This window comes from Micromonospora yasonensis (assembly GCF_026013475.1).
Classification (GTDB): domain Bacteria; phylum Actinomycetota; class Actinomycetes; order Mycobacteriales; family Micromonosporaceae; genus Micromonospora; species Micromonospora yasonensis.
The window spans coordinates 1-55988 of the sequence record NZ_JAPDPH010000017.1 but is presented as its reverse complement, the minus strand read 5'-3'; the positions used below and the strand labels follow the sequence as shown (position 1 = coordinate 55988).

The window sequence follows — 55988 nt, the reverse complement described above, 5'->3', positions numbered from 1 at the left end:
CACCGACTTGCCGGACTCCCGCAGCCGGCCCTCCAGCCAGCGCTTGCCGGGTACGTCGAGGAAGTTGTCCGGCTCGTCGAGGAGGAGCACCTCGTCCGGGCCGCGCAGCAGCAACTCCAGGGCGAAGCGCTTCTGCTGGCCGCCGGAGAGGGTCCGCACCGGCCGCTCCCGGGCGGCGTCCCAGGGCAGGTCGAGGACGATGGTGGCGACGGTGTCGAAGAGCACCTCGGCGTCGTACCCGCCGACCTCGCCCCAGGCGGCCAGCGCGTCCGCGTACGCGAGCTGGGCCTTGCCTGCGGCGGTGCTGTACTTGCCGCGGACCTCGGCCGCCCGCATGGCCGCCTCGGTCTCGACGAGCCGGCGGCCGGCGTCCCGCAGCGCCGGCGGGGCGAGCCCGAGGGCCAGGTCCGCGAGCGTGGAGTCGTCTCCGATCATGCCGATGAACTGGCGCATCACGCCGAGCCCGCCGGAGCGGGCGATCGCGCCGGTCTTCACCGGCAGGTCACCGGCGACCATCCGGAGCAGCGTCGTCTTGCCAGCGCCGTTCGGCCCGACCAGGGCCACCTTGGCGCCCTCACCGACCCGGAACGACACCTCGGCGAAGAGCTCCCGGCCGTCCGGGAGGATGTGCCCGACCCCAGCCACGTCCACGTATCCCACGCGGGCATCCTGCCCGAGGGGCCGGGACCGGCGACACTCGATTATCGGGTGACCCGCAGCACCCGGTAGCCCTTCTGGCTGGCGTGCCGCGTCACCTGCCAGCCCTGCTCGACCAGCCAGCGGTGCAGCGAGTCGCCGCCGAGGTGCCGGGCGACGACCAGCCAGGCGACCCCGTCCGGGGTGAGCCGGGGCAGCCAGCGCAGCAGCAGCTCGTGCAGCTCCGCCTTGCCGATGTGGATCGGCGGGTTCGACCAGATCTGGGCGAAGGTCAGGTCATCCGGTACGTCGGCCGGGGCGCGGACCCGGACCCGGTCGGCGGCGCCGACCCGTGCGGCGTTGGCGGCGGTGAGGTCCCGGGCACGCTGGTTGACGTCGACCGCCCAGATCGTGGCGGCCGGCGCGGTGGTGGCCAGTACGCAGGTGATCGGGCCGAAGCCGCAGCCGATGTCGAGCAGCGCACCGGTGACGTCACCGGCCGGCAGTTCGGCCTTGCGCAGCAGCACGGCGGTGCCGGGGTCGAGCCGGTCGGCCGAGAAGACCCCGCCGGCCGAGGCGAGGGTGTAGTCGCGCCCGGCGACGGAGAACTCGACCTCGCGCGGCTGGGCGGCGCTCGTGGGCTCAGCGGTGAAGTAGTGGTCGCCGGTCACGTCGGGCATTGTCGCACCGCTCACCTCGGGCGTCGGCGACGGTACGGCGGACAGGCGTGACGCAACACCGCCGGAATTTCGCGATATTACCCTCTAAAGGGGCAATCAGTCCTAAGGTGGCTCACATGGTGTATCGGTACGAGTCCGATGAGGACGCCTTCCTGGAGTACCCGAGGTCCGGGTCGGACCCGTCCGTGCCCGGCGCCACGCCGCCCCCGCCCGCGGGGCCCTCACCGTCCCGCTTCCCCACCCCGTCGCTGCCCCCGCCGGTGCGGCCCACCCGCCCGGCCACCGACGTCGCTCAGCCGCCGGCACCGGCCCCGCAGCCGCAGCCGGCCCGTCCCGTCGCCGATCCGGCCGTGCCCCCGGCCACCGTGGCGGCGCCGCAGCCGGCCGTCCCGCAGCCGTCACCGGCCTTCCGGGCCGCCGAGCCGCCGGATCTGTCCCGCACCCGCGGGGACGAACGGCGGCGCGGCGGCCGGACCTGGCAGGCGCTGATCGGCGGGTTCGCCGTCCTGGTCCTGCTCGCGCTCTGCGGGTTGGCCGTCGCCGCCCTGCTCCGGGACCGGACCGGCACCCCGCAGGCCGGCACGCCCACCGGTCAACCGGTGGTGGAGCAGTCCAGCGCCGCCGACGGTACGGACCTGGACTCCCGGGACACCGACCAGCTGGCGCTCACCGCCAAGGAGGTCTTCCCGGGCAGCCGGCTGGTGGTCACCGACGGCCAGCCGGCGTACGAGGTGTTGAAGACCAGCTCCAGCGGCAGCTGCCCGGTCGCGGCCACCGGTGAGATCGCCGACATGCTGGTCCGTCTCGGCTGCAACCAGGTGGTCCGGGCAACCCTGCGCTCCCCCGACGGCAAATACCTGCTCACGGCCGGCCTGTTCAACCTCACCGACGTGGCCAGCGCCCAGCGCGCGCGGGACCGGATCCGGCAACTGCTCGACGAACGGCAGGGCCGGTTCCGGGGCATGACCGCCGGTGACAACACCGAGGCGGTGGGCAAGGCGGCCGCCCGGGTCGGCTGGCAGGTACGCGGCCACTACATCGCGTACTGCCTGGTCACCCGGGCGGACGGGGAACGGATCACGACCACCGATGCCACGGTTCGGCAGATCCTGTACGACCTGATCGAGGTCCACCTGAACCGCGGCGTGCTGGAGCGCCGGGCGAACGGCGGGGTGGCCAGCCAGTCCACCGAGACCCCGACGGACGGCACCACCGGCCAGGACGGCACCGGTAACTGAAGACGCGCCGCCGGGCCGGGCCGGCGGTCAGCCCTCGGCGACCGGCACCCGGAGACGGCGGGTGAGTTCGGCGCGGCGGACGTACCCGGCGGCGTCATCCGGGTAGCCGACCTCGACCAGGGCCAGCCCGTGCGCCGGCGCCACGGTCACCTCGCTGGACCGCTCCCGGCGGGTCAGCAGGCTCGCCGGCCACGCGACCGGCCGGCGGCCGTCCCCGGCGACCAGCATCGCGCCGACCAGGCTGCGCACCATGTTCTGGCAGAACGCGTCGGCCTGCACGGTGGCGACCAGGATCCCGTCCGGCTCCCGCCGCCAGTCCAGCCGGGTCACCTCGCGCAGCGTGGTGGCGTTCTCCTTGCGCCGGCAGTACGCGGCGAAGTCGTGCTCCCCCACCAGCCCAGCCGCGGCGGCGTTCAGCGCCGTCAGATCCAGCGGCTTGGGCCAGGCGAGGGTGTCCGTACGGCGCAGCGGCTCCGCGCCCCACGGGGCGTCGGTGACCCGGTACTCGTAGCGGCGGAAGGTGGCCGAGAAGCGGGCGTCGAACTCGGCCGGCACCTCGGTCATCGCCCGGACCCGCACGTCGGGCGGGAGCAGCCGGGCGAGCCGGCGCACCAGCCTCCCCTCGTGCTGCCGCCAGACCTCGGTCGGCAGGTCGAGGTGGCAGACCTGCCCGGTGGCGTGCACGCCGGCGTCGGTCCGGCCGGCCACGGTCAGCCCGGTCGCGGTCCCGGCGCCGAGCACCAGGTCCACTGTCTCCATCAGCACCCCGGCGACCGTGCGCCGGGCGGGCTGGGCGGCCCAGCCGGAGAAGTCGGTGCCGTCGTACGAGACGTCCAGCCGCAGCCGGGTCCGCTCGTCCACCTCGTACCTCCCGTTGACGGCGTCGGGCCCGGCACCCCAGGGAGGGATGCCGGGCCCGACGATGTGCCTCAGCTTCAGGCCTTGTCCTCGCCGGCCTCGTCGCTGTCCTCGCGCGCCTCGGCGGTGTCACCGGAGGCGTGCACCGGCGGCTCGGAGTCCTGGTCGGCCGGGGCCGACACCGGGGTCTCCTCGGCCGGGGCCAGGGCCTCGACCTTGTCCTGCTGCGCGGCCTTGCGGGCGGCGGTCTTCTTGTTCGCCTTCGGCTCGGCGACCTGAAGCTCCTCCACCAGCTCGATGATCGCCATCGGAGCGGCGTCACCCTTGCGCGGGCCGGTCTTCACGATCCGGGTGTAGCCACCGTTGCGGTTGGCGTACCGGGGCGCGATCTGGTCGAACAGGGTGTAGACCACGTCCTTGTCCTTGACGACGGCCAGCACCCGCCGACGCGAGGCGAGGTCGCCCCGCTTGGCCTTGGTGATCAGCTGCTCGGCCAGCGGACGCAGCCGCCGGGCCTTCGTCTCGGTGGTCTGGATCTTGCCGTGCTGGAACAGCGACATGGCCAGGTTGGCCAGCATCAGCCGCTCGTGCGCGGGGCTGCCGCCGAGGCGGGGGCCCTTGGTGGGCGTGGGCATTGTTGGTGCTCCTCAGATGTGGCGGCAGCCGGACTTAGAGCTGCTCGGTCTCGCGGTAGTCGTCGGTGTCGTAGTCGGCCTCGCCGAAGGCGTCCACGACGTGCGCCGGGTCGAAGTTCGGAGCCGAGTCCTTCAGCCCCAGGCCCATCCCGGCGAGCTTCATCTTGACCTCGTCGATCGACTTCTGACCGAAGTTCCGGATGTCGAGGAGGTCCGCCTCGGTACGCCCGATCAGCTCACCAACGGAGTTGATGCCCTCGCGCTTGAGGCAGTTGTAGGAGCGGACGGTGAGGTCCAGCTCCTCGATCGGCAGAGCCAGGTCCGCCGCCAGCTGGGCGTCCTGCGGGGACGGCCCGATGTCGATGCCCTCGGCGGTCTCGTCCAGCTCCCGGGCCAGCCCGAACAGCTCCACCAGCGTCGAACCGGCCGAGGCCAGCGCGGTACGCGGGCCCATCGACGGCTTGGTCTCGACGTCGATGATCAGCCGGTCGAAGTCGGTCCGCTGCTCGACACGGGTCGCCTCGACGCGGTACGTCACCTTGAGCACCGGCGAGTAGATCGAGTCGACCGGAATCCGGCCGATCTCGGCGCCCGCCTGCTTGTTCTGCGCGGCGGTGACGTAGCCCCGACCCCGCTCGACGGTCAGCTCCATGTCGAGCCGGCCCTTGCCGTTGAGGGTGGCGAGCTTCAGGTCCGGGTTGTGCACCGAGACACCGGCCGGGGGCTGGATGTCACCGGCGGTCACGTCGCCCGGGCCCTGCTTGCGCAGGTACATGCTGACCGGCTCGTCGTGCTCGGAGCTGACGCAGAGCTCCTTGATGTTCATGACGAGCTCGACCACGTCCTCCTTGACCCCGGGGATCGTGGTGAACTCGTGCAGCACACCGTCGATCTTGATCGAGGTCACCGCCGCGCCCGGGATGGACGACAGCAGCGTGCGCCGCAGCGAGTTGCCCAGGGTGTAGCCGAAGCCCGGCTCCAGCGGCTCGATGGTGAACCGGGACCGGGTCTCGTTGATCGACTCTTCGGAGAGAGACGGTCGCTGGCTGATGAGCATCTTTTCTCTTCTCTTCCGGGGCGCCCGCCATATGACGCCCGACAAACTGTTCCGGTGGCCCGCCCCGGAGGGCGGGCCACCGCAACGAGCCCTTACTTGGAGTAGAGCTCGACGATCAGCTGCTCCTGGACCTGGGTGTCGATCACCTGGCGGGCCGGGAGCGAGTGCACGAGGATCTTCATCTGGCTGGGGATGGCCTCGAGCCACGCGGGAACGGTCCGCGAGCCGGCCTCACCCTGCGCCACCAGGAACGGGGTGAGTTCCTTGCTCTTCGCACGCACCTCGATGATGTCGTGCTCCTTGACGCGGTACGACGGGATGTCGACCTTCTTGCCGTTCACCGTGAAGTGACCGTGCTTGACCAGCTGACGGGCCATGTCCCGGGACTTGGCGTAGCCGGCCCGGTAGACCACGTTGTCCAGCCGCGACTCGAGGATCTGCAGGAGGACCTCACCGGTCTTCGCCTTCTTGCCCACGGCCTCCTCGTAGTAGCCGCGGAACTGCTTCTCCAGCACGCCGTAGACCCGGCGGGCCTTCTGCTTCTCACGGAGCTGGAGCAGGTACTCCGTCTCCTTGGTGCGGCCGCGGCCGTGCTGCCCGGGCGGGAACGGCCGGGACTCGAACGGGCACTTCGGGCCATCGCACTTGCTGCCCTTGAGGAACAGCTTCATCTTCTCCCGCCGGCAACGGCGGCAGTCAGCACCGGTGTAACGAGCCATCTCTCTCTAACCTCTCAGACCCGGCGACGCTTCGGCGGACGGCACCCGTTGTGCGGCTGCGGGGTGACGTCGGAGATCTGCCCGACCTCGAGGCCCACGGCCTGCAGCGAACGGATGGCGGTCTCCCGGCCGGAGCCGGGGCCCTTGACGAACACGTCGACCTTGCGCATGCCGTGCTCCATCGCCCGACGCGCGGCGGCCTCGGCGGCCAGCTGAGCGGCGAACGGGGTCGACTTGCGGGAGCCCTTGAAGCCCACCTGGCCGGAGGAGGCCCAGGAGATGACCGCACCGGTCGGGTCCGTGATGGACACGATGGTGTTGTTGAAGGTGCTCTTGATGTGCGCCTGCCCGTGGGCGACGTTCTTGCGTTCCTTGCGCCGGACCTTCTTGACGGCGGCTCCGGCACGAGCCTTCGGTGGCATAAGTCTGTGCGCTCCTAGTTACTTCTTGCCGGGCTTCTTCTTGCCGGCGACGGTCCGCTTCGGGCCCTTCCGGGTCCGCGCGTTGGTCTTGGTCCGCTGACCACGAACCGGCAGGCCCCGGCGGTGGCGGATACCGGCGTAGCAGCCGATCTCGACCTTGCGGCGGATGTCAGCGGCGACCTCGCGGCGCAGGTCGCCTTCAACCTTGTAGTTGGCCTCGATGTGGTTCCGGAGCTCGACCAGCTCCTCGTCCGTGAGGTCCCGAACGCGCTTGTCCGGCGAGATGCCGGTCGCGGCGAGCGTCTCCAGGGCGCGGGTGCGACCGACCCCGAAGATGTAGGTGAGCGCGATCTCCATCCGCTTCTCGCGGGGGAGGTCGACGCCGACTAGACGTGCCATGTGCGGGCGTACTCCTCGTGATGTTGTGGCGGAGGTGTGGACCCGTCCCACCCCGCTACCGACCGTCCCTGTCCTTCCGGCGCGTCGTGCGCCGGCGACCGGGAGCGGTCGCTGCCCGAGCGGGCCCCGGCCTCCGACCGGGGGTCAACCACGAGGGGGTACGCGCTGCGTACCGCTCGCGGCTGGGACGAGCTGATGATGTGTGGGGCGTCAGCCCTGGCGCTGCTTGTGGCGCGGGTCCTGGCAGATGACCATGACCCGGCCGTGCCGGCGGATCACCCGGCACTTGTTGCAGATCCTCTTGACGCTCGGCTTGACCTTCACGGTTGCCTTACTTCCCATCTGGCCCGGAGACGCGACGGTGCGCGCGCCGGACGTCGAAGACGGACACGGGAACGTCCCGGCCGCCGTCAGGCTTACTTGTAGCGGTAGACGATGCGCCCGCGGGTCAGGTCGTACGGCGAGAGTTCGACGACGACCCGGTCCTCCGGCAGGATGCGGATGTAGTGCTGCCGCATCTTGCCACTGATGTGAGCCAGCACCTTGTGGCCGTTCGCGAGCTCCACCCGGAACATGGCGTTCGGCAGGGGCTCGATGACCCGACCCTCGATCTCGATGGCTCCGTCTTTTTTCGGCATGTCCTCCGCTGTCCTGACGTCGGTTGCTCCGGACGGCCCACAACGTCTTACACGGGTGAACTGACCGAAATCAGGAAACCCGCGCCAGCCGCGGCTCCAGCTCCCACCGAAGCGCGGGTGGGCATGCCGGAGTGGACGCTGTGCGCCGATCAGAAAGTGTACGCCCGCCTGCGTGCCGTCGCCAAACCGGCCGCCCGATCGGTCATCTGCCGGAGAAATTCGTCAAGCCTCGCCCCGGCCTGCGGTGACGCTGGCCACTGGCGGGTGGCCAAGGTGGCCAACAGCGGGACCACCAACGAGGAGGGGCTGATTCCGGACCATCGTCGCAGCGATGACGGACCGGGCAGAGCCGTCCCATCCGGGAAGGAAGTTCCCGATGAGCGCCTACAAACCTGATGACGTGGACGGATCGCAGCCGGTCGACGAACGGACCACGGTCGGCGAACCCGGCCGGGTCAGGCCGCCGGGGAGTTCGCCGGCTGCCGGGCGGTGACCAGGTCGCCGAGCCGGGACCGGCCGCCGTCCTCGGCGGTCAGCACCCACACCCCGTCGTCCAGCAGGGCGATCGAGTGCTCGACGTGCGCCGCCGTCGACCCGTCGCGGGTGACCACGGTCCAGCCGTCCGCCAACTCCTCGGTCCGCGGCGAGCCCATGGTGATCATCGGCTCGATGGCCAGCGCCATGCCCGGCACAAGCCGGGGACCCTTCCCCGGGCGCCCGTGGTTCAGCACGTGCGGGTCCTGGTGCATCTCGGTGCCGATCCCGTGGCCGCCGTACCCGTCGACGATGCCGTACCGGCCGCCCTTGCGGACCGCGTTCTCCACCGCGTGCGAGATGTCGGTGAGCCGGCCCTTGCCGCTGGCCGTCCCCCGGGCGGCGGCCGCGATCCCGGCCCACATCGCGTCCTCGGCCACCGCGGCCATCCTCAGCAGGGCCGAATCGACCTCGCCGACGCCGACGGTCACGGCCGCGTCGCCGTGCCAGCCGTTCAGTACCGCGCCGCAGTCGATCGAGATCAGGTCGCCCTCGCGGAGCATCTGCTTCGACGACGGGATGGCGTGCACGATCTGCTCGTTCACGGACGAGCAGATCGACGCCGGAAAGCCGTGGTAGCCCTTGAACGACGGGATCGCGCCGGCCTCGCGGATGGTGGCCTCGGCGATCGCATCCAGGTCGGCGGTGGTCACCCCGGGGGCGACCGCCTCCCGCATCCGACGCAGCGCACGGGCGACCACCAGACCGGCGGCCCGCATCGACTCGATCTGGTCGGGGGTCTTCAGCTGGATGTCCAGCTGGGGACGACGCATGGACGCGTTACCTTTCGTTGCGCGGAACAGCGGGGCACGCCGGACGTACCCCGCTGTTCGCACTCTATCCGCCGGGATCGCCAGCGGGACGTCAGCCGCCGTACGAGCGCAGGGCGTCGATGGCGCGGACGGTGACATCCTCCACCGGGCCGGTCGCGTCGATGCCGACGAGCTTGCCCTGGGCGCCGTAGTAGTCGACCAGCGGCGCGGTCTTCTCGGCGTACTCCCGGAGCCGGGCCGCGATGGTCTCCGGCTTGTCGTCGTCCCGCTGGAACAGCTCGGCGCCGCAGCGGTCGCAGATCCCCTCGTGGGTGGGGGCGTCGAACTCGACGTGCCAGATCTTCCCGCAGCCGCGGCAGGTACGCCGGCCCGAGAGCCGACGGATCACCTCGTCGTCGTCGACGACGAGCTCCAGCACCAGGTCCAGCGCGGTGCCGAGGTCGGCGAGGAGCTTGTCCAGCGCGGCGGCCTGCGGCGTCGTACGCGGGAACCCGTCGAGCAGGAACCCCTCGCTGGCGTCCGGCTCGGCGAGCCGGTCCCGCACCATGTTGATGGTGACCTCGTCCGGGACCAGCTTGCCGGCGTCCATGTAGCGCTTCGCCTCGACTCCCAGGGGCGTGCCCTGGGAGACGTTGGCGCGGAAGATGTCACCGGTCGAGATCTTCGGCACCGAGAGGTGGGCCGCGATGAACTCCGCCTGTGTGCCCTTGCCCGCGCCCGGCGGGCCAACCAGAACGAGTCGCATCTACCGCAGGAACCCTTCGTAGTTCCGCTGCATGAGTTGGCTCTCGATCTGTTTCACGGTCTCCAGACCGACGCCGACCATGATGAGCACAGCGGTGCCGCCGAACGGGAAGTTCTGGAACTGCTGGTTGTCGAGCCAGATGAAGAAGAAGTTCGGCAGGATCGCGATGACGCCCAGGTAGAGCGCGCCCGGCAGGGTGATCCGGCTCAGGATGAAGTCGAGGTACTCGGCCGTCGGCTTGCCGGGGCGGATGCCCGGCACGAAGCCGCCGTACTTCTTCATGTTGTCCGCGACCTCGGTCGGGTTGAACGTGATCGACACGTAGAAGTACGTGAAGAAGATGATCAGCAGGAAGTAGATCGCGATGTGCTCCGGCGAGCTCGCCTTCACGATGTGGTTCTGGATCCAGGCCTGGGTCTTGCCCGGGTTGTTCTGGTCGAAGAACTGAAGGATGAGCTGCGGCAGGTAGAGCAGCGACGAGGCGAAGATGACCGGGATGACGCCGGCCTGGTTCACCTTGAGCGGGATGTAGGTGGAGGTGCCGCCGTACATCCGCCGGCCGATCATGCGCTTGGCGTACTGCACCGGGATCCGGCGCTGGGCCTGCTCGATGAAGGTGACCAGGGTGATGACCACCAGGACCAGCACGATCACCAGGGCGAACATCCCCCAGCCCTTGGTGGTCTTGATCTTCCAGCCCTCGCTGGGGAGCCGGGCCGCGATCGAGGTGAAGATCAGGACGGACATGCCGTTGCCGACGCCGCGGTCGGTGATCAGCTCGCCGAGCCACATCACCACACCGGTACCGGCGGTCATGGTCATGACCAGGATGCTGAGCGTCAGCCAGTCCGGGATCCCGGTGTCCCGGGGGATGATCGGGAACTGGTCGCACTGGTTGTTGAACAGCTGGCCGGAGCGGGCCAGCGCCACGAACGCGGACGACTGCAGGATGCCCAGACCCAGGGTCAGGTACCGGGTGTACTGGGTGATCTTCGCCTGGCCGGCCTGGCCCTCCTTGCGGAGCTGCTCGAGCCGCGGGATGACCACCGTCAGCAGCTGCAGGATGATCGACGCGGTGATGTACGGCATGATGCCGAGCGCGAAGACCGACAGCTGGAGCAGTGCGCCACCCGAGAAGAGGTCCAACAGGTTCAGCACGCCGGTGCTGCCACCCTGGAGGGTGTCGAGGCACTTCTGGACGTTGCCGTACGAGACCCCAGGGCTGGGCAGCGTGGCGCCAAGCCGGTACACCGCAATGATGCCTACTGTGAACAGCAGCTTCTTGCGCAGGTCAGGCGTACGGAACGCACTGAGAAAGGCGGACAGCAACTTCTTCCTCCTGCGCGACGCGGGCCGCCGGTCGTCCCTGGCGGAGCGGGGTGGGTGCCGGGCGAGTGCCCGATATCCATGGCTGGGATGGGACTCTAACAGCCCCACCCCGGTCCGGGCAGATGTGCCCGGCTACATAAAACGAATCCGATGTTACCCGGCGCACATCCGGCCGGTAGACCATGGCGCCCGCCCAGTTGTGGACAACTGAGCGGGCGCCACGACAGTGCCTTACAGCTCGGTGACCGAGCCGCCGGCGGCGGCGATCTTCTCCTTGGCCGACGCGCTGAACGCGTGCGCCGACACCTGGAGCGCCACACCGCCGAGGTCGCCGGTGCCGAGCACCTTGACCGGCTGGCCCTTGCGGACCGCGCCGGCCTCGACCAGCTCGACCGGGCCGACCTGGCCGCCGTTCGGGAAGAGCTCGGCGAGCCGGTCCAGGTTGACCACCTGGAAGACGACCTTGAACTTGTTCTTGAAGCCCTTCATCTTCGGCAGGCGCATGTGGATGGGCATCTGCCCACCCTCGAACGCCGGCGAGATGTTCTTCCGGGCCTTCGAACCCTTGGTACCGCGACCGGCGGTCTTGCCCTTCGAGCCCTCACCGCGACCCACACGGGTCTTGTCGGTCTTGGCCCCGGGCGCCGGACGCAGGTGGTGGACCTTGATCGTCATTACTCGACCTCCTCGACCTTCACGAGGTGGTTGACCGTGAAGATCATGCCGCGGATCTCCGGCCGGTCCTCCTTGACCACCACGTCGTTGATCCGCTTGAGACCGAGGGAACGCAGCGAGTCACGCTGGTTCTTCTTGGTCCCGATCTCGGACCGGACCTGGGTGACCTTCAGGCGCGCCATCAGGACGCCACCCCCGCCCGCGACGCCAGCATGGCGGCCGGCGCGACGTCCTCGACCGGCAGACCACGACGGGCCGCGACCGCCTCGGGCGACTCGAGCGCCTTCAGGGCCGCCACCGTGGCGTGCACGATGTTGATCGGGTTCGACGAGCCGAGGCTCTTGGAGAGCACGTCGTGGATGCCCGCGCACTCCAGCACGGCACGCACCGGACCACCGGCGATGACACCCGTACCGGCCGAGGCCGGCTTGAGCAGCACCACACCGGCCGCGTCCTCGCCCTGCACCGGGTGCGGGATCGAGGCGCCGATCCGCGGCACCTTGAAGAAGTGCTTCTTGGCCTCCTCGACACCCTTGGCGATCGCCGCGGGCACCTCCTTGGCCTTTCCGTAGCCCACGCCGACGGTGCCGTCGCCGTCGCCCACGATCACCAGGGCGGTGAAGCTGAAGCGACGACCACCCTTCACGACCTTGGCGACGCGGTTGATCGCGACGACCCGCTCGAGGTGCGGGGTCTTCTCGACGGGCGCGTTTCCGCGGCCGCCCTCACGGCGGTTGTCGCGGCGACCACCCTCGTTGCCACCGGACCCGCCGCCACGGCGCTGTTGACCTGGCATCAGCAGCCTTCCTTCTCTCTCGTGACGGGGTTTCTAGAACTCGAGCCCGGCTTCGCGGGCGGCGTCGGCAAGCGCGGCGACCCGCCCCGCGTACCGGTTGCCACCGCGGTCGAAGACGACCTTCGAGACGCCGGCGGCCTTGGCCCGCTCGGCGAGCAGGGCGCCGACCTTGCCGGACAGGGCGCTCTTGTCGCCCTCGGCACCGCGCAGCGAGGCGTCCATGGTCGAGGCCGACGCCAGGGTGTGACCCTTGGTGTCGTCCACGATCTGGGCGACGATGTGCCGCAGCGAGCGGGTGACGACCAGGCGGGGACGCTCGGTGGTGCCGCTGATGTTCTTGCGGACCCGGAAGTGCCGACGCGCACGCCCGACGGCACGCTTGGCGGCGACGCCGCGGCGGCGCTTGAGCAGCGTGGCGCTCACTTCTTACCTGCCTTTCCAGCCTTACGGCGGATGACCTCGCCCTGGTACTTCACGCCCTTGCCCTTGTAGGGCTCCGGCGGACGGATCTTCCGGATGTTGGCGGCGACCTCGCCGACCTGCTGCTTGTCGATGCCGGCCACGTGGAACAGCGTCGGCTTCTCGACCGTGAAGGTGATGCCCTCCGGCGCCGGGACCAGGACCGGGTGCGAGAACCCGAGCGCGAACTCGAGGTCCTTGCCCTTGGCCGTGACGCGGTAACCGGTGCCGGCGATCTCGAGGCTCTTGCGGTAGCCCTCGGTCACTCCGACGATCATGTTGGCCACCAGCGTACGGCTCAGGCCGTGCAGCTCCTTGGCCTTGCGCTCGTCGTTCGGCCGGTTGACGTGCAGCTGGCCGTCCTCGCCCCGCTCCGCCGTGATCGGCTCAGCGAGGACGTGGCTGAGTTCGCCCTTGGGGCCCTTGACCTTCACGGTCTGGCCGTCGATCGTGATGTCGACGCCGGCTGGCACCGGGATCGACTTACGTCCAATACGCGACATTTCTACCTGTCTCCCGTTACCAGACGAAGGCGAGGACTTCCCCGCCAACGCTCCGCTTGCGGGCCTGCCGGTCGGTGAGCAGCCCCTGGGACGTCGAAATGATCGCCACGCCCAGCCCGCCGAGCACCCGCGGGAGCCCGTCCGACTTGGCGTACACCCGGAGACCGGGCTTGGACACGCGCTTGATGCCGGCCAGGCTCCGCTCGCGGTTCTGGCCGTACTTCAGCTCGACGACCAGTCGCTTGCCGACGGCGCCCTCCTCGGGCTCCTCGACCGACCAGGTGGCGATGTAACCCTCGGCCTTGAGGACCTCGGCGATGTTCGCCTTGATCTTCGAGTAGGGCATCGTCACCCGGTCGTGGTACGCCTGGTTGGCGTTACGCAGACGCGTGAGCATGTCTGCGATCGGGTCGGTCATCGTCATGAAATTCGTCAACCTTTCTCGCCGGGGTTCCCCGGGCCAGGCCCGGGGCCTACGGCGAAGAGACAGTTCAGCTGACGCGCGAAGCGCGCCGGGCTATTACCAGGAAGCCTTGGACACGCCGGGCAGCTCACCGCGGTGGGCCATCTCCCGGATGCACACCCGGCAGAGACCGAACTTGCGGTAGACCGCCTTCGGACGCCCGCACCGCTGGCAGCGGGTGTACGCGCGAACCGAGAACTTCGGCTTCGCGGCCGCCTTGAGGATCAGCGCCTTCTTGGCCATCTCAGTTCTCCTTGAACGGGAAGCCCAGGAGCTTGAGCAGCGCCCGGCCCTCGTCGTCGGTCGTGGCGGTCGTGACCACCGTGATGTCCATGCCCCGCTGGCGATCGATCTTGTCCTGGTCGATCTCGTGGAACACCGACTGCTCGGTCAGGCCGAACGTGTAGTTGCCGTGCCCGTCGAGCTTGCGCCCGTCCAGGCCGCGGAAGTCGCGGATACGCGGCAGCGCGATGGACAGCAGCCGGTCCAGGAACTCCCACATCCGGTCACCCCGGAGGGTGACCTTCGCACCGATCGGCATGCCCTCACGCAGCTTGAACTGCGCGATGGACTTGGTCGCGCGCCGCACCTGCGGCTTCTGGCCGGTGATGGTGGCCAGGTCACGGACCGCGCCGTCGATCAGCTTGGCGTCCCGAGCGGCCTCGCCGACACCCATGTTGACGACGATCTTGACCAGCCGCGGCACCTGCATGGGGTTGCCGTAGTTGTGCTGCTTCTGCAGCTCGGCCACGATCTCGTTGCGGTACCGCTCCTTGAGGCGCGGCATGGTCTTGGTTTCGGTAGCCGTGGTCATCACAGGTCCTTACCGGTGCTACGCGCGATGCGGACCTTCTGGCCGTTGTCGTCGATCCGGTAACCGACGCGGGTCGGCTTACCGTCGGAGTCCAGGACCTGCACGTTCGAGACGTGGATCGGGGCCTCCTGGGTGACGATGCCACCGGTCTTGGCGCCACGCTGGGTGGTGCTGATGCGGGTGTGCTTCTTGACCCGGTTCACGCCCTCGACGAGGACCTTGTCCTGCCGCGGGTAGGCCGCGATGACCTTGCCCTTGGCACCCTTGTCCTTGCCGGCGATGACGACGACCGTGTCGCCCTTCTTGACCTTCACGGTCACAACACCTCCGGCGCGAGAGAGATGATCTTCATGAACCGCTTGTCCCGCAGCTCGCGCCCGACCGGGCCGAAGATGCGGGTACCGCGCGGGTCCCCACCGTCCTTGATGATGACGGCGGCGTTCTCGTCGAAGCGGATGTACGAGCCGTCCGGCCGCCGCTTCTCCTTGGCGGTGCGAACGACGACCGCCTTGACGACGTCGCCCTTCTTCACACCGGCACCGGGGATCGCGTCCTTGACCGTGGCCACGATGACGTCGCCGATGCTCGCGTAGCGCCGACCGGAGCCACCGAGAACCCGGATGCACAGGATCTCCCGGGCACCCGTGTTGTCGGCGACGCGCAGTCGCGACTCCTGCTGAATCACGTCTATCTCCTATGTCTGCCGGTTCTCCGGCCGCCCAGAGGCGGCCGGAGCCTGGCGGAACCTGCGCCCGACCGGTCCGGCCGAGCTCGAGCCTTCGCTACTTGGCCTTCTCGAGGATCTCCACGAGCCGCCACCGCTTGGTGGCGGAGAGCGGCCGGGTCTCCATGATCAGGACCCGGTCGCCGATCCCGGCGGAGTTCTGCTCGTCGTGGACCTTGAGCTTGCTGGTCCGGCGCATGATCTTGCCGTACAGCGCGTGCTTGACCCGGTCCTCGACCTCGACCACGACGGTCTTTTCCATCTTGTCGCTGACCACGAGGCCCTCACGCACCTTGCGGCGGGCCCGTGCGGCGGCGGTGGTGGTGTTCTCACTCATGATGCAGTCACCTCAGTCGGCGCGGCCGAGAGACCCAGCTCACGCTCACGCATGATCGTGTAGATCCGGGCGATCTCCCGACGGATGACCTGCAGCCGCCGGTTGTTGTCCAGCTGCCCGGTTGCGGCCTGCACGCGGAGGTTGAACAGCTCCGCCTTCGCCTCACGCAGCTTCGTGACCAGCTCCTCCTCGGAGAGCTCACGCAGCTCGGAGGCCTTGACGCCCGCTGCCATCAGGATTCACCCACTTCGCGCGTAACAATGCGGCACTTCATCGGGAGCTTGTGGATCGCGCGACGCATCGCCTCTCGCGCGATCTGCTCGTTGGGGAAGGACATCTCGAAGAGAACCCGCCCCGGCTTGACGTTGGCGACCCACCACTCGGGCGAACCCTTACCGGAACCCATCCGGGTTTCCGCCGGCTTCTTGGTGAGGGCCTGGTCCGGGAAGATCGTGATCCAGACCTTGCCGCCACGCTTGATGTGACGGGTCATCGCGATACGCGCCGACTCGATCTGGCGGTTGGTCACGTACGCCGGCTCGAGAGCCTGGATCCCGAACTCGCCGAACACCACCCGGTTACCGCCCTTGGACGCGCCGTGGCGGTCCGGGTGGTGCGGCTTGCGGAAGCCCTTCGGGGGCTTGCGCGGCATCAGCATCTGTCAGCCCTCCTGCTGCGTTTCTGCCGGCTGAGTCGGAGCCGGAGCGGACGCGGTCGCGGCGACAGCGCCGGCATCCACCGGCTCGCCGCTCGGCGTCTCGGCCTGCTGCGCGATGGTGGTCGCGGCAGCCCGGCCGGCCTCGGTGCCACCGGCGGTCGTGCCGGACGAACCCGACCGGCCACGGCGCGGCCGCTCGGGACGCTCGCCGCGCTCACGGCGCGGGCGGGACGGGCCGGCCTCGGCCGGAGCCTCCCGGCCCGGGACGGCGTCGCCCTTGTAGATCCAGACCTTCACGCCGATCCGGCCGAAGGTGGTACGGGCCTCGAAGAAGCCGTACTCGATGTTGGCCCGCAGCGTGTGCAGCGGAACCCGGCCCTCGCGGTAGAACTCGGTCCGGCTCATCTCGGCGCCGCCGAGACGGCCCGAGACCTGCACCCGGATGCCCTTGCAGACCGGGTTCTTCATCGCGGACTGCATCGCCTTGCGCATGGCCCGACGGAAGCTGACCCGGCTGGACAACTGCTCGGCGACGCCCTGGGCGACCAGCTGCGCGTCCGACTCGGGGCTCTTCACCTCGATGATGTTCAGCTGGACCTGCTTGCCGGTGAGCTTCTCCAGCTCGCCCCGGATCCGGTCGGCCTCCGCACCCTTACGGCCGATGACGATGCCCGGCCGGGCGGTGTGGATGTCGACGCGGACCCGGTCCCGGGTGCGCTCAATGTCGACCTTGGAAATGCCGGCGCGCTCCAGGCCCTTGGACATCATCCGGCGGATCTTGACGTCCTCGCCGATGTAGTCCTTGTAGAGCTTGTCCGCGAACCAGCGGGACTTCCAGTCGGTCGAGATGCCGAGCCGGAACCCAGTGGGGTGAACCTTCTGACCCATTACTCGGCACCCTCCGTCGTGCTCTGCCCCTCAGCAGCCTCGGCTTGCGTCGCCGATGCGGCCTTCTTCGCCGGCTCGGCCTTCTTCGCCGACTTCTTCGGCGCGGCCGGCGCCACGGCCTCGACCGCCACGGTGATGTGGCAGGTCCGCTTGCGGATCCGGTACGCCCGGCCCTGCGCCCGCGGCCGGAACCGCTTCATCGTCGGGCCCTCGTCGACGAACGCCTCGCTGACGAGCAGCGCGTCGGGGTCCAGCCGCTCGTTGTTCTCCGCGTTGGCGATCGCGCTCGCGAGCACCTTGTACACCTGCTCGCTCGCAGCCTGCGGCGCGAACTGCAGCACCGTGAGCGCCTCCTTCGCGGGCAGGCCGCGGACGAGGTTGACCACCCGGCGCGCCTTCATCGGCGAGATGCGCACGTGCCGCGCAACCGCCCGCGCGCCCGGAAGCACCGGAGCGTCGCCCTTTCCTGGCATCGCTGTAACCCCTTGTTCCTCTATCCGTATGCCCGCGGCGTCAGCGCCGGCGGCTCTTCCGGTCGTCCTTCTCGTGACCCTTGAACGTGCGGGTCAGCGCGAACTCGCCGAGCTTGTGCCCGACCATGGCCTCGGTCACGAAGACCGGGACGTGCTTGCGCCCGTCGTGTACGGCGATCGTGTGCCCCAGCATGTCGGGGATGATCGTCGAGCGCCGCGACCAGGTCTTGATGACGTTCTTGGAGCCCTTCTCGTTCTGCGTCTCCACCTTCTTGAGCAGGTGGTCGTCGACGAACGGGCCCTTCTTCAGGCTGCGAGGCATGTCTTATCTCCCTCAGCCGCGCTTACGCGTGGCGTAGCGGCGGCGGACGATCAGCCGGTCACTCGGCTGGCCCTTACGACGGGTGCGGCCCTCGGGCTTACCCTGCGGGTTCACCGGGTGGCGACCACCGGAGGTCTTACCCTCACCACCACCGTGCGGGTGGTCGACCGGGTTCATCGCGACACCACGGACGGTCGGGCGCTTGCCCTTCCACCGCATGCGGCCGGCCTTACCCCAGTTGATGTTCGACTGGTCGGCGTTGCCGATCTCGCCGATGCTGGCGCGGCAGCGCACGTCGACCCGCCGGATCTCACCGGACGGCATACGCAGGGTCGCGTACGCGCCCTCGCGGCCGAGCAGTTGGATGCCGACGCCGGCGGAGCGGGCCAGCTTGGCACCGCCACCCGGGCGCAGCTCCACGTTGTGGATGGTGGTACCGACCGGGATGTTCCGCAGCGGCAGGTTGTTGCCCGGCTTGATGTCGGCGCCCGGGCCCGACTCCACCGTGTCGCCCTGCTTCAGGTCCTTCGGCGCGATGATGTAGCGCTTCTCGCCGTCGGCGTAGTGCAGCAGCGCGATGCGCGCGGTGCGGTTCGGGTCGTACTCGATGTGGGCGACCTTCGCCGGCACGCCGTCCTTGTCGACCCGCTTGAAGTCGATCAGACGGTACTGGCGCTTGTGGCCGCCACCGTGGTGCCGCGTGGTGATCCGGCCGTGGGCGTTGCGTCCGCCCTTCTTCGGCAGCGGAGCCAGCAGCGACTTCTCGGGCGTCGACCGGGTGATCTCGGCGAAGTCGGCGACGCTCGAGCCACGCCGGCCCGGCGTCGTCGGCTTGTACTTACGGATAGCCATTGTCTACACCCCTCAGCTGACCGGGCCGCCGAAGGCCTCGATGCGGTCACCGTCAGCCAGCTTCACGATCGCCCGCTTGGTCGACTTGCGCTGACCGAAGCCGGTCTTGGTGCGCTTGCGCTTGCCCTCGCGGTTGAGCGTGTTGACCGTCAGAACGCGGACGTTGAAGATCTGCTGGATAGCGATCTTGATCTCGGTCTTGTTCGCGTCCGGGTGCACCAGGAAGGTGTACCAGTTGCGGTTCAGCTCGCTGTAGCTCTTCTCCGAGACGACCGGCGCGACGATGATGTCGCGGGGATCGGCGATCGTGCTCACTTGCCACCCTCCTCGGTGGTCTCAGCGGGAACGCCCAGGAACTCGTCCAGGGCCTCCTTGGTGAAGACCACGTCGTCGGCCACCAGCACGTCGTACGTGTTGAGCTGGCCGGCCTCGATCAGGTGCACCCGCGGCTCGTTGCGCAGCGACACCCAGTTCAGCTCGTCGGTGCTGCTCAGCACAACCAGGACGCGACGCGCCTCGGTCAGCTTCGCCAGCGTGGCCAGCGCGGCCTTGGTCGACGGCTTCTCGCCGGAGACGAACGCCTCGACGACATGCACCTGGCCGGCGCGGGCCCGGTCCGAGAGGGCGCCACGCAGGGCGGCGGCCTTCATCTTCTTCGGGGTGCGCTGGCTGTAGTCGCGCGGCACCGGGCCGTGGACCACGCCACCGCCGGCGAACTGCGGCGCGCGGGTCGAGCCCTGGCGGGCACGACCGGTGCCCTTCTGCTTGTACGGCTTCTTGCCTCCACCGGAGACCTCGCCGCGGGTCTTGGCCTTGTGCGTGCCCTGCCGGGCCGCCGCGAGCTGAGCCACCACGACCTGGTGCATCAGCGCGATGTTGGCCTGGGCGTCGAAGATGTCGGCCGGCAGCTCGACGGAGCCGCTCTTGGCCCCTTCGACGGTGAGGACGTCAACGGTGGTCACTTGGCCGCACCGCCCTTCTTCGCCTTGGCCGCGGTACGGACCAGGACCAGCGCGCCCTTGGGGCCGGGGATGGCGCCGCGGACGAGCAGGAGGTTGTTCTCGGTGTCGATCGCCTGGACCGTCAGGTTCTGGACGGTGTAGCGCACGCCACCCATCCGACCCGCCATCCGGGTGCCCTTGAAGACGCGGCCCGGGGTCGCGCAGGCGCCGATGGAGCCCGGCGAGCGGTGCTTGCGCTCCACACCGTGGCTGGCGCGCAGACCGTGGAAGCCGTGCCGCTTCATCGGGCCGGCGTAGCCCTTGCCCTTGGTCTTGCCGGTGACGTCGACCACGACGCCGGCGGGGAACTCCTCGACCGTGACCTCCTGGCCCGGCGAGTAGTCCGCGGCGTCCGTGGTCCGCAGCTCGACGATGTGCCGGCGCGGGGCGACGTCCGCCTTCGCGTAGTGGCCACCGATCGGCTTCTTGACCTTGCGCGGGTCGATCGTGCCGTACGCCAGCTGGACCGCGGAGTAACCGTCCTTGTCGGCGCTACGAACCTGGCTGATGACGCAGGGGCCGGCCTGAACCACGGTCACGGGGACAACCTTGTTGTTGTCCCAGACCTGGGTCATGCCGAGCTTTGCGCCCAGGATCCCCTTGACTTGCCTGTCCATTTGTCCGGTCCCTACAGCTTGATCTCGATGTCGACGCCAGCCGGCAGGTCGAGGCGCATGAGCGAGTCGACCGTCTTCGGGGTCGGGTCGATGATGTCGATCAGCCGCTTGTGCGTGCGCATCTCGAAGTGCTCGCGCGAGTCCTTGTACTTGTGCGGCGAGCGGATAACGCAGAAACGGTTGATCTCCGTGGGCAGCGGCACCGGGCCAGCGACCTGCGCCCCGGTACGCGTCACCGTCTCGACGATCTTCCGAGCCGAGGAGTCGACGACCTCGTGGTCATAGGCCTTGAGCCGGATGCGGATCTTCTGTCCCGCCATGGTGGCTTCTGTTCCTTCTCTCGATGCCGCTGTGTTGCGGGCGCCTGCACCGGCTGGCACAGGCCCACTTCCGCCGACCCCCGCGGTCGGGCGTGTCGCGCCCGTTGGTCAGGCTCCGCCCCGGGACTCCGGAGCGATTCTCTGACCACGCGGTGGGTCATGGCGCCGATCGCGTTTCCGCGACCTGGACGCCGTGCGAGGGTGGTTGACCGCCAGGGGCGGTCAACCACCCTGCGCGCGACTGTTGGTCGACCCGGAGGTCCAGCATGCACCGGACGCAGGCGACTAACCGTCGTTACGCAACCTGACTAGTATGCCGTACGACCGACGGCGACGCTAATCGGGGTTACCCAGCTCACTTGATGATCTTGGTGACGCGACCCGCGCCGACCGTACGGCCACCCTCCCGGATCGCGAACTTGAGGTTCTCCTCCATCGCGATGGGCTGGATCAGCTTCACGGTCATCGTGGTGTTGTCGCCCGGCATGACCATCTCGGTGCCCTCGGGCAGCGTGACGACGCCGGTGACGTCCGTGGTCCGGAAGTAGAACTGCGGACGGTAGTTCTGGAAGAACGGGGTGTGGCGGCCACCCTCCTCCTTGGAGAGGATGTAGACCGTCGCCTCGAACTCCGTGTGCGGGGTCGTGGTGCCCGGCTTGATGACAACCATGCCGCGCTCGACGTCCTCGCGCTTGATGCCGCGGAGGAGCAGACCGACGTTCTCACCGGCCCGGGCCTCGTCCAGCAGCTTGCGGAACATCTCGATGCCGGTGCAGGTGGTCTTCATCGACTTCTCACGGATGCCGACGATCTCCACCTCCTCGTTCGGCTTGAGGATGCCGCGCTCCGCGCGACCGGTGACGACGGTGCCACGACCGGTGATCGTGAAGACGTCCTCGATCGGCATGAGGAACGGCTTGTCGGTCTCGCGCTCCGGCTGCGGGATCGCGGTGTCGACGGCGTTCATCAGGTCCAGGAGCTTGGCGGTCCACTCCGGGTCGCCCTCGAGGGCCTTCAGCGCCGAGACGCGGACGACCGGCAGGTCGTCACCCGGGTACTCCTGCGAGGAGAGCAGCTCGCGGACCTCGAGCTCGACGAGCTCCAGGAGCTCCTCGTCGTCGACCATGTCGCTCTTGTTGAGCGCCACGACGATGTACGGCACGCCGACCTGGCGGGCCAGCAGCACGTGCTCGCGGGTCTGCGGCATCGGGCCGTCGGTCGCGGCGACCACCAGGATCGCGCCGTCCATCTGGGCGGCACCGGTGATCATGTTCTTGATGTAGTCCGCGTGACCCGGGCAGTCCACGTGCGCGTAGTGCCGGTTCGCGGTCTGGTACTCGACGTGCGCGATCGAGATCGTGATGCCGCGGGCCTTCTCCTCCGGCGCCTTGTCGATCTCGTCGAACGGCGTGTACGGGTTCAGGTCCGGGTACTCGTCGTGCAGGACCTTGGTGATGGCCGCCGTCAGCGTCGTCTTACCGTGGTCGATGTGACCAATGGTGCCGATGTTGACGTGCGGCTTAGTCCGCTCGAACTTCGCCTTCGCCACTGGTGTCCTCCTGTGGACTTCTTGGTTCGTTCGCCCCGGTGCGCCAGGTGCGGCGCTTAGGACTCTGTCGACAGCCTTTCCGGCCTGACGGCCGGAGAGCCATTGTGGGTTCTGCGGCGATGAAGCCTACAGGCCCGGTATCACACAATCCGACCGAGGTGGCCGCGGGCGGGAGAGCCCTCCCGCGACCGTCCCCGGCTCATCGGATCAGCTCAGGCGAGCGTCACTCACCCGTCGCCTTGGCGATGATCTCCTTGGCCACCGAGGCCGGAACCTCGGCGTAGGAGTCGAACTGCATGCTGTAGCTAGCCCGGCCCTGGGTCTTCGACCGCAGGTCGCCGACGTAGCCGAACATCTCCGACAGCGGCACCAGGGCCCGGACGATGCGGGCGCCGTGACGCTCCTCCATCGCCTGGATGATGCCGCGCCGGGAGTTGAGGTCGCCGATGACGTCACCCATGTTCTCCTCGGGAGTGGTGACCTCAACGGCCATCATCGGCTCGAGCAGCGCGGGGTCGGCCTTGCGGGCCGCCTCCTTCATCACCATCGAGCCGGCGATCTTGAATGCCATTTCCGACGAGTCGACCTCGTGGTACTGGCCGTCCAGCAGCGTCAGCTTGACACCCACCAGCGGGAAGCCGGCGAGGATGCCGTACTGCATCGCGTCCTGGGCACCCGCGTCCACCGAGGGGATGAACTCCCGGGGGATGCGGCCACCGGTGACGGCGTTGGCGAACTCGTAGGTCGGCGAGTCGTTGTCCAGCGGCAGCGGCTCGATGCTCACGATCACGCGGGCGTACTGGCCGGAACCACCGGTCTGCTTCTTGTGGGTGTACTCGATCTTCTCCACCTTGCGGCGGATGGTCTCGCGGTACGCCACCTGCGGCTTACCGATGTTCGCCTCGACGTTGAACTCGCGGCGCATCCGGTCGACCAGGATGTCCAGGTGCAGCTCGCCCATGCCGGAGATGACCGTCTGGCCGGTCTCCTCGTCCAGCTTGACGCGGAAGGTCGGGTCCTCCTCGGCCAGCCGCTGGATGGCGGTGCTGAGCTTCTCCTGGTCGGCCTTGGTCTTCGGCTCGATGGCGACCTCGATGACCGGCTCCGGGAAGGTCATCGACTCCAGGATGACCGGGTTCGCCGGGTCGCACAGCGTGTCACCGGTGGTGGTCTGCTTGAGACCCTGCACCGCGATGATGTCGCCAGCCTTGGCGGAGCTGCGCTCCTCCCGCTTGTTGGCGTGCATCTGGTAGATCTTGCCGATCCGCTCCTTGCGGTCCTTGGTGGAGTTGACCACCTGGGTCCCGGACTCGACCACGCCGGAGTAGACCCGGACGTAGGTGAGCTTGCCGAGGTGCTTGTCGGTCTGGATCTTGAAGGCCAGGCCGGCGAAGGGCTCGGAGGTGGACGGCTTCCGCTGCATCGGCGTCTCGCCGTCGGTCGCGGTGCCCTCGATGGCCGGGATGTCCAGCGGCGACGGCAGGTACGCGACGACCGCGTCGAGCATGGGCTGGATGCCCTTGTTCTTGAAGGCGGTGCCGGTGAAGACGGGGTTGGCCTTGCCGGCGATGGTGGCCCGGCGGATGGCGGCCTTGATCTCCTCGACGGAGATCTCCTCGCCCTCCAGGTACTTCTCCATCACCGCGTCGTCGACGTCGGCGAGGGTCTCCATCAGCTTCTCGCGCCACTCCGCGGCGGAGTCGGCGAGGTCGGCCGGGATCTCCTCGATCGCGTAGTCCTCACCCTTCTGGGTCTCGCCGCGCCAGGTGAGGGCGCGCATCTCGATCAGGTCGACCACACCGATGAAGTCGGCCTCGGCGCCGATCGGGATCTGGAGCACCAGCGGGGTCGCGTTGAGCCGGTCGATCATCATCTGCACGCAGCGGAAGAAGTCGGCACCGGTCCGGTCGAGCTTGTTGACGAAGCACATCCGGGGGACGTTGTACTTGTCCGCCTGACGCCAGACGTTCTCCGTCTGCGGCTCCACGCCAGCGACACCGTCGTAAACGGCCACCGCACCGTCCAGCACCCGCAGCGACCGCTCGACCTCGACCGTGAAGTCGACGTGGCCGGGCGTGTCGATGATCTGGATCGTGTGGCCCTTCCACTCGCACTTCGTCGCGGCGGAAGTGATGGTGATACCGCGCTCCTGCTCCTGCTCCATCCAGTCCATGACGGCAGCGCCCTCGTGGACCTCACCGATCTTGTACGTGATACCGGTGTAGAACAGGATTCGCTCGGTGGTAGTGGTCTTACCGGCATCGATGTGCGCCATGATGCCGATGTTGCGTACGTTGGCGAGCGCGTCTGCGGCGGCCACTTCAATCCCTACTTATCGTCGTCTCGACACAACTGGTGGCGGTTCCGGCGCCTCGTGGGCGCCGGAACCAGGGTGTTACCAGCGGTAGTGCGCGAAGGCCTTGTTGGACTCGGCCATCTTGTGGGTGTCCTCGCGCCGCTTCACGGCGGCACCGAGGCCGTTGCTCGCGTCCAGCAGCTCGTTCATCAGCCGATCGACCATGGTCTTCTCGCGCCGGGCGCGGGAGTAGGTCACCAGCCAGCGCAGGCCCAGGGTGGTCGCGCGGGCCGGCCGGACCTCGACCGGAACCTGGTAGGTGGCACCACCGACGCGACGGCTACGGACCTCGAGGGTCGGCTTCACGTTGTCCATCGCCCGCTTCAGGGTGACGACCGGGTCGGTGCCGGACTTCTCGCGGCAGCCCTCGAGGGCGGCGTACACGATGCGCTCGGCGAGCTGACGCTTGCCGCGCAGCAGGATCTTGTTCACGAGCTGGGTGACCAGCGGCGAGTTGTACACCGGGTCAGCGACCAGCGCCTTCCGCGGAGCGGGTCCCTTACGCGGCATGTCAGCTCTTCTCCTTCTTCGCGCCGTAACGGCTGCGCGCCTGCTTGCGGTTGCGGACACCCTGGGTGTCCAGCGAACCGCGGACGATCTTGTACCGCACGCCGGGGAGGTCCTTCACACGACCACCGCGAACGAGCACGATCGAGTGCTCCTGCAGGTTGTGGCCGACGCCCGGGATGTAGGCGGTCACCTCAATCTGGCTGCTGAGCTTGACACGAGCGACCTTGCGCAGCGCCGAGTTCGGCTTCTTCGGGGTGGTGGTGTACACGCGGGTGCACACGCCGCGCCGCTGGGGGGACCCCTTCAGCGCCGGGGTCTTGGTCTTGGTCGTCTTGGCCTGACGGCCCTTTCGGACCAACTGCTGAATGGTGGGCACCGGGTTTCTCCGCTCCCTTCGGCCGCTGCGAGGCGACCGCGCTGTCTGCTCCAGCCGGCCTGATGGACGGCTCTCCTACATTCCAACCAGGGCCACCTGATGGAGGTCCCAGCACCCGCGGTCGGGCGTGTCGCCCGGATCACGGTCCCGGTGTCGTCGCTCGCGCGCCGTACCGGGTTTCTGTCACCGGCACAGGGAGGTCCCCGCGCCAGATCTTGGGCTTTGGTCGTGCCGCCGCGCGATCACCGGCTGACCGGTTCCAGCGCACGCACGCATTGCCCGGGCTTGCCCGGGCACAAGGGGAAAGAGTACCTACCACAGCCGCGCAGGTCAAAACGGAGCGGTCCGGAAGAACTGCGTCGCAGTCACCGGCCGATCTCATCGTGCCTGCCCGCCCGTGATGGGCACCTACGGTTACCAGTGTACCGGCTGCGTCCGTGACCGGCCGGGCGGGCCCGCTTCAGCCCGACTACCGGACGGCGCAGGACGTCCGGCCCGCCTGTTCACGCCGGTCAGCACCCCGGCGGCCGATCACGTGATCTGCACCACTAGGGCGATCGCGAGCCCGAGCAGGCTCAGCAGCAGGCCCACTCCCCCGCAACTGAGTCCCGCCACGGCCAGGCCCCGCCCGGTGTGCAGGGTGACGGTTCGGTGACCTTCACCCACAACGACGGGGTGTTCCTGGCGCCGACCACGACCGCCGTCACCGCGGTGGCCTATCCGAAGCTCGTCGCGCTGACCACCCCGAACACCCTGGTGTCCATCGCCAAGCGGTCGATCCAGCGATCCACCGACGCCGGCTGCACCTGGCAGCAGATCGCCGGCACCGAGCGGAACCTGGCGACGTACGACCTGGCCGCCGGGCCGGACGGCACCGCGTACGCGTACGGCATCAACGACCAGCCGATCTACCGGGTGCAGGGCGACCAGGTCGTCGAGGTCGCCGGCCCGGTCCCGGACGACGGCGTGGCCACGCTGTCGGTGGACCCGACCGACGCCCGGGTGCTGCGGGCGGTCAGCAAGGCCGGGCAGATCTACGACTCCGGCGACGGCGGCCTCACCTGGTTCGCGGCGGGGGTGCCGGCCGGCCGGGACGAGTTTGTCTACAAGGCGGCCGTCGACCCCGCCGACCGCGCCCACGTCATCGCCGGGACCATGGGCAACGGCAGCTACGTGACGTTCGACGGCGGCCAGAGCTGGACCAGGTCGGCCGGGGTCGGCGCCACCCCGCGCGCCAACGGCTTCTCGGTGGCGTTCTCCCCGGCCGATCCGCGCACGGTCTGGCTGGAGGGCTACGACCTCAGCCAGAACGACAACTCCGCCCGGCACATCTGGCGCTCGACCGACGGGGGCCGCAGCTTCACGTCGGTGCTCGACGGCGCCGGTCCGACGCTGATCAACGGCACGCCGCTCTGGCCCAGCCCGGTCGACCCGGACGTGCTGTACTTCGCGTACGGCACCTGGTACGGCGGCTACGGCACCGATCTCTACCGGTACGACGTCTCGACCGGCCGGCTGACCTCACAGCACAACCCCCACGACGACATCGGCGGCGTCGCCTTCAACCCGGTCGACCCGCAGGTGATCTACCTCGGCGTGGTCGAGGAGCGCTGACTCACCGGGCCCGCCCGGGGACGGTTCCCCGGGCGGGCCGGGCGGGTACCGGCGTGGACGGAAACCCGGGGGACGTGACCGTACCCAGCCCCATTAGGCTGGAATGGTTCTGTCCGGATCGCGCCTGGAGCTCAGATGACGACGACTCTGCCCGCGTACGACGAGGTCGTCGCGCGCTACGAACCGGTGATCGGCCTGGAGACCCACGTCGAGCTGGGCACGAACACCAAGATGTTCTGCGGCTGCCCGACCGACTTCGGCGGCGAGCCGAACACCCGGGTCTGCCCGGTCTGCCTGGGCCTGCCCGGCTCGCTGCCGGTGGCCAACAAGGCCGCCATCGAGGCGACGATCCGGATCGGCCTGGCGCTCAACTGCTCCATCGCCGAGTGGTGCCGGTTCGCCCGGAAGAACTACTTCTACCCGGACATGCCGAAGAACTTCCAGATCAGCCAGTACGACGAGCCGCTCTGCGTCGACGGCTACCTGGACGTCGAGCTCAACGGCGAGACCGTGCGGATCGGCATCGAGCGGGTGCACCTCGAGGAGGACACCGGCAAGACGCTGCACGTTGGTGGCGCCACCGGCCGCATCCACGGCGCGACCGAGTCGCTGGTCGACTACAACCGGGCCGGCATTCCGCTGGTCGAGATCGTCACCAAGCCGATCCCCGGCACCAGTGCGCTCGCGCCGGAGGTGGCCCGGGCGTACGTCACCGAGCTGCGCGACGTGATCCGCTCGCTGGGCGTCTCCGACGTCCGGATGGAGGAGGGCTCGCTGCGCTGCGACGTCAACACCTCGCTGAACAAGCCGGGTGAGGAGTGGGGCACCCGTACCGAGACCAAGAACGTCAACTCGCTGCGGTCGGTCGAGCGGGCGGTCCGCTCGGAGATGCTGCGCCAGGCGGCGGTGCTCGACGCCGGCGGCAAGATCACCCAGGAGACCCGGCACTTCCACGAGGACACCGGGGACACCACCCCGGGCCGTTCCAAGGAGACCGCCACCGACTACCGGTACTTCCCGGAGCCGGACCTGGTGCCGCTCGTGCCGGACACCGCCTGGGTGGCCGAGCTGAAGGCGGCCCTGCCCGAGCTGCCCCGGCTGCGGCGCAAGCGGATCCAGCAGGAGTGGGGCCTGTCCGACCTGGACATGCAGTCGGTGGTCAACGCCGGCGCGGTCGAGCTGATCGAGGCCACCGTGGCCGCCGGGGCCAGCCCGGCCGCCGCCCGCAAGTGGTGGCTGGGCGAGCTGTCCCGGCGGGCCAACGAGACCGGCGTGGAGCTGGCCGACGTCGGCGCCACCCCGAACCAGGTCGCCGAGCTGCAGAGCCTGGTCGACGCCGGCAAGCTCAACGACAAGCTGGCCCGTACCGTCCTGGAGGGTGTGGTGGCCGGCGAGGGCTCGCCGACCGAGATCATGACCAACCGGGGCCTGGAGGTGGTCTCCGACACCGGCGCGCTCACCGCCGCCGTGGACGAGGCGATCGCCGCCAACCCGGACGTCGCCGACAAGGTCCGCAGCGGCAAGGTCGCGGCGGCCGGCGCGCTGGTCGGCGCGGTCATGAAGACCACCCGCGGCCAGGCGGACGCCAAGACCGTCCGTGAGCTGATCCTGGAGCGCCTCGGCGTCCAGGGCTGAGTCCCACCCGAAGGCCGCCGTCGTGACCCGGCGGCGGCCTCCGGTCCTTTTTCGGGTACGCGGCCACCCCGCGCCTCCCCCTCGCGTGGGCGTCAACGGCGACGCCCGGATGGAGCCACCGTGAACCAGCACGACCTCGACGTCCTCGATGAGATCCAGCGGCGGGTGCTCTGGCTCGCCACCCGGATCGTGGACGCGGCCAACCACGACCGGAACACCGGCGACGGGGTGAAGGTCGGCGGCCACCAGGCGTCCAGCGCCTCGCTGGTCACCGCGATGACCGCGCTCTGGTTCGCCCACCTGGACGCCGAGGACCGGGTCGCGGTCAAGCCGCACGCCTCGCCGGTCTTCCACGCCATCCAGTACCTGCTCGGCAACCTCGACCGGTCGTACCTGCCGAAGCTGCGGGCGCGCGGTGGGCTCCAGTCGTACCCGTCGCGGACCAAGGACCCGGACGGGGTGGACTTCTCCACCGGCTCCGTCGGCCTCGGCGCCGCCGCGCCGCTGTTCGCCGCGGTCACCCGCCGCTACGTCGACGCCCACTTCGGCCAGCGCCCGCACTCCCGGTTCATCGCCCTGATCGGCGACGCCGAACTGGACGAGGGGAACATCTGGGAGGCCGTGGCCGACCCGGCCACCACCGGGCTGGGCAACGTGATGTGGCTGGTCGACTTCAACCGCCAGTCGCTGGACCGGGTCGTCCCCGGGGTACGGATCAACCAGTGGCGCGGCCAGTTCGAGGCCGCCGGCTGGCACGTCGTCGAGGTCAAGTACGGGCGCAAGCTCGCCGAGGCGTACGCCCGGCCGGGCGGGGAGGCGCTGCGCGACTGGATCGACCTGATGCCGAACGAGCAGTACCAGTCGCTGTTCGGGCTGGCCGGCCCGGCCCTGCGCAAGCAGTTCCTGGACGGCGCGCCGGCCGGGATCGCCGAGTTCATCGCCGACATCCCCGACGACGAGCTGGGCCCGCTCGTCACCGACCTGGGCGGGCACGACCTGCAGGCGTTGCTCGACGCGTACGCCCAGTGCGACGCGGTCACCGACCGGCCCAGCGTGGTCTTCGCGTACACCGTGAAGGGCTGGGGGCTGCCGATCGCCGGCAACCCGCGCAACCACTCCGCGCTGCTCACCACCGAGCAGGTGGACGCGCTGCGCGCGTCCCGCGGCCTGACCGCCGACACCGAGTGGGACCGCCTCGACCCGGCGTCCCCGGCCGGCATCCGGGCCGGCGAGCGCCGGGAGGCGCTGTCCCGCGCGCCGCGCGAGCGGGCGTTGGGGGTCGCCGTCCCGGAGACCACCAAGGTACGCGTGAACAAGCCCGTCTCCACCCAGGAGGTCTTCGGCCGGGTGCTGGTCGACCTGGCCCGGGACCCGCAGGTGGCGCCCTACCTGGTCACCACCGCGCCGGACGTGGCCACCTCCACCAACCTGGCCGGGTTCATCAACAAGACCGGCGTGTTCGCGCCGACCGAGCAGCGCTCCTGGACCGAGGACCGGATGCTGCGCTGGACGGAGAGCCCGGCGGGCCAGCACATCGAGCTGGGCATCTCCGAGATGAACCTGTTCCTGCTGCTCGGCCAGCTCGGCCTGTCCTGGGACCTGTCCGGCCAGCCGCTGCTGCCGGTCGGCACGGTCTACGACCCGTTCGTGCTGCGCGGCCTCGACGCGTTCCTCTACGGCACCTACTCCGGCTCCCGGTTCGTGGTGGCCGGCACGCCGTCCGGCATCACCCTCGCCCCCGAGGGCGGCGCCCACCAGTCCACCATCACCGCCTCGGTCGGGTTGGAACTGCCCGGGGTCACCTTCGTCGAGCCCGCGTACGCCGGCAGCCTCGACTGGCTGCTCTGCGACGCGCTCGGCCAGATCGCCGGGGGAGCGGCACCGGCCGCCACCGCCGCGCCGGCCGAGGACGGGGCGTACTACTTCCGGCTCAGCACCCGCCCGATCGACCAGGCGCCGTTCGAGGCGGCCCGGACCCGGATCGGCGACGCGGTGCTGCGCCGGCAGGTGGTGGCGGGCGCCTACCGGCTGGTCGACGCGCACGAGGCGTACCCGCACCTGGCGGACGCCCCGGTCGTGCAGCTCGCCGCGTCCGGCGCGGTGCTGCCCGAGGTGCTCGCGGCCGCCGCGGAGCTGGCAGAGGAGGGGGTGGCCGCGCACGTCGTGGACGTCACCTCGCTGGACCGGCTCTACCGGGCCTGGCAGCGGACCCTGCGCCAGGGGGTGCGGACCGCGACCGTGCCGAGCGTGCCCGGCGCGCTGCGGTCGGCCTTCGCCGACCGGGTGCCGGTGGTGACCGTGCACGACGCCGCCTCGCACGCGATGGCCTGGCTCGGCTCCGCGCTCGGCGCCCCGGCGGTGCCGCTCGGGGTGGACGAGTTCGGCCAGTCCGGCAGCGTCCAGGAGTTGTACGAGCTGCACGACCTGCTCCCCGGCAGCATCGTCAACGCCGCCCTGGCCGCCCTCTCCCTCCGCTGACGGCGCGCCCCGGCCGCCGCCCGGCCCGGATCAGCCGGTGGGGGTGGGGCTGGGGCTCCCGGTGGGGGTCGGGCTCTCGGTCGGCGCCGGGGACTCCGGGCCGCCCCGGGTCGGCGTCGGGGTGACCGGCACCTGGTCACCCTTCTTCGGGTCCCGGATCACGTGCCGCTCCAGGTTGACCTGCGACTGCCCGGTGCCGCCCACCGTGATGTCGTCGTACGCCTGGAGCAGCTTCTGCTGGTCGAAGTAGAGCACCGTCATGGTCAGCGGGGTGGGCTTCTCGCCCTCCAGGCCGCGCAGCCCGGCGCCGCCGGTGGAACCCTCCACCATCAGCGTGGTCTGCTCCTTGTCCGGCACCGGCGGCAGCTTCAACACCTGCCGTTCGTGCAGGTGCCCGGCGAGCACCAGCGGGCAGGTGCCGGAGAGCGGCCCGGCCGAGGACGGGTCGTGCACCATGGCGATGTTCACCTTGGTCGGCGAGTTCTCGACCGTGGTGGCGAGCTGCTCGCCGGCCCCGATCACCTGGTTGGCGACCTGCGCGGTGAGCCCGCTGCCGGCCGGCGAGGTCTCCTTGTCCGGAGTGAACCGGGGATCGCCGATGCCGGCGATGGTCAGCCCGGAGACGGTGACCGTGGAGTTGTTCAGCACGATCGCGTTCGGCTGCTGGGCCACCGCCGCAGCCGTCCGCGCCGAGTCGTGGTTGCCGCGGATGTAGACGTACGGCTTCTTGAGCAGGCCGATCGAGCCGACGAAGGACGCCTCGGGCTCGCTGCCCCAGTCGGTGATGTCTCCGGTGTCGATCACCACGTCGATGTTGAACTGCTCGACGACCGTGCGGATGAGCTGCCACCCGGTCGGGTTGAGGTGCATGTCGGAGACGTGCAGCACCCGGGTGGTGCCAGCCGCCGGCTGGTAGACCGGCAGCGAGGAGACCGTGGTGTAGAGCTTGCTGACGTTGCCGACCAGCCGCTGGAGCTGTTCGGCGTACTTGGTGTAGTCGTTCGCGATCCGCCGCGCGTCGCCGACGATCGCCGGCGCGTTGACCAGCAACCCCTCGTAGCGGGGTTCCTCGATCGCCTGCGGGCGGATGGTGAGGGCGGCCACCCCGAGGCTGCCCGCGGTGATCACCAGCGCCAGCCCACCGGCCCAGGCCATCCGGCGGACGTCCCGGAAGGCCAGCCCGGCCAGGAGCAGGGTGGCCAGCACCGTCGAGGCGAGCGTCTTCAGCCCGAGGCGCATCACCCCGGCGTGGACGTCCTCGACGGCCGACTGGCTGGCCCGGCTGATGCTCGCCGGGTCGTCGATCAGCGCCTCGGTCCGCCGCTGGTCCAGCGAGCCCAACTGCACCGTCAGGTACGCCGGGCCGTTGTGGCTGTTCAGCTGCAGTGAGCCCAGCGGTGGGATGTCGACGGTGGTGCCGCCGCTCAGCGACGGGCTGAGGCTGAGGTGGGCGCGGAACGGCCCGATGTCGGTGCTCACGTGCCCACCGGCGTACGTCCCGGCGACGATGCCGGTCAGGGTGACCACCAGCACGGCCAGCATCGTGCCGATCCGGCGCAGCCAGCTCCGCGACCGCTCGCCCCGCCATGGTCGGAACGCCCAGCGGCGGGCGCGCCCGGTCTCCGGGGCGGCCTCCGCCCCGGTGTCGCGCTGCTCGTTCTCCTGGCCGTCCATGCTGAGATTCTGTCCTGCCCCTAGAAAGATCTTGGTAAACCTGAGCGAACCCCCGGCCTTCTCGCCGGCCTCCTTGCGCGCCGGCCGGGCCGGCCGGTCAACTGCGTCCGGCCCCGCCGTCGGCGAAGACCAGCCGCAGGATCCGGTCGTCCTCCGGGGTCGGCTTGCCCCGGCCGTCCCGGTTGGAGGTGCTCACCCAGACCGAGCCGTCCGGGGCGACCGCGGCCGCCCGGAGTCGACCGTACTTGCCGGTGAGCAGCTCGCGAGGCTGGCCGAAGACGCCGCCGTTCGCGGTCAGCTCGACCAGCCAGAGCCGCTGGCCGCGCAGGCAGGCGGTGATCAGCAGGCGCTCCACCGCGGCCAGCCCGGAGCAGGACGCCTCGGCGGTACGCCACTGCACGATCGGGTTGACGTACCGCCTGTCGTCGCTGCGCCCCTCCACGCTCGGCCAGCCGTAGTTGCCGCCCTTGTCGATCTGGTTGATCTCGTCCCAGGTGTTCTGGCCGAACTCCACGGCGTACATCCGTCGGGTCGCGGTCCAGGCGAAGCCCTGGACGTTGCGGTGCCCCAGCGACCAGACCGGGGAGCCCGAGGTGGGGTTGCCGGGCGCCGGCTTGCCGTCCCGGGTGATCCGGAGGATCTTGCCGTTGAGGCTCTTCGGGTCCTGCGCGGCGGGCTGGTTCCCGGCGTCGCCGGTGCTGGCGTAGAGGTAGCCGTCCGGGCCGAAGCCGAGACCGCCGCCGTCGTGGGTCGAGGCCTTCGGGATGCCGGTGAGGATCGGGGTGGGCGGCCGGCCCGATTCCAGCCGCACGATCCGGTTGTCCTGCGCGGTGGTGTAGTAGACGAAGACCGTCCGGTCCTTCGCGTACGCCGGGGAGACCGCGACGCCGAGCAGCCCGGCCTCGCCGCCGGCCGCCACGTCCGGGATGGTCTGCACCACGGCGACCTTCATCCCCTCCGGCCCGGACTCCGGGCCGACCTGCAGGATCCGGCCGCTGTCCCGTTCGGTCACCAGCGCGCCGCCGTCGGGCAGGAAGGCCATCCCCCACGGCACCGCCAACCCCTTGGCCAGCACGGTGGCGACCACCTGCTGGCCGGCGCCGCCCGGGGCCGCCGACGCCGAGGGCGTGGGCAGGTTCGGCGGCTCACCGGCCGGATCGGGGTCGGGCTCGCCGAAGGCACAACCGGTGGTGCCCAGCAGCAGCGTCGTGCAGGACGCCGCCAGCGCCGCCCGCAGGCGGCGGGTGCGGAGGTACGGGGGACGGGCGTTCACCCGCCCCAGCCTAGCCGGGTCGGCCGATGATCCGGGCGCTCCGGAACCGGCCCGGTCGACCCGGTGTGCGTCTGCCGGGCGGCGTCGACGGCCCCAGGTGTCCGGTCCCGCGTCGGCCGCCCCGGCGGGACGGCTATCGTCGGCGGTCGTGAAGGTATGGATCCCGCACCGGGCCGGGCAGGCCCTCCTCGGCGAACTTCCGTCGGACGTCACGGTGGAGCTGCTGGACGATCTCGCCCAGCTCCCGTCGTCCCCGGCCGACGTGCGGTTCTGGGTGCCGCCCTTCCTCGCCGGCCCGGACGCCGGCGCCCTGCTGGCCGAGCTGCCCGACCTCGCGGTGGTGCAGCTCCTCTCCGCCGGGGCGGACGCCTGGGTGAGCCGGATCCCGGACGGGGTGACGCTCTGCGACGCCCGGGGGGTGCACGACTCGGCCACCGCCGAGTGGGTGGTCACCGCGATCCTGTCCGTCCTGCGCGGCTTCCCCCCGCTGGCCCGCGCCCAGGCCCGCCGCGAGTGGGCGTACCACGAGGTGGCCCCGACCGACGAGCTGGCCGGCAAGCGGGTGCTGATCGTCGGCGCCGGCTCGATCGGCGCGGCGCTCCGCGCCCGGCTGGCCCCGTTCGAGGTCACGTTCACCCTGGTCGCCCGTACGCCGCGCCCGGCCGAGGGGGTGCACGGGGTGGACGAGCTGCCCGCCCTGCTTCCCGAGGTGGACGTGGTGGTGCTGCTGGTGCCGCTGACCGAGCAGACCCGAGGCCTGGTCGACGAGAAGTTCCTCGCCGCGATGCCGGACGGGGCGCTGCTGGTGAACGCGGCGCGCGGCCCGGTGGCCCGGACCCCGGCGCTGGTCGCCGAGCTGGCCTCCGGCCGGCTGCGGGCCGCGCTGGACGTGACCGACCCCGAGCCGCTGCCCGCCGACCATCCGCTCTGGGAGATGCCGAACGTGCTGCTCACCCCGCACGTGGCCGGCTCGGTCCGCGGCCTGCTGCCGCGCGCGTACCGGCTGGTGGGGGCGCAGCTGCGCCGGTTCGTGGCGGGGGAGCCGCTGGAGAACCGGGTGGTCGACGGCTACTGACCCGGCCAGCTCAGCCGGCGTTGTCGGTCAGCTCCCGGCCGGTGGCCGAGATCAGCCGGGGCAGGTCGGCGGCGCGGACCGCGGGGAGCACGAGCAGTTCGCCGTCGTCGAGCCGGGCGACCGCCCGGCCGCGGGCGTCGCCGCTCAGCTCGGCGACCCGCTCCCACGGGATCCGCCGCTGCCCCACGAGGGCCCGCAGTCGCAGCTCGCGGGTGTCGGCGTCGGTGCCGGCCCGCCAGCTCCAGACGGCCACCGCGAGCGGGACCAGCAGCACCCAGAGCAGCCACCAGCGGGCGGTGGCCAGCGGCAGCGCGCCGATGAACGCGACGATCGCGGCGACCAGGATCGCCTGGTTGTGGCGGAAGTGGAGGGTGTCGGCGCGGCTCACCCTCCGATGATCCCACCCGTCCCGGGCGCCGCTCCGGCCGGGCGGGACGCAGTGGCCGGTGGCATACGTGTGACCCACGTCACCCGCTTCATCCATAACCCCTCGTGTCCGGGATCGTTATCAGGCGTGGCCGCGCCGGTCCCCGTCCGGCGTCGTCCGCACCCGTCGCCCGACCTCGACCCCGACCGCTGACCCCGCACGTCGCTCCGCAACCGCACCGCCCCGTGCCCCCTCACGAAGGCGACCGCCGTGCCCGTCACCCACCTCCCCGGCGACCCGCGTCGCCGACCGCCACTGCCCGAACTCCTCGTCTCGCTCTCCGGCGCGCTGTTCGTCCTCGCCGGCGCCGTGGGCCTGGTCCCGGCCCGGTCCGCCGTGGCCCTCGGCGTCGCCGCCGGCTGCGCCCTGGCCTGCGTCCGGCTCGCCTGGCTCGCCGGCGCCCCGCTCACCCACCGGGTCGCGGCGATCCTCGACGCGGCCGTGCTGGTCGCCGGGCTCACCGTGGCCGTGCTGCCGCTGACCGATCCGCCGTACCGGCTGCCGGTCGCGCTGGGCGGCCTCGCCCTCAGCGTCCCGCTGTACGCCCTGGCCCTGTTCCGCCTCCCCGGGCGGGCCCGGCTCTCCGGCGCGCAACGGCTGCGCCGGACCGTCGACGTCCTCGGCCTGGGGATCAGCCTGCTCTTCGCCGGCGCGGTCCTGCTGCCGCCCGGCGCGGTGCCCCCGGCGGCGCGGGTCGCCACGGTGGGCGGGGCGATCGGGCTGGCGGTCCTGCTGGTGGGCGCGCTGACGGAGCGGCGGCGCCGGCCCGGCGCGGCCCGCTGCCTCGCCGGCGCCGCGGCCACCCTCGCCGGTCTCGCCCTGCTCGTGGTGCTGCTCGCCTACGATGCGCCCGATCGGGCCACCCTCGCCGTCGTGCCACCGCTGCTGTTCGGCGCGTTGCTCACCGCCGCGGGCGCGCGGCGTGCCGGCGCCGGGGAACGGCCCGCACCCGACGGGCCGCCGGCCCCCTGGCCGCGACTGACCGCGCCGGCCGGGGTCGCCGCCCTCGCCGCCGGCCACCACCTGTGGGCGGTCGGCGAGTTCACCACGCCCACGACGGCGCTCGGCCTGGCGATCATCCCGCCGATGGTGGTCCGCGAGGTGCTCACCGCCGCGGACGACCGGCGGCGCGCCCAGCGGCTGGCCGTCCACGAGGCACGGCTGCGCGCGCTCGTCGGGGACGCCCGGCCGGCCGTGCCGGCCCCGGGCGGCAGCGCACTCACCCTGCTGGCCGACCGGCCCGAGCTGCTGCGCCGGCTCACCGGCCGGGCCGGCGGCGCACTGCTCCTGGTCGATCTGCTCGGCCTCGACGACGGGACTGGGCTGGCCGAACCGGTGCTGGTCGAGGCCGCCCGCCGGCTCCGTGCCGGGCAGGGCCCCGACGACCTGGTGGCCCGGCTCGGCGGCACCGAGTTCGCCGTGCTCACCGACGTCGGGCCGGTGCTCGCGTACGCGCTGAGCACCCGACTGCTGGCCGCGCTGACCGAGCCGTACGGGTGGCCCGGCGGGTCGACCCGGCTGCGCGTGGGGATCGGGCTGGCCGAGACCACCGGCGGGGACCCGCAGGACGTGCTCCGCCAGGCCGAGTTGGCCCGGCGGCGCGCGGTGCAGCTCGGCGGGGATCGGGTCGAGTGGTACGACGCGTACCTGGAGGAGCAGCTCGTCCGCCGGCTCGACCTGGAACGGGAGCTGCCCGGCGCGGTGGCCCGGGACGAGTTGGATCTGGTCTACCAGCCGGTGCTGGCCCTGGCGGACCGGCGGCTGGTGGGCACCGAGGCGCTGCTGCGCTGGCGCAGCCCGGTGCTCGGCACGGTGCTGCCGGACGAGCTGCTGCCCGTCGCGGCGGACCTGGATCTGCTCGGCGAGGTGGGGCGGTGGGTGCTGGACCGGGCCTGCCGGCAACTGGCCGACTGGTCGGCGAGCGGCCGCGAGCTGTGGATGGCGGTGAACGTGACGCCCGGGGAGCTGGCCGCGCCCGACTTCGTGTCCCGGACGGCGACCGCCCTGGCCGCGTACGAGGTGCCGCCGGAACGCCTGGTGGTGGAGGTGGCCGAGCCGGTGGTGGCCGACGAGCTGCCCACGGTGGTGGCCCGGTTCGCCGGTCTCCGCTCGCTCGGCGTCCGGACCGCGCTGGACGACTTCCGTGCCGAACACGCCTCCCTCGCCCAGCTCCGTCGGCTCCCGATCGACCTGCTCAAGATCGGCCCGCACCTGATCGGGCCGCCCCCCGACGGGCAGCACCCATTGATCGACGTGGTGGCCAGCCTGGGCGTCCGGCTCGGCCTCGAGGTGGTGGTCGAGGGGTTGGAGTCGGACATCCAGGTGGCCGGGGCCCGGCGCGCCGGCTGCCGCTACGGGCAGGGCTTCGCGCTCGCCCGGCCGGCCACCGCCGAGCGGGTCGAGGCGTGGTTCGAGGAGTTTCCCTCGACCCCGCGCTGAACCGGTACGGGCAGGAGCGGCTTAGCCGGTTCACCGGGCCCGGGGCGGGGCGGTGCTGCCACGCGGGGTGAGGTGGGCGGTCTCGTCCTGGAGGCCGGTTACCGGCTCGCCCGCGATCACCGCGAGCAGTTGCCGCGCGGCGTGCGCCCCGTACGCCGGGATGTCCCGGCCCAGCGCGGTCAGCGGCGGGTGCACCAGCTGGCAGAGCGGGGAGTCGTCCCAGGCCACGATGGACAGGTCGCCCGGGACGGCCAGGCCCATCTCCTGGGCCACCGAGAGTCCGGCGATCGCCATCACGTCGTTGTCGTAGATGACCGCGGTGGGCCGGTTGGCGGAGCTGAGCAGCCGCCGGGTGGCCCGGGCGCCCTCCTCTCCGGTGTAGTCGGACCAGACCGTGGTGGCGTCGTCCAGCCCCAGCCGGCGGCACACGCCGGTGAACGCGTCGGTGCGGATCTCGGTGTGCAGCAGCGAGGGCAGGCCGCCGACCCGGGCGATCCGGCGGTGCCCGAGGGCGACCAGGTACTCCACGGTCTCCACCAGGGCCGCCGCGTCGTCGGACCAGACGCTGGCGAGGTTGCCGGTGTGGCCGGGGCCGCCGATCACCACGGCCGGCAGTTGCAGCTCCTCCAGCGCCGGCACCCGCCGGTCGTCGGTGCGCAGGTCGCACACGAACACGCCGTCCACCCGCCGCTCGGCCCACCACCGGCGGTAGACCGCGATCTCCGCCTCCTGGTCGGCCACCACCTGGAGGGTCAGCGCGTACGAGCGGGCGGACAGTTCCGCCTCGACGCCGCTGATCAGCTCCATGAAGAACGGCTCGATGCCCAGTATCCGGGCCGGCCGGCACAGGGCCAGGCCGACCGCCTTGGCGGTGGCGCCGGAGAGCGCGCGGGCCGCGCTGCTCGGGCGGAACCCGATCTCCGCGGCGATGGCCAGGACCCGCTGGCGGGTCGCCTCCGACACGCCGGGCTGTCCGTTCAGCGCGTACGACACCGCGCCCTTGGAGACCCCGGCCCGCCGGGCGACATCGGCGATGGTCGGCCGCTTCACCGGCGCGCTCCTCCACTTGTCCGGGCCCCGCGGGGCAGTCCTGCGCCGTCGGGGTGACCGGCGGCTGTCACGCTACTGCAACGGGTCCGGCGGCCGGTCGGCGCGGCGCGGCCCCGCGGCGGTACTGAACCGCCGCCACTTGCGCGGTTAAGCGCACGACCACGCCCACCGGCCGAGGTGGTCGCGCTGTTGACCGGCCGTTGACAGTGCCGTGGGTCGCCCGTACGGTGGCCTCACTTATCCGGTTCAGTCAACGTCTCTCGATCTCAAGGCCGGCCTCTCGCTCAACGTGGATGCTCGGCCACACCAAGGACACCGCCCCCTGCTGGTGATGCTGTTCATCGGTGGACGTCAGATCGTCCGCGGAATCATGGAAGGCGCGGTGAAGTCGTGAGTCAGCGAGCGTTGCACGACGGGTGGGTGCTGCGGGCCGTACCCGGGCCGCGGGTGCCGCCGGAGGTCGCCGACCGGGCGGTGCCGGCCACCGTACCCGGCTGCGTGCACACCGACCTGCTGGCCGCCGGCCTCATCCCCGACCCGTTCGTCGACGACAACGAGAACCGGCTCGGCTGGATCGGGCGCACCGACTGGGTCTACGAGACCACCTTCGCCTGGCAGCCCGGGGACGACGAGCGGGTGGACCTGGTCTGCGCCGGGCTGGACACGGTCGCCACGGTGACCCTCAACGGCACGCAGGTCGGCCGCACCGAGAACCAGCACCGCGGCTACCGGTTCACCGTCGGCCCGCTGCTGCGGCCCGGCGCGAACACGCTGGCCGTCCGGTTCGACTCGGCGTACCGCTATGCCGAGGCGCACCGGGACCGGCTCGGCGACCGGCCCAACGCGTACCCGGAGCCGTTCCACTTCATCCGCAAGACCGCCTGCAACTTCGGCTGGGACTGGGGACCCACCGTGGTCACCGCCGGCATCTGGCAGGAGATCGGGCTGCACGCCTGGTCGGCCGCCCGGCTGGCGACGGTCCGCCCGCTGGTCACCGTCGCCGGCGACACCGGCCGGGTGGAGTTGCACGTCGAGGTCGAGCGGGCGGCCGAGGTGCCGCTCGCCGTGCACGCCACCGTGGCCGGCGCGGCCGTCGAGGTCACCGTCCCGGCGGGGGAGCGCACCGCCGTGGCCACCCTCACCGTCCGCGACCCCGAGCTGTGGTGGCCCGTCGGGTACGGCGAGCAGCCGTTGTACGACCTAACGGTGACCCTCCACGCCGAGGACGGCCGGGTGCTGGACGGTTGGTCCCGACGGATCGGCTTCCGCTCGGTACGCCTGGACACCGCCCCCGACGCGCACGGCTCCGCGTTCACCCTGCACGTCAACGACGTGCCGGTGTTCGTCAGGGGCGTCAACTGGATCCCCGACGACGCGTTCCCCAACCGGGTCACCCGGCAGCGCCTGGCCGAGCGGTTCGCCCAGGCGGTCGGGGCGAACGTCAACCTGCTCCGGGTCTGGGGCGGTGGCCGGTACGAGTCGGTGGACTTCTACCAGCTGGCCGACGAACTGGGCCTGCTGGTGCAGCAGGACTTCCTCTTCGCCTGCGCCGCGTACCCGGAGGAGGAGCCGTTCCGTACCGAGGTCGAGGCGGAGGCCCGGCAGCAGGTCACCCGGCTCGCCGGCCACCCCTCGCTGGTGCTGTGGACCGGCAACAACGAGAACATCTGGGGCTGGCACGACTGGGGCTGGCAGGAACCGCTGGCCGGACGGACCTGGGGGCGGGGCTACTACCTGGAGTTGCTGCCCGAGATCGTGGGTGAGCTGGACCCGACCCGGCCGTACTGGCCGGGCAGCCCGTGGTCGGGCAGCGAGGACGTGCACCCGAACGACCCCGCGCACGGCACCACGCACATCTGGGACGTCTGGAACACCGACGACTACCCGAAGTACCGCGAGTACGTGCCCCGCTTCGTGGCCGAGTTCGGCTACCAGGCGCCCCCGACGTACGCGACCCTGCGGCGGTCCATCTCGGACCAGCCGCTCGTCCACGACTCGCCCGGGATGGCCCACCACCAGAAGGCGGTCGACGGAGACCGGAAACTCCAGCGCGGGCTGGACGCCCACCTGCCGGCGCCCGCCGACTTCGACGACTGGCACTACCTGACCCAGCTCAACCAGGCCCGGGCCATCCAGCTCGGGGTCGAGCACTTCCGTTCGCACCGGCCGGTCTGCGCGGGCACCATCGTCTGGCAGCTCAACGACTGCTGGCCGGTCACCTCCTGGTCGGCGGTCGACGGCGACGGCCGGCGCAAGCCGCTCTGGTACGCGCTGCGCCGCGCGTACGCCGACCGGCTGCTCACCGTGCAGCCCCGGGACGGCGGGCTGGCCCTGGTGGCGGTGAACGAGACCGGCGCGGCGTGGCAGGCGGGGGCAATGGTCACCCGGCTCACCCTGGCCGGGGAGCCGAGGGCGACGACCTCGGTCGACCTCGACGTCCCCGCGTACTCCTCGGTGGTGCTGGCGCTGCCGCCGGAGCTGGCGCGGCCGGACGAGGCCCGGCGGGAGCTGCTGGTCGCGGAGCCCTGGGACGCTACGGAGCGGGCGCTGTGGTTCTTCGCCGAGGACCGGGAGATCGAGTGGCCGGCGGCCGAGCTGGACGCCACGGTCGAACCGGTCGACGGCGGTCAACTGGTCCGGGTGGCCGCCCGGACGGTGCTGCGCGACCTGACGCTGTTCCCGGACCGGCTGGACCCGTCGGCGGAGGTGGACCAGGCGCTGGTCACCCTGCTGCCCGGGGAATCGGCGGCGTTCACCGTGCGGGCGGACGTCCCGCTCGATCCCGCCGCGCTGACCCGCCGCCCGGTGCTGCGCTGTGTCAACGACATCACCGCAGGGACGGGGTGAGGCCTTCACGGTGACGGTCGGCTCGGCGGGGTGACCGCCGGGAAACCGGCCGCCTCTCCTCGCGCACGCTCCGACCGTCCCGGCACCGACCGGCGTCGGCTTGAAGATTTCTGCAAGTGCTAAAGTCTTCAGCGACCTTGGGGAGGGATCTTCGTGTCGGTGCCGCTGTACCAGGCGAAGGCGGAGCTGTTCCGCACGCTGGGCCATCCGGTCCGGATCCGGGTGCTCGAACTGCTTCAGGACGGGCCGAAGCCGGTCCGCGACCTGCTGGCCGCCAACGACGTGGAGGCGTCCAACCTCTCCCAGCAGCTCGCCGTGCTCCGTCGCGCCGGCATGGTCACCTCGTACCGGGACGGGGCACTGGTCATGTACTCCCTCAGCACCCCCGACGTGGCGGACCTGCTCGCCGCCGGGCGGCGCATCCTCGGCGCCGTGCTCACCGACCGGGACGCCCTCCTCGACGAGCTGCGCGCCTCCCGGACCGACCGGTGAGCAGCGGGACGGTCGAGCGGGCACAGCGGGCCGGCGGAACGGCGCTGGCCGCGGTCGGGGAGCGGATCCTCGGGCTGCTGCCCGGCCGGGCCGACTGGGCGGCGGTGCGCCGTTCACCCCGGCGCGACCTGCTCGCCGGGCTCACCGTGGCCGTGGTGGCGCTGCCACTCGCGCTCGCCTTCGGCGTCACCTCCGGGCTCGGCGCCGGGGCGGGCCTGGTCACCGCCGTCGTCGCCGGGGCGGTCGCGGCGATCTTCGGCGGCTCCAACCTCCAGGTCTCCGGCCCCACCGGGGCGATGACCGTGGTGCTGGTGCCGGTGGTGCAGCGCTTCGGCGCCGAGGGTGTGCTGATGGTCGGCGCCCTGGCCGGGCTGCTGCTGATCGCGCTCGCCCTGGCCCGCCTCGGCCGGTACGTCCGCTACCTGCCGACCCCGGTGATCGAGGGCTTCACGGCGGGCATCGCTGTGGTCATCGCGCTGCAACAGGTACCGGCGGCGCTCGGCGTCACCGACGCCCGAGGCGAGAAGGTCTGGGCGGTGGCCGCCGACGCGGTCGCCCGGTTCGCCGTACACCCCCGGCCGGCCGCCGTCGCGGTGGCGCTCGGCGTGGCGGCGCTCATGCTGCTCGGTGCCCGGTGGCGGCCGGGCGTGCCGTTCTCTCTGCTCGGGGTGGCCGCCGCCACCGTCCTCGCCGAGCTGGCCCCGGTCGACCTGGTCCGGATCGGCACCCTGCCGCAGGCGCTGCCCGCGCCGACGCTGAACTTCCTCGACCTCGGCGCGGTCGGCACGCTGCTGCCCAGTGCCGTCGCGGTGGCCGCCCTCGCGGCGCTGGAGAGCCTGCTCTCCGCGACCGTGGCGGACGGGATGACCGTCGGCCAGCGGCACGACCCGGACCGCGAACTCTTCGGACAGGGCCTGGCCAACCTGGCCGCCCCGCTCTTCGGCGGCATCCCAGCCACCGCCGCCATCGCCCGTACCGCCGTGAACGTGCGGGCCGGCGCGTCCTCGAAGCTCGCCGCGCTCACCCACGCCGTCGCCCTCGCCGCGATCGTGCTCGCCGCCGCCCCGCTGGTCGGCCGCATCCCGCTCGCCGCCCTGGCCGGGGTGCTGCTCGCCACCACCGTCCGGATGGTGGAGGCCGGCTCGCTCAGGGCGCTGCTGCGCGCCACCCGGGCCGACGCGGTGGTGCTGGTGCTGACCTTCGCGGTCACCGTGATCTGGGACCTGGTCACCGCGGTGGCGGTCGGGCTCGCCGTGGCGGTCGTGCTCGCCCTGCGGGCGGTGGCCCGTAGCGCCCGGCTCGAGCAGGTGCCCCTCGACCAGGGCGAGCACAGCGCCGAGGAGCACGCCCTGCTCGCCGAGCACATCGTCGCGTACCGGCTGGACGGGCCGCTCTTCTTCGCCGCCGCGCACACCTTCCTGCTGGAACTGGCCGAGGTGGCCGACGTACGGGTGGTGATCCTGCGGATGTCCCGGGTGTCCACCATCGACGCCACCGGCGCGCAGGTGCTCGGTGACGCGATCGACCGGCTGCGCGGCCGGGGGATCACCGTGCTGCTCTCCGGCATCACCCCCGGCCACGACCAGGTGCTCAGCGCCCTCGGCGTCGCCGACGAGCTGCGCCGCGAGGGCCTCGTCTTCCCGGACACCCCGGCCGCCATCCGGCACGCCCGCGCCGTCGCCCTGGGCGGTACCCCGGCCCGGACCCTGGGTGCGGATGCGTGACCTCCATCGACGTGCCGCCGTACCGCCCCCGTCCGGTCAGCCCGCTCGGGGTTCGCACGATCCGCGGCTGGCGGCTCAAGGCGTACGGCATCGCGGCCCGCGCCGACACGCCCCGGCCCGCCCTGGTGTACGCGGTCTGGCGCGCGGCGGCCGAACTGCTTCCCGAGCCCGACGCGGACGGCGCCCACGGCCTCGGGTTCGTGGTGGCCCACGACGCCCGGCCGGCCTGCTTCGCCCTGGTCGACTGGTGGGTGCGCGGCTACGACCTCTACCAGCGCTACCTGCGCGCCCCGCTCGACCGGCCCGACCGGCTCAGGCTGCTCACCACGCCGACGGTCGGCTGTGTCTGGGAACTGGCGGTGGTCCAGCACGAGCGGGAGGCGTGGATCCGGCACGTGCTCCGCCGACCGGCGGAGCCGGACGTCGACGGGTATCTCGCCGACGTCCTCACCGTCTCGCCCTAGCCGGGCAGGGCACCGAGCCCGGCGAGCAGCTCCTCGCGCTCGGCCTCGCTGAGCACCGCGTACGCGGGCTCGTCGCGGCGGTCGGTCTCGGCCTCGATCGCCGCCCGTTCCGGCCCGTCGGGCAGCGCCCTGATCCCGTCGGCGGTCAGCCCGGCGGCCCGCCACGCCGCCCGGTGCGCGTCGGCGCGATGGTGGCGCAGCGAGCCGAGCCGGGTGGTGAGCAGCATCGCCGGCGAGGCGTCGTCCGGCTCGTACGGCGGGGTCATGGCGCGGAAGGCTGGCCCGCCGGTGGCCAGGCCGTGCTCCAGCACCCGGCCGACCAGCTCGGCCAGGCGCGGCACCGCGGCCAGGCCGGGCAGCATGCTCGGCCCGGAAGACCAGAGCTCCTCGGCGGCCTCGGCGGTCGCCCGCTGGGCGAAGAGCGCCAGCTCCCGGCCGAGCTCGGTCAGGTGCCAGGTGCCCTCGGCGTCCACCTTGGTCACACCCTGGGCCAGTTCCCGGCTCATGTCGCCGTCGGTGTAGATCAGCCCGTCGGCGAGGGCGTCGGCCGGCATCGGCCGGGCCAGCACCCCGGAGAAGAAACTGTTCTCGTAGCCGAGGTCCACGCCGCGCTCGGCGTAGAACGCCTCCATCCGGGGCCGGGCCGCCCACCGGGCGGCCACGTACACCCGGTCGATGACCGGTCGGATCAGTCGCGCGTAGCTCACCGTCGTCTCCACGACGGCGGACCCTACCGGGAAAGGTGTTAAGAAGGGGCCCCTGCTATGCCGTAGGTGTTAACAGGGTGCCCCTCCTTTCACTCCGGCACCCGCCGGTAGGCGCCGTCGCTGGCCGAGGTGGCCATCGAGGCGTACGCCCGCAGCGCGGCGGACACCGGCCGCTGCCGGTCGGCCGGGGTGTACGGGCGGTCCCGCTTCTCCTCCTCCACCCGGCGTGCCTGGAGCACGTCGTCCGCCACGTCCAGGTGGATCGACCGGGCGGGGATGTCGATGACGATCTCGTCGCCCTCCCGGACCAGCGCGATCAGGCCGCCCGAGGCCGCCTCGGGCGAGACGTGCCCGATGGACAGGCCCGAGGTGCCGCCGGAGAACCGGCCGTCGGTGAGCAGCGCGCAGGACCGGCCCAGCCCCCGGCCCTTGAGGAACGAGGTGGGGTAGAGCATCTCCTGCATGCCGGGGCCGCCCTTCGGGCCTTCGTACCGGATCACCACCACGTCCCCGGCGGCGACCGACTTGTTGAGGATGCCCTCGACGGCGGCCTCCTGGCTCTCGAAGACCCGGGCCAGGCCGCGGAAGGTCAGGCACTCCTCGGGCACCCCGGCGGTCTTCACCACGCAGCCGTCCGGCGCCAGGTTGCCGTGCAGGATGGCCAGCCCGCCGTCGGCGCTGTACGCGTGCTCCCGGTCCCGGACGCAGCCGCCGGCCGCGTCGGTGTCCAGGGACGACCAGCGGTTGGTGGTGGAGAAGGGCTCGGTGGTGCGCACCCCGCCCGGGGCGGCGTGGAACAGCTCGATCGCCTCCGGCGTCGCCGAGCCGCCCCGCACGTCCCAGTCGGCCAGCCACCGGCTCAGGTCGGGGGAGTGCACCGCGTGCACGTCCCGGTTGAGCAGGCCGGCGCGGTCCAGTTCGCCGAGGATGGCCGGGATGCCGCCGGCCCGGTGCACGTCCTCCATGTGGTACTGGGGCGAGTTCGGCGCGACCTTGGCCAGGCAGGGCACCCGCCGCGAGATCGCGTCGATGTCGGCCACGCCGAAGTCCAGCTCCGCCTCGCGGGCGGCGGCGAGCAGGTGCAGCACGGTGTTGGTCGAGCCGCCCATCGCCACGTCCAGCGCGACGGCGTTGTCGAAGGCGGCCCGTGTGGCGATCGCGCGGGGCAGCACCGAGGCGTCGTCCTCGTCGTACCAGCGCTTGGCGATCTCCACGGCGGTGCGGCCGGCCTGGACGAAGAGCGAGCGGCGCGCGGCGTGGGTGGCCAGGGTCGACCCGTTGCCGGGCAGCGCCAGGCCGATCGCCTCGGTGAGGCAGTTCATCGAGTTGGCGGTGAACATGCCGGAGCAGGAGCCGCAGGTCGGGCAGGCCGAGCGCTCGATCTGGCCGAGCTGGTCGTCGGTGACGGACTCGTTGGACGAGGCGATCATGGCGTCGATCAGGTCGATCTTGGAATGCACGATCCCCTCGATCGCCACCGTCTTGCCGGCCTCCATCGGGCCGCCGGAGACGAACACCGTGGGGATGTTCAACCGCAGCGCGGCCAGCAGCATGCCCGGCGTGATCTTGTCGCAGTTGGAGATGCAGACCAGCGCGTCCGCGCAGTGCGCGTTGACCATGTACTCCACGGCGTCGGCGATCAGCTCGCGGCTGGGCAGCGAGTAGAGCATCCCGCCGTGTCCCATCGCGATGCCGTCGTCGACCGCGATGGTGTTGAACTCCCGGCCGACCCCGCCCGCCTCGGCCACCGCGTCGGCGACCAGGCCGCCGAGGTCCTTGAGGTGTACGTGACCGGGTACGAACTGGGTGAAACTGTTGGCGATGGCGACGATCGGCTTGCCGAAGTCGTCGTCGGTCATCCCGGTGGCCCGCCACAGGGCCCGGGCGCCGGCCATCGTCCGACCGTGGGTGGAGGTCCTCGACCGCAGCTCAGGCATGCACACCAGTCTGGCACCCCCGCCGCGGGTACCCCAGGACGCGCGGACCGTGTCCCAACAGTTGCGCACCCGGCGCCCCACGGGGTGCGTACATCCGGCACAGTTGACGTCGTGCACTTCCCTCCGGGCATGCTCGCCGCCGCGGCGCTGAGCGGGCTGGTCGCCGCCGGTGCCACCGCGCTGCTGGCCGCGTCGGCCCGCCGTCGGGGTGGGCCGCACCGGCGGGCGTACGCGCTGCTCGCCGCGGCCGCCGGGGGTGCGCTGCTCAGCCTCCTGGCCGGGCTGGCCGGCGCGCTCGCCGCCAGCGACAACTGGGCGCACCAGCAGGGGCAGCGGACCGGCTGGGCGACCCTGGTCTCGGTGGGCACCACGGTCAGCGGGGTCGCCGTCGGCGTGGCCCTGCTCCGGCTGCTCGGCACCGCGGTCACCCGGGCCGCCACCGCGCGGGTGCTGCTCGACGGCCTGATCATGGCGACCGCGCTCTGGTTCGTGGGCTGGGTGGTCTTCACCGAGCCGACCCGGCTGCTCGGCGCGGTCACCCCGGTGGCCTGCGTACCCATCGTGCTGGCCACGGTGACCGCCGCGCTCGCCGCCGGGCTCACCCTGATCATGGTGCTCCGGGCCGTGCCGCCGCGCGGCCGGCTCGCCCTGCTCGGCGCCGGGGTGACCGGGGTGACCGGCGGCGGGCTGGGCCTGTCCGGCGGGCTCTGCCAGGCGGGCCCCGGCATGGCGGCCACCGGTGCGGCCCTGCTCGCCGCCGGCCTGCTCGCCGTCGCCCTGGCCGTGCACCGGGTCGACCTGCCCGGGCAGGTGGACGTCGACCTGATCGGGCGCGACGGCGGGTACGCCTTCGTGCCGATGTTCGCGATGGCCGCCTCGGCGATGTACCACCTCGTCCAGGGCGGCCGGTTCGACGCGTACGGGATCGTGGCCGGCAGCGTCGAGGGTTTCGCTCTGGTGGCCCGGCAGTACCTTGCCCTCAACGACGTACGCGGCTACGCCGGCCGGCTGGCCGAGCGGGAGGCGCACTTCCGCGAGTTGGCGCACACCGACCCGCTCACCGGCCTGGCCAACCGACGCGGGCTGCTGCGGGCGCTGCACCGGTGCGCCGAGGCGGGGGTGCCGTGCGTGCTGCTCGGCATGGACCTGGACGGCTTCAAGAACGTCAACGACATGCGCGGCCACGACGTCGGCGACGCGGTGCTGGCCGAGGTGGGCCGGCGGCTGCGCGGCAACCTGCGCCCCGGGGACCTGGCCGCCCGGCTCGGCGGCGACGAGTTCGCGGTGCTGACGCACGGCGGGAGCGACCCGGGCCCGGTCGCCGAGCGGCTGCTCGGGGTGCTCGGCCGCCCGTACGAGGAGGCGGAGGGGCCGGTCTTCCTCTCGGTCAGCATCGGGGTGGCCGCCAACGCCGGGGAGACGGACGTCGAGCTGCTGCTGCGCAACGCCGACCTGGCCCTGCGCTACGCCAAGCAGCGGGGCAAGAACCGGATCGAGCGCTACGACGCCACGTACGACCAGTTGCTGCGCCGGCGCACCGTGCTGGAGCACGAGCTGCGCGGGGCGATCGAGCGCGACGAGCTGCGGCTGGCCTTCCAGCCGGTGGCCTCGCTGCCGTCGGTCCGCCCGGTGGGCGCGGAGGCGCTGCTCCGCTGGCACCACCCCGAGCTGGGCAACGTCCGGCCGGACGAGTTCATCCCGCTCGCCGAGGAGTGCGGGATGATCTCGAAGCTGGGCGCGTGGGTGCTGCACCAGGCCTGCTACCAGCTCTCCCGTTGGCTGGCCGACGGCCACGACGTCTGGGTCTCGGTGAACGTCTCGCCGCGCGAGCTGCACGCCCCGGAGTACGTGGTCCAGGTCGCCGACGCGCTGCGCGCCCACCACGTACCGCCGCAGCGGCTCGTGCTGGAGGTCACCGAGCAGGCGGTCGCCACCGACCTGGACGAGCTGATCCGCCGGCTCAGCGCGCTGCGGCTCACCGGGGTGCGGATCGCGCTGGACGACTTCGGCGCCGGCTACTCCTCGCTGGGCCAGCTGCGCCGGCTGCCGATCGACATCCTGAAGATCGACCACGGCCTGGTCGCCGAGCACGAGCCGGTCCGACCGGTCGGCCGGGACGGCCCGGCGTTCGCCCCGATGGTGGACATCGTGATGCGCCTCGGGCACCACTTCGGCCTGGAGGTGATCGCCGAGGGGGTGACCAACCCGACCGAGCTGGCCGCGGTGGTCGCGGCCGGCTGCCGGTTCGGGCAGGGCGCGCTCTTCGGCTGGGGGGTGCCCGCCGAGCACCTGGAGGCGATGCTGGAGGCGGCCAGCTCGCCGGGCGCGCGGCCGGCCACGTTGCCCCCGCCCCCGCCGGCTCCGCCGGTGCGGCCCGGCCCGTCGCCGCTACTGCCCCGGCTCCGGTCCAATCCACCCCCGTCGGTGCCTGTCCCGCGTCCCTCGAACGAGGGATCTTCGCAGGTCGCACCGGCCGCCGAGAGCGTGTCGAGGCCCGACACGCCCAGGTCCGTGAACCAAAATGTGGGATCAGTTGACTCATCGCGTGAGATGCGTCAGGCTTAGCCCCATGTCGTCGAACCGGTCGCTGCGAGTACTTACCTGAGCGCACTCTCCCTCATCGAGAGTGCGCTGGCCCCGTGCATCTGCACGTGGGCTTTTTTGTTGCCGTCGGACCATCGCCGGGACGTCCGCCGTCCCAACCTGTGAAGCGCATCACCCACTCCAGCCGAAGGCCTGAACCGCCATGACGAGACCCACGCCAGAGACCCTCGCCCACTCCGCCCGGCGAGCCCGCCCGGCCGCCGAGCCGGCGGGTGACACCGACCACGCCCCCACCCCCCGCAACGGGTCCGCCCCGGCCGCCCCGGCCGTACGGCAGGCCGCCCCGGCGCAGGTTTCCGGCGCCGGCTCGCTGGTGCGGTCGCTCGAGGCGCTCGGCGTCGACGTCGTCTTCGGCATCCCGGGCGGCGCGATCCTGCCGGCGTACGACCCGCTCTACGACTCCAACGTCCGGCACATCCTGGTCCGCCACGAGCAGGGCGCCGGGCACGCCGCCACCGGGTACGCGCAGGCCACCGGCAAGGTGGGCGTCTGCATGGCGACCTCCGGCCCGGGCGCGACCAACCTGGTCACCCCGATCGCCGACGCGTACATGGACTCGGTGCCGCTGGTGGCGATCACCGGCCAGGTCGCCCGGCCGTCGATCGGCACGGACGCCTTCCAGGAGGCGGACATCCAGGGCATCACCCTGCCGATCACCAAGCACAACTTCCTGGTGCAGACCGCCGACGAGATTCCGCAGGTGCTCGCCGAGGCGTTCCACCTGGCCTCGACCGGCCGGCCCGGCCCGGTGCTGGTGGACATCCCCAAGGACGTCCTGCAGGCGCCGACCACCTTCGTCTGGCCGCCCACCCTGGAGCTGCCCGGCTACCGGCCGACCCTGCACCCGCACGGCAAGCAGATCCGCGAGGCGGCCCGGCTGATGACCGCCGCCCGCCGCCCGGTGCTCTACGTCGGCGGCGGCGTGCTCAAGGCCGGGGCCACCGAGGGGCTGCGCCGGCTGGCCGAGCTGACCGGGATCCCGGTGGTCACCACCCTGATGGCGCTCGGCGCGTTCCCCGACTCGCACCGCCAGCACCTGGGCATGCCCGGCATGCACGGCACCGTCGCCGCGGTCTACGGCCTGCAGAAGGCCGACCTGATCGTCGCGCTCGGGGCCCGCTTCGACGACCGGGTCACCGGGCGGCTGGACTCGTTCGCCCCGGACGCCGCCGTGGTGCACGCCGACATCGACCCCGCCGAGATCGGCAAGAACCGGCACGCGGACGTGCCGATCGTCGGCGACGCGCGGCACGTGATCGACGAGTTGATCGCCGCGGTCACCGCCGAGCGGTCCGCTCGCCCGGCCACTGACCTCGGCGACTGGTGGACCCAGCTCGACGACCTGCGCAAGCGTTACCCGCTGGGGTACGAGGAGCCGGCCGACGGCACCCTCTCCCCGCAGTACGTGATCAAGCGGCTGGGCGAGATCGCCGGCCCGGACACCATCTACGTGGCGGGTGTCGGCCAGCACCAGATGTGGGCCAGCCAGTTCATCTCGTACGAGAAGCCGTACACCTGGCTCAACTCCGGTGGCCTCGGCACCATGGGGTACGCCGTCCCGGCGGCGATGGGCGCCAAGGTCGGCAAGCCGGACACCACGGTCTGGGCGGTGGACGGCGACGGCTGCTTCCAGATGACCAACCAGGAGCTGGCGACCTGCGCCCTGGAGGGCATCCCGATCAAGGTCGCCGTGATCAACAACGGCAACCTGGGCATGGTCCGACAGTGGCAGACCCTCTTCTACGGGGAGCGCTACTCCAACACCGAGCTGGGCACTCACAAGCACCGCATCCCGGACTTCGTGAAGCTCGCCGAGGCGCTCGGCTGCGTCGGCCTGCGCTGCGAGAACGCCGCCGACGTGGACAAGACCATCGCCGCCGCCATGGAGATCAACGACGCCCCTGTGGTGATCGACTTCGTGGTCGGCAAGGACGCCATGGTCTGGCCGATGGTGGCCGCGGGCACCAGCAACGACGAGATCATGTTCGCCCGGGGCGTCCGCCCCGCCTTCGACGAGGACGAGCTCTAATGACCATGCACACCCTCAGCGTTCTGGTGGAGAACAAGCCGGGCGTGCTGGCCCGGGTCTCCGGGCTGTTCTCCCGGCGCGGCTTCAACATCGACAGCCTCGCCGTGGGGGAGACCGAGAACCCGGACGTCTCCCGGATCACCATCGTGGTCAACGCCGAGTCGTCCCCGCTCGAGCAGGTCACCAAGCAGCTCAACAAGCTGGTCAACGTACTGAAGATCGTGGAGCTGGACTCGCAGGTCTCGGTGGCCCGGGAGTTGCTGCTGGTCAAGGTCCGGGCGGACCGCAATGCCCGCGGGCAGGTGCTGGAGACGGTGAACCTGTTCCGCGCGCGGGTGGTCGACGTCGCCCCGGACACGCTGACCATCGAGGCCACCGGCACCAAGGACAAGCTCGACGCGCTGCTGCGGGACCTGGAGCCCTTCGGCATCAAGGAGATGGTCCAGTCCGGGACGGTGGCGATCGGCCGCGGCTCGCGCTCCATCACCGCCGGGCCCGCGCTGCGCGCCGCCTGAGTACCACCCGGGCGGCGCGGTGCCGCGCCGCCCGGACCCGCACCGCACGGATTCACGACGGGCCGCCGGGCGCCGCCGTACGAAAGGGAAGTCAATGAGCGTTGAGGTGTACTACGACGACGACGCCGACCTGGGCCTGATCCAGGGCCGCAAGGTCGCCGTGATCGGGTACGGCAGCCAGGGCCACGCCCACGCGCTGTCGCTGCGCGACTCCGGCGTCGACGTGGTGATCGGCCTGCCGGCCGGTTCCAAGAGCCGGCCGAAGGCCGAAGAGCAGGGCCTGCGGGTGCTCACCCCGGCCGAGGCGGCGGCCGAGGCCGACGTGATCATGATCCTGGCGCCGGACACCGCGCAGCGCGCCCTGTACGCCGAGGCGATCGCGCCCAACCTGGCCCCGGGCAAGGCGCTCTTCTTCGGGCACGGCTTCAACATCCGGTACGGCCTGATCAAGGCCCCGACCGACGTGGACGTGGCGATGGTCGCCCCGAAGGGCCCGGGCCACCTGGTCCGCCGCCAGTACGTCGACGGCAAGGGCGTGCCCTGCCTGGTGGCCGTGGAGCAGGACGCCACCGGCAACGCGTTCGGCCTGGCCCTGGCGTACGCGAAGGCGATCGGTGGCACCCGGGCCGGCGCGATCAAGACCACGTTCAAGGAGGAGACGGAGACCGACCTCTTCGGCGAGCAGGCGGTGCTCTGCGGCGGTGCCACGGCGCTGGTGCAGACCGGCTTCGAGGTGCTCACCGAGGCCGGCTACGCGCCCGAGGTGGCCTACTTCGAGTGCCTGCACGAGCTGAAGCTGATCGTCGACCTGATGTACGAGGGCGGCATCGCCCGGATGCGCTACAGCATCTCGGACACCGCCGAGTACGGCGACCTCTCCCGCGGCCCGCGGGTCATCGACTCCCGGGTCAAGGAGGAGATGCGCAAGATCCTCGGGGAGATCCAGTCCGGCGAGTTCGCCCGCGAGTGGGTCGCCGAGGACGAGGCCGGCCGGCCGAACTTCGCCAAGTGGCGGGCCGAGGGCGCGGCGCACCCGATCGAGGAGACCGGGCAGAAGCTGCGGGCCATGATGAGCTGGGTCGACCGGCCCATCACCGAGACCGCCTGACCGTCCTCCCGCAGGGGCCCCGCGGCCCGCGACCCGACGCTCTCCCCGGCTCGGGTCGCGGGCCGCGTACCCGTCGGCGCCCGCTCACCTGGTGGGACGAGTGACGGACGCCTCGGTCCCCGCGCACCGGGTGAACGCGGGATGACCGGCGTACGACGACGCTGTGTGAGGGCCCTCACCCCACGGTCCGGGACACGTCACCCGAACCGCCCCCTACGATCCTTCATAGGTGCGTAATCGGCACCTGACGGCCACGGCACCGATCAGCGCAGGGCGCAGCGCGGCGTCCCGTCGCCCCAGGCCGAACCCATACGAGCGTCTACGAGGACCGATGAATCCTGTCGTACTGATCGCCGAAGAACTCGCCCCTGCCGCCATCGAGGTGCTCGCACACGACTTCGACGTGCGTCACGTCGACGGCACCGACCGTCCGGCCCTGCTCTCCGCCCTCTCCGAGGCCGACGCGGTGATCGTACGCAGTGCCACCCAGATCGACGCCGAGGCGATCGCCGCCGCGCCGCGCCTGAAGGTGGTCGCCCGGGCCGGCGTCGGCCTGGACAACGTCGAGGTGCCGGCCGCCACCGCGCGGGGCGTCATGGTCGTCAACGCTCCCACCTCCAACATCGTCTCCGCCGCCGAGCAGGCCGTCGCGCTGCTGCTCGCGGTCGCCCGCAACACCGCCAGCGCCAGTGCCGCGCTCAAGGCGGGGGAGTGGAAGCGGTCGAAGTACACCGGCGTCGAGCTGCAGGGCAAGACCGTCGGCGTGGTCGGCCTCGGCCGGATCGGTGTGCTGTTCGCGCAGCGCATCGCCGCCTTCGGCACCCGCCTCATCGCGTACGACCCGTACATCCAGCCGGCCCGCGCGGCCCAGCTCGGCGTCCGCCTGGTCGGGCTGGAGGAGTTGCTGCGGGAGAGCGACTTCATCTCGATCCACCTGCCCAAGACGCCGGAGACGGTGGGCCTGATCGGCGAGAAGGAGCTGGCGATCGTCAAGCCGGGCGTCCGGATCGTCAACGCCGCCCGCGGTGGCCTGGTCGACGAGCAGGCCCTGGCGGACGCGATCGCCGAGGGCCGGGTCGCCGGCGCCGGCGTCGACGTGTACGCCAAGGAGCCCTGCACCTCCTCGCCGCTGTTCGCCTTCGACAACGTGGTGGCCACCCCGCACCTGGGCGCCTCGACGCACGAGGCGCAGGACAAGGCCGGCCTGGCCGTGGCGAAGAGCGTCAAGCTGGCTCTGCAGGGCGAGTTCGTGCCGGACGCGGTGAACGTGCAGGCGGGCGGCGTGGTCGCCGAGGACGTCCGGCCGCTGCTGCCGCTGGCCGAGAAGCTCGGCCGGGCCTTCACCGCGGTGGCGGGCGGGGTGGCCGCCAGCGTCACCGTCGAGGTGCGCGGCGAGATCGTCAACCACGACGTGTCGGTGCTCAAGCTCGCCGCCACCAAGGGGCTGTTCAGCTCGGTGGTGGAGGAGCAGGTCACCTACGTCAACGCGCCGCACCTGGCCGCCGAGCGCGGCGTCGAGGTGGCGCTGGCCACCCAGGCCGAGACCGTGGACCACCCCAACCTGGTGACGGTGCGCGGCGCGTTGCCGGACGGGCGGACGGTCAGCGTCTCCGGGACGGTGACTCACACCGGCACCCGGGACGTCATCAAGCTGACCGAGGTGGACGGTTTCGACGTGGAGATCGGCGCGGAGGGCATTCTGGTCTTCCTGCGCTACGTCGACCGGCCGGGCGTGGTCGGCACCGTCGGCACCCTGCTCGGCGAGGCCGGGGTGAACATCGCCGCCATGCAGGTCGCCCGCCGGGAGGCCGGTGGTGAGACGCTGATGACGCTCACCGTCGACCAGGCGCTCGGCGCGGACCTGCTCGGCTCGGCCGCCGACTCGATCGGTGCGGCCGCGGCCAGCGCAGCCGACCTGCGCGACGAGTAGGTCCGGACAGGACGGATCGGGGGCCCGGCCGGACGGCCGGGCCCCTCGTCGTACCGGGGCGATCAGCGGGTGACGCGGGTGGGTGGCGGGTAGACCGAACCGTCCTGCGCGTCGAAGAGCATCAGGTCGTGCTCGCCGGCCAACCGCTCGATGTCGAGCAGCACCTGGTCCTCACAGGTGGGGACCAGGTTCATCTCGACGTGGTCGGCGGCCGTGTGCAGCGGGGCGACCTCCCACGGGGTGCCCGGGCGGGCCGGGCGGTCCGGATAGGCGCCGGTGATCGCCCGGTAGAAGCCGACCACCCTCGGGTCGGGGTGCTGTTCGCGGTGCCACCCCTCGCGGCACCGTTGCACCGCTGCCCGTACGTCATCGGGCGTGGCCCCGGGCGGGAGGGCCCACACGCTCAGATCGAAACTCACGGCGGACAGCGTGCCATCCCTGGTCCGTATCGTCACCCCTGCCCCACCGCAGGTTAACCGGGTGTTGACCGGTCGGGGCGCGGCGACGGTCCGCTGTGGAGACTCTTGCGTCGAGTTGCGTCGATTCGCTAGCGTACCGGTGCGGTGACTGGCTGAGTTGCGACTCCGGCGCGTCTTCGGGTGGCGCGGTC

Annotated in this window: 61 protein-coding genes (1 of these 61 running past the window's edge); 15 read left to right on the top strand and 46 right to left on the bottom strand. The window is 71.5% G+C overall.

All coding sequences use genetic code 11. From position 1 onward, the window contains the following. On the bottom strand, positions 1-660 hold the start of the coding sequence (locus ONA70_RS06345) for an ABC-F family ATP-binding cassette domain-containing protein (RefSeq protein ID WP_265005378.1). 1017 nt of this gene lie to the left of the window's left edge; only the first 660 of its 1677 coding nucleotides appear in the window; it begins with the start codon at positions 658-660; its stop codon lies off the left edge, out of view. A gap of 41 nt (positions 661-701) precedes the next feature. Further along, positions 702-1307 carry a class I SAM-dependent methyltransferase gene (locus ONA70_RS06340; RefSeq protein WP_265005382.1) on the bottom strand — a complete coding sequence of 202 codons (606 nt, stop codon included), beginning with the start codon at positions 1305-1307 and terminating at the stop codon, positions 702-704. Between the two features lie 125 nt (positions 1308-1432). Here ONA70_RS06340 and ONA70_RS06335 point away from each other — a divergent pair, with 125 nt between their 5' ends. Next, positions 1433-2554 (top strand): hypothetical protein, encoded by a 1122-nt coding sequence (locus ONA70_RS06335; protein ID WP_265005377.1) that lies wholly within the window; start codon positions 1433-1435, stop codon positions 2552-2554. 27 nt (positions 2555-2581) lie between these two features. Here the strand turns inward: ONA70_RS06335 and truA are convergent, their stop codons facing one another. The 37 genes from truA to ONA70_RS06150 form a co-directional block, all read right to left on the bottom strand. Continuing rightward, complete coding sequence (gene truA / locus ONA70_RS06330; protein ID WP_265005376.1) at positions 2582-3415, bottom strand: tRNA pseudouridine(38-40) synthase TruA; 834 nt, start codon at positions 3413-3415, stop codon at positions 2582-2584. 74 nt (positions 3416-3489) lie between these two features. Then, entirely contained in the window at positions 3490-4047 is a 558-nt protein-coding gene (gene rplQ, locus ONA70_RS06325) for a 50S ribosomal protein L17 (RefSeq protein WP_265005375.1), read from the bottom strand. A gap of 34 nt (positions 4048-4081) precedes the next feature. Then, positions 4082-5104, bottom strand: a complete 1023-nt coding sequence (locus ONA70_RS06320; RefSeq protein ID WP_007073009.1) for a DNA-directed RNA polymerase subunit alpha — start codon at positions 5102-5104, stop codon at positions 4082-4084. Positions 5105-5196: 92 nt separating this feature from the next. Next, positions 5197-5823, bottom strand: coding sequence for a 30S ribosomal protein S4 (rpsD, locus tag ONA70_RS06315; protein WP_265005374.1), 627 nt, complete (start codon positions 5821-5823; stop codon positions 5197-5199). 14 nt (positions 5824-5837) lie between these two features. Further along, positions 5838-6245 (bottom strand): 30S ribosomal protein S11, encoded by a 408-nt coding sequence (gene rpsK, locus ONA70_RS06310; protein WP_013288613.1) that lies wholly within the window; start codon positions 6243-6245, stop codon positions 5838-5840. Between the two features lie 18 nt (positions 6246-6263). Beyond that, on the bottom strand, positions 6264-6644 hold the full coding sequence (gene rpsM / locus ONA70_RS06305; protein ID WP_265005373.1) for a 30S ribosomal protein S13: 381 nt from the start codon (positions 6642-6644) through the stop codon (positions 6264-6266). Positions 6645-6854: 210 nt separating this feature from the next. Beyond that, positions 6855-6968, bottom strand: coding sequence for a 50S ribosomal protein L36 (rpmJ, locus tag ONA70_RS06300; RefSeq protein ID WP_073834917.1), 114 nt, complete (start codon positions 6966-6968; stop codon positions 6855-6857). Between the two features lie 92 nt (positions 6969-7060). Then, positions 7061-7282: a translation initiation factor IF-1 gene (gene infA / locus ONA70_RS06295; protein WP_007073013.1), complete on the bottom strand. Its 222-nt coding sequence runs from the start codon at positions 7280-7282 to the stop codon at positions 7061-7063. A gap of 455 nt (positions 7283-7737) precedes the next feature. Then, complete coding sequence (gene map, locus ONA70_RS06290) at positions 7738-8589, bottom strand: type I methionyl aminopeptidase (protein WP_265005372.1); 852 nt, start codon at positions 8587-8589, stop codon at positions 7738-7740. Positions 8590-8680: 91 nt separating this feature from the next. Then, positions 8681-9334, bottom strand: a complete 654-nt coding sequence (locus ONA70_RS06285) for an adenylate kinase (RefSeq protein WP_265005371.1) — start codon at positions 9332-9334, stop codon at positions 8681-8683. Next, the gene (gene secY, locus ONA70_RS06280; protein WP_265005370.1) at positions 9335-10663 is read right to left on the bottom strand and encodes a preprotein translocase subunit SecY; all 1329 of its coding nucleotides are present in this window, start codon (positions 10661-10663) and stop codon (positions 9335-9337) included. 231 nt (positions 10664-10894) lie between these two features. Beyond that, positions 10895-11338, bottom strand: coding sequence for a 50S ribosomal protein L15 (rplO, locus tag ONA70_RS06275; RefSeq protein WP_265005369.1), 444 nt, complete (start codon positions 11336-11338; stop codon positions 10895-10897). After that, the gene (rpmD, locus tag ONA70_RS06270) at positions 11338-11520 is read right to left on the bottom strand and encodes a 50S ribosomal protein L30 (RefSeq protein WP_013473693.1); all 183 of its coding nucleotides are present in this window, start codon (positions 11518-11520) and stop codon (positions 11338-11340) included. Before rpmD ends, rplO begins: the two co-directional genes overlap by 1 nt. Next, positions 11520-12134, bottom strand: coding sequence for a 30S ribosomal protein S5 (gene rpsE / locus ONA70_RS06265; RefSeq protein ID WP_073834922.1), 615 nt, complete (start codon positions 12132-12134; stop codon positions 11520-11522). The genes rpmD and rpsE overlap by 1 nt, the downstream gene beginning before the upstream one ends. 33 nt (positions 12135-12167) lie before the next feature. Then, positions 12168-12557, bottom strand: a complete 390-nt coding sequence (gene rplR / locus ONA70_RS06260) for a 50S ribosomal protein L18 (RefSeq protein ID WP_265005368.1) — start codon at positions 12555-12557, stop codon at positions 12168-12170. Further along, positions 12554-13096 (bottom strand): 50S ribosomal protein L6, encoded by a 543-nt coding sequence (gene rplF, locus ONA70_RS06255; protein WP_265005367.1) that lies wholly within the window; start codon positions 13094-13096, stop codon positions 12554-12556. The genes rplR and rplF overlap by 4 nt, the downstream gene beginning before the upstream one ends. Before the next feature lie 16 nt (positions 13097-13112). After that, positions 13113-13520 (bottom strand): 30S ribosomal protein S8, encoded by a 408-nt coding sequence (rpsH, locus tag ONA70_RS06250; protein WP_013288624.1) that lies wholly within the window; start codon positions 13518-13520, stop codon positions 13113-13115. 96 nt (positions 13521-13616) lie between these two features. Then, positions 13617-13802, bottom strand: a complete 186-nt coding sequence (locus ONA70_RS06245) for a type Z 30S ribosomal protein S14 (RefSeq protein WP_007073023.1) — start codon at positions 13800-13802, stop codon at positions 13617-13619. Position 13803: 1 nt separating this feature from the next. Next, the gene (gene rplE / locus ONA70_RS06240) at positions 13804-14373 is read right to left on the bottom strand and encodes a 50S ribosomal protein L5 (RefSeq protein WP_073834925.1); all 570 of its coding nucleotides are present in this window, start codon (positions 14371-14373) and stop codon (positions 13804-13806) included. Further along, entirely contained in the window at positions 14373-14693 is a 321-nt protein-coding gene (gene rplX, locus ONA70_RS06235) for a 50S ribosomal protein L24 (RefSeq protein ID WP_007465276.1), read from the bottom strand. The genes rplE and rplX overlap by 1 nt, the downstream gene beginning before the upstream one ends. Then, positions 14690-15058: a 50S ribosomal protein L14 gene (rplN, locus tag ONA70_RS06230; RefSeq protein WP_007073026.1), complete on the bottom strand. Its 369-nt coding sequence runs from the start codon at positions 15056-15058 to the stop codon at positions 14690-14692. Before rplN ends, rplX begins: the two co-directional genes overlap by 4 nt. 97 nt (positions 15059-15155) lie before the next feature. Further along, positions 15156-15434, bottom strand: a complete 279-nt coding sequence (gene rpsQ, locus ONA70_RS06225; RefSeq protein ID WP_073834926.1) for a 30S ribosomal protein S17 — start codon at positions 15432-15434, stop codon at positions 15156-15158. Next, entirely contained in the window at positions 15431-15667 is a 237-nt protein-coding gene (rpmC, locus tag ONA70_RS06220; protein WP_007073028.1) for a 50S ribosomal protein L29, read from the bottom strand. The genes rpsQ and rpmC overlap by 4 nt, the downstream gene beginning before the upstream one ends. Next, positions 15667-16092: a 50S ribosomal protein L16 gene (gene rplP, locus ONA70_RS06215; RefSeq protein WP_073834927.1), complete on the bottom strand. Its 426-nt coding sequence runs from the start codon at positions 16090-16092 to the stop codon at positions 15667-15669. The genes rpmC and rplP overlap by 1 nt, the downstream gene beginning before the upstream one ends. 3 nt (positions 16093-16095) lie before the next feature. Next, positions 16096-16980 carry a 30S ribosomal protein S3 gene (gene rpsC, locus ONA70_RS06210; RefSeq protein WP_265005366.1) on the bottom strand — a complete coding sequence of 295 codons (885 nt, stop codon included), beginning with the start codon at positions 16978-16980 and terminating at the stop codon, positions 16096-16098. Next, complete coding sequence (gene rplV / locus ONA70_RS06205; protein ID WP_265005365.1) at positions 16980-17453, bottom strand: 50S ribosomal protein L22; 474 nt, start codon at positions 17451-17453, stop codon at positions 16980-16982. The genes rpsC and rplV overlap by 1 nt, the downstream gene beginning before the upstream one ends. 40 nt (positions 17454-17493) lie before the next feature. Then, positions 17494-17775, bottom strand: coding sequence for a 30S ribosomal protein S19 (gene rpsS, locus ONA70_RS06200; RefSeq protein WP_091079388.1), 282 nt, complete (start codon positions 17773-17775; stop codon positions 17494-17496). A 12-nt stretch (positions 17776-17787) separates the two neighbouring features. Further along, positions 17788-18627, bottom strand: a complete 840-nt coding sequence (gene rplB, locus ONA70_RS06195) for a 50S ribosomal protein L2 (RefSeq protein WP_091125155.1) — start codon at positions 18625-18627, stop codon at positions 17788-17790. Between the two features lie 12 nt (positions 18628-18639). After that, entirely contained in the window at positions 18640-18942 is a 303-nt protein-coding gene (gene rplW / locus ONA70_RS06190) for a 50S ribosomal protein L23 (RefSeq protein WP_091317975.1), read from the bottom strand. After that, positions 18939-19589, bottom strand: coding sequence for a 50S ribosomal protein L4 (gene rplD / locus ONA70_RS06185; RefSeq protein ID WP_265005364.1), 651 nt, complete (start codon positions 19587-19589; stop codon positions 18939-18941). Before rplD ends, rplW begins: the two co-directional genes overlap by 4 nt. Further along, positions 19586-20245 (bottom strand): 50S ribosomal protein L3, encoded by a 660-nt coding sequence (rplC, locus tag ONA70_RS06180; protein WP_265005363.1) that lies wholly within the window; start codon positions 20243-20245, stop codon positions 19586-19588. The genes rplD and rplC overlap by 4 nt, the downstream gene beginning before the upstream one ends. Before the next feature lie 11 nt (positions 20246-20256). Next, positions 20257-20565: a 30S ribosomal protein S10 gene (gene rpsJ / locus ONA70_RS06175; RefSeq protein WP_007073037.1), complete on the bottom strand. Its 309-nt coding sequence runs from the start codon at positions 20563-20565 to the stop codon at positions 20257-20259. A 355-nt stretch (positions 20566-20920) separates the two neighbouring features. Then, positions 20921-22114, bottom strand: a complete 1194-nt coding sequence (gene tuf / locus ONA70_RS06170) for an elongation factor Tu (protein WP_265005362.1) — start codon at positions 22112-22114, stop codon at positions 20921-20923. A 223-nt stretch (positions 22115-22337) separates the two neighbouring features. Beyond that, the gene (fusA, locus tag ONA70_RS06165) at positions 22338-24434 is read right to left on the bottom strand and encodes an elongation factor G (RefSeq protein ID WP_265005361.1); all 2097 of its coding nucleotides are present in this window, start codon (positions 24432-24434) and stop codon (positions 22338-22340) included. Positions 24435-24509: 75 nt separating this feature from the next. Beyond that, entirely contained in the window at positions 24510-24980 is a 471-nt protein-coding gene (gene rpsG, locus ONA70_RS06160; protein WP_265005360.1) for a 30S ribosomal protein S7, read from the bottom strand. 1 nt (position 24981) lies between these two features. Then, the gene (gene rpsL / locus ONA70_RS06155; RefSeq protein ID WP_007465318.1) at positions 24982-25356 is read right to left on the bottom strand and encodes a 30S ribosomal protein S12; all 375 of its coding nucleotides are present in this window, start codon (positions 25354-25356) and stop codon (positions 24982-24984) included. Between the two features lie 531 nt (positions 25357-25887). Beyond that, positions 25888-26022 carry a hypothetical protein gene (locus ONA70_RS06150; protein WP_406601151.1) on the bottom strand — a complete coding sequence of 45 codons (135 nt, stop codon included), beginning with the start codon at positions 26020-26022 and terminating at the stop codon, positions 25888-25890. Here ONA70_RS06150 and ONA70_RS06145 point away from each other — a divergent pair. The 3 genes from ONA70_RS06145 to ONA70_RS06135 all read left to right on the top strand — a co-directional run bounded on the left by ONA70_RS06145 (position 26008) and on the right by ONA70_RS06135 (position 31083). Next, a complete protein-coding gene (locus ONA70_RS06145; RefSeq protein WP_265005359.1) occupies positions 26008-26970 on the top strand; it encodes a WD40/YVTN/BNR-like repeat-containing protein in 963 nt (320 codons plus the stop codon). The genes ONA70_RS06150 and ONA70_RS06145 overlap by 15 nt on opposite strands. 135 nt (positions 26971-27105) lie before the next feature. Further along, complete coding sequence (gatB, locus tag ONA70_RS06140) at positions 27106-28605, top strand: Asp-tRNA(Asn)/Glu-tRNA(Gln) amidotransferase subunit GatB (protein ID WP_265005358.1); 1500 nt, start codon at positions 27106-27108, stop codon at positions 28603-28605. A gap of 120 nt (positions 28606-28725) precedes the next feature. Then, positions 28726-31083, top strand: a complete 2358-nt coding sequence (locus tag ONA70_RS06135; protein ID WP_265005357.1) for a transketolase-like TK C-terminal-containing protein — start codon at positions 28726-28728, stop codon at positions 31081-31083. A gap of 30 nt (positions 31084-31113) precedes the next feature. On the opposite strand, the gene ONA70_RS06130 is transcribed toward ONA70_RS06135, so the two are convergent. Both ONA70_RS06130 and ONA70_RS06125 read right to left on the bottom strand, forming a co-directional pair. Further along, positions 31114-32757, bottom strand: a complete 1644-nt coding sequence (locus ONA70_RS06130; protein WP_265005356.1) for a metallophosphoesterase — start codon at positions 32755-32757, stop codon at positions 31114-31116. 97 nt (positions 32758-32854) lie between these two features. Beyond that, complete coding sequence (locus ONA70_RS06125; protein ID WP_265005355.1) at positions 32855-34030, bottom strand: PQQ-dependent sugar dehydrogenase; 1176 nt, start codon at positions 34028-34030, stop codon at positions 32855-32857. Positions 34031-34178: 148 nt separating this feature from the next. Between ONA70_RS06125 and ONA70_RS06120 the strand changes: the two genes are divergently transcribed. Further along, positions 34179-35105, top strand: a complete 927-nt coding sequence (locus tag ONA70_RS06120) for a 2-hydroxyacid dehydrogenase (protein WP_265005354.1) — start codon at positions 34179-34181, stop codon at positions 35103-35105. 10 nt (positions 35106-35115) lie between these two features. On the opposite strand, the gene ONA70_RS06115 is transcribed toward ONA70_RS06120, so the two are convergent. Beyond that, positions 35116-35493, bottom strand: coding sequence for a PH domain-containing protein (locus ONA70_RS06115; RefSeq protein ID WP_265005353.1), 378 nt, complete (start codon positions 35491-35493; stop codon positions 35116-35118). Between the two features lie 249 nt (positions 35494-35742). Here ONA70_RS06115 and ONA70_RS06110 point away from each other — a divergent pair, with 249 nt between their 5' ends. After that, positions 35743-37971, top strand: a complete 2229-nt coding sequence (locus ONA70_RS06110; RefSeq protein WP_265005352.1) for an EAL domain-containing protein — start codon at positions 35743-35745, stop codon at positions 37969-37971. 30 nt (positions 37972-38001) lie between these two features. Here ONA70_RS06110 and ONA70_RS06105 read toward each other — a convergent pair whose 3' ends face one another. Beyond that, on the bottom strand, positions 38002-39021 hold the full coding sequence (locus ONA70_RS06105) for a LacI family DNA-binding transcriptional regulator (protein WP_265005351.1): 1020 nt from the start codon (positions 39019-39021) through the stop codon (positions 38002-38004). Between the two features lie 390 nt (positions 39022-39411). Here ONA70_RS06105 and ONA70_RS06100 point away from each other — a divergent pair, with 390 nt between their 5' ends. From ONA70_RS06100 to ONA70_RS06085, 4 genes are all read left to right on the top strand, one after another. Further along, complete coding sequence (locus ONA70_RS06100; protein ID WP_265005350.1) at positions 39412-41868, top strand: glycoside hydrolase family 2 protein; 2457 nt, start codon at positions 39412-39414, stop codon at positions 41866-41868. A gap of 153 nt (positions 41869-42021) precedes the next feature. After that, complete coding sequence (locus ONA70_RS06095; RefSeq protein ID WP_265005349.1) at positions 42022-42360, top strand: ArsR/SmtB family transcription factor; 339 nt, start codon at positions 42022-42024, stop codon at positions 42358-42360. Positions 42361-42404: 44 nt separating this feature from the next. After that, entirely contained in the window at positions 42405-44084 is a 1680-nt protein-coding gene (locus tag ONA70_RS06090; RefSeq protein ID WP_265005381.1) for a SulP family inorganic anion transporter, read from the top strand. Beyond that, entirely contained in the window at positions 44081-44548 is a 468-nt protein-coding gene (locus tag ONA70_RS06085; protein WP_265005348.1) for a hypothetical protein, read from the top strand. Before ONA70_RS06090 ends, ONA70_RS06085 begins: the two co-directional genes overlap by 4 nt. On the opposite strand, the gene ONA70_RS06080 is transcribed toward ONA70_RS06085, so the two are convergent. After that, the gene (locus tag ONA70_RS06080) at positions 44545-45267 is read right to left on the bottom strand and encodes a hypothetical protein (protein ID WP_265005347.1); all 723 of its coding nucleotides are present in this window, start codon (positions 45265-45267) and stop codon (positions 44545-44547) included. The two genes, ONA70_RS06085 and ONA70_RS06080, sit on opposite strands and share 4 nt — an antisense overlap. A 77-nt stretch (positions 45268-45344) precedes the next feature. Beyond that, complete coding sequence (gene ilvD, locus ONA70_RS06075; RefSeq protein ID WP_265005346.1) at positions 45345-47192, bottom strand: dihydroxy-acid dehydratase; 1848 nt, start codon at positions 47190-47192, stop codon at positions 45345-45347. A gap of 129 nt (positions 47193-47321) precedes the next feature. Between ilvD and ONA70_RS06070 the strand changes: the two genes are divergently transcribed. The 5 genes from ONA70_RS06070 (at position 47322) to serA (ending at position 55378) form a co-directional block, all read left to right on the top strand. Next, complete coding sequence (locus ONA70_RS06070) at positions 47322-49757, top strand: putative bifunctional diguanylate cyclase/phosphodiesterase (protein ID WP_406601152.1); 2436 nt, start codon at positions 47322-47324, stop codon at positions 49755-49757. A 181-nt stretch (positions 49758-49938) separates the two neighbouring features. Then, positions 49939-51825 carry an acetolactate synthase large subunit gene (locus tag ONA70_RS06065; protein WP_265005344.1) on the top strand — a complete coding sequence of 629 codons (1887 nt, stop codon included), beginning with the start codon at positions 49939-49941 and terminating at the stop codon, positions 51823-51825. After that, positions 51825-52340 (top strand): acetolactate synthase small subunit, encoded by a 516-nt coding sequence (gene ilvN / locus ONA70_RS06060; protein ID WP_265005343.1) that lies wholly within the window; start codon positions 51825-51827, stop codon positions 52338-52340. Before ONA70_RS06065 ends, ilvN begins: the two co-directional genes overlap by 1 nt. A 94-nt stretch (positions 52341-52434) precedes the next feature. Beyond that, the gene (gene ilvC / locus ONA70_RS06055; RefSeq protein ID WP_265005342.1) at positions 52435-53448 is read left to right on the top strand and encodes a ketol-acid reductoisomerase; all 1014 of its coding nucleotides are present in this window, start codon (positions 52435-52437) and stop codon (positions 53446-53448) included. A gap of 331 nt (positions 53449-53779) precedes the next feature. Beyond that, the gene (gene serA, locus ONA70_RS06050; RefSeq protein WP_265005341.1) at positions 53780-55378 is read left to right on the top strand and encodes a phosphoglycerate dehydrogenase; all 1599 of its coding nucleotides are present in this window, start codon (positions 53780-53782) and stop codon (positions 55376-55378) included. A 62-nt stretch (positions 55379-55440) separates the two neighbouring features. Here the strand turns inward: serA and ONA70_RS06045 are convergent, their stop codons facing one another. Next, positions 55441-55797: a hypothetical protein gene (locus ONA70_RS06045; RefSeq protein WP_265005340.1), complete on the bottom strand. Its 357-nt coding sequence runs from the start codon at positions 55795-55797 to the stop codon at positions 55441-55443. Between the last annotated feature and the right edge of the window lie 191 nt (positions 55798-55988).

Excerpts from the sequence above, each read along its gene's own strand:
- ONA70_RS06335 (WP_265005377.1), top strand. The coding sequence starts at position 1,433 with ATGGTGTATCGGTACGAGTCCGATGAGGACGCCTTCCTGGAGTACCCG.
- rplQ (WP_265005375.1), bottom strand. The coding sequence starts at position 4,047 with ATGCCCACGCCCACCAAGGGCCCCCGCCTCGGCGGCAGCCCCGCGCAC.
- ONA70_RS06320 (WP_007073009.1), bottom strand. The coding sequence starts at position 5,104 with ATGCTCATCAGCCAGCGACCGTCTCTCTCCGAAGAGTCGATCAACGAG.
- rpsD (WP_265005374.1), bottom strand. The coding sequence starts at position 5,823 with ATGGCTCGTTACACCGGTGCTGACTGCCGCCGTTGCCGGCGGGAGAAG.
- rpsK (WP_013288613.1), bottom strand. The coding sequence starts at position 6,245 with ATGCCACCGAAGGCTCGTGCCGGAGCCGCCGTCAAGAAGGTCCGGCGC.
- rpsM (WP_265005373.1), bottom strand. The coding sequence starts at position 6,644 with ATGGCACGTCTAGTCGGCGTCGACCTCCCCCGCGAGAAGCGGATGGAG.
- infA (WP_007073013.1), bottom strand. The coding sequence starts at position 7,282 with ATGCCGAAAAAAGACGGAGCCATCGAGATCGAGGGTCGGGTCATCGAG.
- map (WP_265005372.1), bottom strand. The coding sequence starts at position 8,589 with ATGCGTCGTCCCCAGCTGGACATCCAGCTGAAGACCCCCGACCAGATC.
- ONA70_RS06285 (WP_265005371.1), bottom strand. The coding sequence starts at position 9,334 with ATGCGACTCGTTCTGGTTGGCCCGCCGGGCGCGGGCAAGGGCACACAG.
- rplO (WP_265005369.1), bottom strand. The coding sequence starts at position 11,338 with ATGACGATCAAGGTCCACCACCTGCGTCCGGCGCCCGGGGCCAAGACC.
- rpmD (WP_013473693.1), bottom strand. The coding sequence starts at position 11,520 with ATGGCGCGCCTGAAGGTCACCCAGGTCCGGTCCGAGATCGGGACCAAG.
- rpsE (WP_073834922.1), bottom strand. The coding sequence starts at position 12,134 with ATGCCAGGTCAACAGCGCCGTGGCGGCGGGTCCGGTGGCAACGAGGGT.
- rplF (WP_265005367.1), bottom strand. The coding sequence starts at position 13,096 with ATGTCGCGTATTGGACGTAAGTCGATCCCGGTGCCAGCCGGCGTCGAC.
- rpsH (WP_013288624.1), bottom strand. The coding sequence starts at position 13,520 with ATGACGATGACCGACCCGATCGCAGACATGCTCACGCGTCTGCGTAAC.
- ONA70_RS06245 (WP_007073023.1), bottom strand. The coding sequence starts at position 13,802 with ATGGCCAAGAAGGCGCTGATCCTCAAGGCGGCCGCGAAGCCGAAGTTC.
- rplE (WP_073834925.1), bottom strand. The coding sequence starts at position 14,373 with ATGACCACGGCTACCGAAACCAAGACCATGCCGCGCCTCAAGGAGCGG.
- rpsQ (WP_073834926.1), bottom strand. The coding sequence starts at position 15,434 with ATGAGTGAGAACACCACCACCGCCGCCGCACGGGCCCGCCGCAAGGTG.
- rpmC (WP_007073028.1), bottom strand. The coding sequence starts at position 15,667 with ATGGCAGCGGGCGTCAAGGCCTCCGAGCTGCGTGAGCTCTCCGAGGAG.
- rplP (WP_073834927.1), bottom strand. The coding sequence starts at position 16,092 with ATGCTGATGCCGCGCAAGCCCCCGAAGGGCTTCCGCAAGCCGCACCAC.
- rpsC (WP_265005366.1), bottom strand. The coding sequence starts at position 16,980 with ATGGGTCAGAAGGTTCACCCCACTGGGTTCCGGCTCGGCATCTCGACC.
- rplV (WP_265005365.1), bottom strand. The coding sequence starts at position 17,453 with ATGCCAGGAAAGGGCGACGCTCCGGTGCTTCCGGGCGCGCGGGCGGTT.
- rpsS (WP_091079388.1), bottom strand. The coding sequence starts at position 17,775 with ATGCCTCGCAGCCTGAAGAAGGGCCCGTTCGTCGACGACCACCTGCTC.
- rplB (WP_091125155.1), bottom strand. The coding sequence starts at position 18,627 with ATGGCTATCCGTAAGTACAAGCCGACGACGCCGGGCCGGCGTGGCTCG.
- rplC (WP_265005363.1), bottom strand. The coding sequence starts at position 20,245 with ATGGACAGGCAAGTCAAGGGGATCCTGGGCGCAAAGCTCGGCATGACC.
- rpsJ (WP_007073037.1), bottom strand. The coding sequence starts at position 20,565 with ATGGCGGGACAGAAGATCCGCATCCGGCTCAAGGCCTATGACCACGAG.
- rpsG (WP_265005360.1), bottom strand. The coding sequence starts at position 24,980 with ATGCCGCGTAAGGGACCCGCTCCGCGGAAGGCGCTGGTCGCTGACCCG.
- gatB (WP_265005358.1), top strand. The coding sequence starts at position 27,106 with ATGACGACGACTCTGCCCGCGTACGACGAGGTCGTCGCGCGCTACGAA.
- ONA70_RS06130 (WP_265005356.1), bottom strand. The coding sequence starts at position 32,757 with ATGGACGGCCAGGAGAACGAGCAGCGCGACACCGGGGCGGAGGCCGCC.
- ilvD (WP_265005346.1), bottom strand. The coding sequence starts at position 47,192 with ATGCCTGAGCTGCGGTCGAGGACCTCCACCCACGGTCGGACGATGGCC.
- ONA70_RS06070 (WP_406601152.1), top strand. The coding sequence starts at position 47,322 with ATGCTCGCCGCCGCGGCGCTGAGCGGGCTGGTCGCCGCCGGTGCCACC.
- ONA70_RS06065 (WP_265005344.1), top strand. The coding sequence starts at position 49,939 with ATGACGAGACCCACGCCAGAGACCCTCGCCCACTCCGCCCGGCGAGCC.
- ilvN (WP_265005343.1), top strand. The coding sequence starts at position 51,825 with ATGACCATGCACACCCTCAGCGTTCTGGTGGAGAACAAGCCGGGCGTG.
- ilvC (WP_265005342.1), top strand. The coding sequence starts at position 52,435 with ATGAGCGTTGAGGTGTACTACGACGACGACGCCGACCTGGGCCTGATC.
- serA (WP_265005341.1), top strand. The coding sequence starts at position 53,780 with ATGAATCCTGTCGTACTGATCGCCGAAGAACTCGCCCCTGCCGCCATC.